Annotated in this window: 50 protein-coding genes, 1 pseudogene and 1 riboswitch (1 of these 52 running past the window's edge); of the genes and pseudogenes, 27 read left to right on the top strand and 24 right to left on the bottom strand. The window is 71.8% G+C overall.

Annotated elements, in window-relative coordinates; translation table 11 throughout:
* Positions 1-503: the end of a precorrin-6y C5,15-methyltransferase (decarboxylating) subunit CbiE gene (cbiE, locus tag ACHBTE_RS28600; RefSeq protein ID WP_394727219.1), read on the top strand. The gene continues 787 nt to the left of window position 1, outside the view; 503 of the gene's 1290 nt are visible here — the last part of the coding sequence; its start codon lies off the left edge, out of view; the stop codon is at positions 501-503.
* Positions 500-1249 carry a precorrin-4 C(11)-methyltransferase gene (gene cobM / locus ACHBTE_RS28595; protein WP_394727217.1) on the top strand — a complete coding sequence of 250 codons (750 nt, stop codon included), beginning with the start codon at positions 500-502 and terminating at the stop codon, positions 1247-1249. Before cbiE ends, cobM begins: the two co-directional genes overlap by 4 nt.
* 433 nt (positions 1250-1682) lie before the next feature.
* Here cobM and ACHBTE_RS28590 read toward each other — a convergent pair whose 3' ends face one another.
* The gene (locus ACHBTE_RS28590) at positions 1683-2801 is read right to left on the bottom strand and encodes a cobalt-precorrin-5B (C(1))-methyltransferase (protein WP_394727215.1); all 1119 of its coding nucleotides are present in this window, start codon (positions 2799-2801) and stop codon (positions 1683-1685) included.
* A 30-nt stretch (positions 2802-2831) separates the two neighbouring features.
* Between ACHBTE_RS28590 and ACHBTE_RS28585 the strand changes: the two genes are divergently transcribed.
* A complete protein-coding gene (locus ACHBTE_RS28585) occupies positions 2832-3599 on the top strand; it encodes a cobalt-precorrin-6A reductase (RefSeq protein ID WP_394727213.1) in 768 nt (255 codons plus the stop codon).
* A gap of 29 nt (positions 3600-3628) precedes the next feature.
* Here the strand turns inward: ACHBTE_RS28585 and ACHBTE_RS28580 are convergent, their stop codons facing one another.
* From ACHBTE_RS28580 to cobG, 4 genes are read right to left on the bottom strand one after another with little or no spacing between them, the layout of a single operon-like run.
* Positions 3629-4168 (bottom strand): GNAT family N-acetyltransferase, encoded by a 540-nt coding sequence (locus tag ACHBTE_RS28580; RefSeq protein WP_394727211.1) that lies wholly within the window; start codon positions 4166-4168, stop codon positions 3629-3631.
* Positions 4169-4184: 16 nt separating this feature from the next.
* Positions 4185-5672: a precorrin-2 C(20)-methyltransferase gene (locus ACHBTE_RS28575; RefSeq protein ID WP_394727209.1), complete on the bottom strand. Its 1488-nt coding sequence runs from the start codon at positions 5670-5672 to the stop codon at positions 4185-4187.
* A complete protein-coding gene (locus tag ACHBTE_RS28570) occupies positions 5669-6340 on the bottom strand; it encodes a precorrin-8X methylmutase (RefSeq protein ID WP_394727207.1) in 672 nt (223 codons plus the stop codon). Before ACHBTE_RS28570 ends, ACHBTE_RS28575 begins: the two co-directional genes overlap by 4 nt.
* Entirely contained in the window at positions 6337-7635 is a 1299-nt protein-coding gene (cobG, locus tag ACHBTE_RS28565) for a precorrin-3B synthase (RefSeq protein WP_394727205.1), read from the bottom strand. The genes ACHBTE_RS28570 and cobG overlap by 4 nt, the downstream gene beginning before the upstream one ends.
* 101 nt (positions 7636-7736) lie before the next feature.
* Positions 7737-7811: riboswitch (cobalamin riboswitch) on the top strand.
* Between the two features lie 127 nt (positions 7812-7938).
* On the opposite strand from cobG, the gene cobN reads away from it, so the two are divergent.
* From cobN to ACHBTE_RS28540, 5 genes are all read left to right on the top strand, one after another.
* Complete coding sequence (gene cobN / locus ACHBTE_RS28560; RefSeq protein WP_394727202.1) at positions 7939-11565, top strand: cobaltochelatase subunit CobN; 3627 nt, start codon at positions 7939-7941, stop codon at positions 11563-11565.
* Positions 11566-11715: 150 nt separating this feature from the next.
* The gene (locus ACHBTE_RS28555; protein ID WP_394727200.1) at positions 11716-12357 is read left to right on the top strand and encodes a superoxide dismutase; all 642 of its coding nucleotides are present in this window, start codon (positions 11716-11718) and stop codon (positions 12355-12357) included.
* Positions 12358-12622: 265 nt separating this feature from the next.
* A complete protein-coding gene (locus ACHBTE_RS28550; protein WP_394727295.1) occupies positions 12623-13453 on the top strand; it encodes an ABC transporter ATP-binding protein in 831 nt (276 codons plus the stop codon).
* Entirely contained in the window at positions 13450-14442 is a 993-nt protein-coding gene (locus ACHBTE_RS28545; protein ID WP_394727198.1) for an iron-siderophore ABC transporter substrate-binding protein, read from the top strand. Before ACHBTE_RS28550 ends, ACHBTE_RS28545 begins: the two co-directional genes overlap by 4 nt.
* Before the next feature lie 4 nt (positions 14443-14446).
* Complete coding sequence (locus ACHBTE_RS28540; protein ID WP_394727196.1) at positions 14447-16513, top strand: iron ABC transporter permease; 2067 nt, start codon at positions 14447-14449, stop codon at positions 16511-16513.
* A gap of 104 nt (positions 16514-16617) precedes the next feature.
* Here the strand turns inward: ACHBTE_RS28540 and ACHBTE_RS28535 are convergent, their stop codons facing one another.
* Both ACHBTE_RS28535 and ACHBTE_RS28530 read right to left on the bottom strand, forming a co-directional pair.
* Positions 16618-16860 (bottom strand): hypothetical protein, encoded by a 243-nt coding sequence (locus tag ACHBTE_RS28535; RefSeq protein ID WP_394727194.1) that lies wholly within the window; start codon positions 16858-16860, stop codon positions 16618-16620.
* Positions 16861-16943: 83 nt separating this feature from the next.
* Entirely contained in the window at positions 16944-18332 is a 1389-nt protein-coding gene (locus ACHBTE_RS28530; protein WP_394727192.1) for a hypothetical protein, read from the bottom strand.
* A gap of 113 nt (positions 18333-18445) precedes the next feature.
* Here ACHBTE_RS28530 and ACHBTE_RS28525 point away from each other — a divergent pair, with 113 nt between their 5' ends.
* Complete coding sequence (locus ACHBTE_RS28525; protein ID WP_394727190.1) at positions 18446-19696, top strand: molybdopterin-dependent oxidoreductase; 1251 nt, start codon at positions 18446-18448, stop codon at positions 19694-19696.
* A gap of 316 nt (positions 19697-20012) precedes the next feature.
* On the opposite strand, the gene ACHBTE_RS28520 is transcribed toward ACHBTE_RS28525, so the two are convergent.
* Genes ACHBTE_RS28520 through ACHBTE_RS28510 form a run of 3 tightly spaced genes read right to left on the bottom strand, consistent with a single transcriptional unit; the run spans position 20013 to position 22116 of the window.
* Positions 20013-20780 carry a class I SAM-dependent methyltransferase gene (locus ACHBTE_RS28520; protein ID WP_394727188.1) on the bottom strand — a complete coding sequence of 256 codons (768 nt, stop codon included), beginning with the start codon at positions 20778-20780 and terminating at the stop codon, positions 20013-20015.
* Positions 20777-21430 (bottom strand): DUF2064 domain-containing protein, encoded by a 654-nt coding sequence (locus tag ACHBTE_RS28515; RefSeq protein ID WP_394727186.1) that lies wholly within the window; start codon positions 21428-21430, stop codon positions 20777-20779. The genes ACHBTE_RS28520 and ACHBTE_RS28515 overlap by 4 nt, the downstream gene beginning before the upstream one ends.
* On the bottom strand, positions 21427-22116 hold the full coding sequence (locus ACHBTE_RS28510; protein ID WP_394727184.1) for a glycosyltransferase family 2 protein: 690 nt from the start codon (positions 22114-22116) through the stop codon (positions 21427-21429). Before ACHBTE_RS28510 ends, ACHBTE_RS28515 begins: the two co-directional genes overlap by 4 nt.
* Before the next feature lie 114 nt (positions 22117-22230).
* Here ACHBTE_RS28510 and ACHBTE_RS28505 point away from each other — a divergent pair, with 114 nt between their 5' ends.
* Together ACHBTE_RS28505 and ACHBTE_RS28500 are read left to right on the top strand one after the other, a co-directional pair.
* A complete protein-coding gene (locus ACHBTE_RS28505) occupies positions 22231-22983 on the top strand; it encodes a response regulator transcription factor (protein WP_394727182.1) in 753 nt (250 codons plus the stop codon).
* A complete protein-coding gene (locus tag ACHBTE_RS28500; protein ID WP_394727180.1) occupies positions 22976-24088 on the top strand; it encodes a sensor histidine kinase in 1113 nt (370 codons plus the stop codon). Before ACHBTE_RS28505 ends, ACHBTE_RS28500 begins: the two co-directional genes overlap by 8 nt.
* Positions 24089-24122: 34 nt before the next feature.
* Here the strand turns inward: ACHBTE_RS28500 and ACHBTE_RS28495 are convergent, their stop codons facing one another.
* Positions 24123-25124: an NAD-dependent epimerase/dehydratase family protein gene (locus ACHBTE_RS28495; RefSeq protein ID WP_394727178.1), complete on the bottom strand. Its 1002-nt coding sequence runs from the start codon at positions 25122-25124 to the stop codon at positions 24123-24125.
* A 123-nt stretch (positions 25125-25247) separates the two neighbouring features.
* Here ACHBTE_RS28495 and ACHBTE_RS28490 point away from each other — a divergent pair, with 123 nt between their 5' ends.
* Positions 25248-25979, top strand: a complete 732-nt coding sequence (locus ACHBTE_RS28490; protein ID WP_394727176.1) for a flavodoxin family protein — start codon at positions 25248-25250, stop codon at positions 25977-25979.
* 105 nt (positions 25980-26084) lie between these two features.
* Positions 26085-26639, top strand: coding sequence for a DM13 domain-containing protein (locus ACHBTE_RS28485; RefSeq protein ID WP_394727174.1), 555 nt, complete (start codon positions 26085-26087; stop codon positions 26637-26639).
* On the opposite strand, the pseudogene ACHBTE_RS28480 reads toward ACHBTE_RS28485, so the two are convergent.
* A pseudogene (locus ACHBTE_RS28480) lies at positions 26578-26970 on the bottom strand (hypothetical protein); the annotation flags it as partial. The gene ACHBTE_RS28485 and the pseudogene ACHBTE_RS28480 sit on opposite strands and share 62 nt — an antisense overlap.
* A 200-nt stretch (positions 26971-27170) precedes the next feature.
* Between ACHBTE_RS28480 and ACHBTE_RS28475 the strand changes: the two are divergent.
* On the top strand, positions 27171-28319 hold the full coding sequence (locus ACHBTE_RS28475) for a winged helix DNA-binding domain-containing protein (RefSeq protein WP_394727172.1): 1149 nt from the start codon (positions 27171-27173) through the stop codon (positions 28317-28319).
* A gap of 69 nt (positions 28320-28388) precedes the next feature.
* Here the strand turns inward: ACHBTE_RS28475 and ACHBTE_RS28470 are convergent, their stop codons facing one another.
* The 4 genes from ACHBTE_RS28470 to ACHBTE_RS28455 all read right to left on the bottom strand — a co-directional run bounded on the left by ACHBTE_RS28470 (position 28389) and on the right by ACHBTE_RS28455 (position 34207).
* Entirely contained in the window at positions 28389-29036 is a 648-nt protein-coding gene (locus ACHBTE_RS28470) for a LysE family translocator (RefSeq protein ID WP_394727170.1), read from the bottom strand.
* Positions 29037-29224: 188 nt separating this feature from the next.
* The gene (locus ACHBTE_RS28465) at positions 29225-30013 is read right to left on the bottom strand and encodes a S1 family peptidase (protein ID WP_394727168.1); all 789 of its coding nucleotides are present in this window, start codon (positions 30011-30013) and stop codon (positions 29225-29227) included.
* A 345-nt stretch (positions 30014-30358) separates the two neighbouring features.
* Positions 30359-33178: an ATP-binding protein gene (locus ACHBTE_RS28460; RefSeq protein ID WP_394727165.1), complete on the bottom strand. Its 2820-nt coding sequence runs from the start codon at positions 33176-33178 to the stop codon at positions 30359-30361.
* A 228-nt stretch (positions 33179-33406) separates the two neighbouring features.
* On the bottom strand, positions 33407-34207 hold the full coding sequence (locus ACHBTE_RS28455) for a response regulator transcription factor (protein WP_394727293.1): 801 nt from the start codon (positions 34205-34207) through the stop codon (positions 33407-33409).
* A 154-nt stretch (positions 34208-34361) separates the two neighbouring features.
* Between ACHBTE_RS28455 and ACHBTE_RS28450 the strand changes: the two genes are divergently transcribed.
* Together ACHBTE_RS28450 and ACHBTE_RS28445 are read left to right on the top strand one after the other, a co-directional pair.
* The gene (locus tag ACHBTE_RS28450) at positions 34362-36032 is read left to right on the top strand and encodes an AMP-binding protein (RefSeq protein WP_394727163.1); all 1671 of its coding nucleotides are present in this window, start codon (positions 34362-34364) and stop codon (positions 36030-36032) included.
* Positions 36029-37618: an AMP-binding protein gene (locus ACHBTE_RS28445; RefSeq protein WP_394727161.1), complete on the top strand. Its 1590-nt coding sequence runs from the start codon at positions 36029-36031 to the stop codon at positions 37616-37618. The genes ACHBTE_RS28450 and ACHBTE_RS28445 overlap by 4 nt, the downstream gene beginning before the upstream one ends.
* On the opposite strand, the gene ACHBTE_RS28440 is transcribed toward ACHBTE_RS28445, so the two are convergent.
* Positions 37619-38314 (bottom strand): helix-turn-helix transcriptional regulator, encoded by a 696-nt coding sequence (locus tag ACHBTE_RS28440; RefSeq protein ID WP_394727291.1) that lies wholly within the window; start codon positions 38312-38314, stop codon positions 37619-37621.
* An 82-nt stretch (positions 38315-38396) separates the two neighbouring features.
* Here ACHBTE_RS28440 and ACHBTE_RS28435 point away from each other — a divergent pair, with 82 nt between their 5' ends.
* Positions 38397-38834, top strand: coding sequence for a hypothetical protein (locus tag ACHBTE_RS28435; protein ID WP_394727159.1), 438 nt, complete (start codon positions 38397-38399; stop codon positions 38832-38834).
* Positions 38835-38927: 93 nt separating this feature from the next.
* Here ACHBTE_RS28435 and ACHBTE_RS28430 read toward each other — a convergent pair whose 3' ends face one another.
* A complete protein-coding gene (locus ACHBTE_RS28430) occupies positions 38928-39620 on the bottom strand; it encodes a hypothetical protein (RefSeq protein WP_394727157.1) in 693 nt (230 codons plus the stop codon).
* A gap of 157 nt (positions 39621-39777) precedes the next feature.
* Here ACHBTE_RS28430 and gcl point away from each other — a divergent pair, with 157 nt between their 5' ends.
* Positions 39778-41562, top strand: a complete 1785-nt coding sequence (gcl, locus tag ACHBTE_RS28425) for a glyoxylate carboligase (protein ID WP_394727155.1) — start codon at positions 39778-39780, stop codon at positions 41560-41562.
* A gap of 698 nt (positions 41563-42260) precedes the next feature.
* Here the strand turns inward: gcl and ACHBTE_RS28420 are convergent.
* The 3 genes from ACHBTE_RS28420 to ACHBTE_RS28410 form a co-directional block, all read right to left on the bottom strand.
* On the bottom strand, positions 42261-43718 hold the full coding sequence (locus ACHBTE_RS28420; RefSeq protein ID WP_394727153.1) for a catalase: 1458 nt from the start codon (positions 43716-43718) through the stop codon (positions 42261-42263).
* A gap of 187 nt (positions 43719-43905) precedes the next feature.
* Positions 43906-44811 carry a 2-hydroxy-3-oxopropionate reductase gene (locus tag ACHBTE_RS28415; protein WP_394727151.1) on the bottom strand — a complete coding sequence of 302 codons (906 nt, stop codon included), beginning with the start codon at positions 44809-44811 and terminating at the stop codon, positions 43906-43908.
* A gap of 33 nt (positions 44812-44844) precedes the next feature.
* Positions 44845-45684 (bottom strand): TIM barrel protein, encoded by an 840-nt coding sequence (locus tag ACHBTE_RS28410; RefSeq protein WP_394727149.1) that lies wholly within the window; start codon positions 45682-45684, stop codon positions 44845-44847.
* 137 nt (positions 45685-45821) lie between these two features.
* On the opposite strand from ACHBTE_RS28410, the gene ACHBTE_RS28405 reads away from it, so the two are divergent.
* The 7 genes from ACHBTE_RS28405 to ACHBTE_RS28375 all read left to right on the top strand — a co-directional run bounded on the left by ACHBTE_RS28405 (position 45822) and on the right by ACHBTE_RS28375 (position 51592).
* Positions 45822-46073, top strand: coding sequence for a hypothetical protein (locus ACHBTE_RS28405; RefSeq protein ID WP_394727147.1), 252 nt, complete (start codon positions 45822-45824; stop codon positions 46071-46073).
* Complete coding sequence (locus ACHBTE_RS28400) at positions 46070-46438, top strand: helix-turn-helix domain-containing protein (protein ID WP_394727145.1); 369 nt, start codon at positions 46070-46072, stop codon at positions 46436-46438. The genes ACHBTE_RS28405 and ACHBTE_RS28400 overlap by 4 nt, the downstream gene beginning before the upstream one ends.
* A gap of 123 nt (positions 46439-46561) precedes the next feature.
* Positions 46562-47071 (top strand): 2-oxo-4-hydroxy-4-carboxy-5-ureidoimidazoline decarboxylase, encoded by a 510-nt coding sequence (uraD, locus tag ACHBTE_RS28395; RefSeq protein ID WP_394727143.1) that lies wholly within the window; start codon positions 46562-46564, stop codon positions 47069-47071.
* A gap of 15 nt (positions 47072-47086) precedes the next feature.
* On the top strand, positions 47087-47479 hold the full coding sequence (gene uraH, locus ACHBTE_RS28390; RefSeq protein ID WP_394727141.1) for a hydroxyisourate hydrolase: 393 nt from the start codon (positions 47087-47089) through the stop codon (positions 47477-47479).
* A gap of 4 nt (positions 47480-47483) precedes the next feature.
* Positions 47484-48431, top strand: a complete 948-nt coding sequence (pucL, locus tag ACHBTE_RS28385) for a factor-independent urate hydroxylase (protein ID WP_394727139.1) — start codon at positions 47484-47486, stop codon at positions 48429-48431.
* Positions 48432-48553: 122 nt separating this feature from the next.
* Complete coding sequence (locus ACHBTE_RS28380; protein WP_394727137.1) at positions 48554-49933, top strand: 8-oxoguanine deaminase; 1380 nt, start codon at positions 48554-48556, stop codon at positions 49931-49933.
* Positions 49934-50191: 258 nt separating this feature from the next.
* Positions 50192-51592 (top strand): nucleobase:cation symporter-2 family protein, encoded by a 1401-nt coding sequence (locus ACHBTE_RS28375; RefSeq protein WP_394727135.1) that lies wholly within the window; start codon positions 50192-50194, stop codon positions 51590-51592.
* Between the two features lie 284 nt (positions 51593-51876).
* Here the strand turns inward: ACHBTE_RS28375 and ACHBTE_RS28370 are convergent, their stop codons facing one another.
* Entirely contained in the window at positions 51877-52029 is a 153-nt protein-coding gene (locus ACHBTE_RS28370; protein ID WP_394727133.1) for a hypothetical protein, read from the bottom strand.
* 132 nt (positions 52030-52161) lie between these two features.
* Here ACHBTE_RS28370 and ACHBTE_RS28365 point away from each other — a divergent pair, with 132 nt between their 5' ends.
* Entirely contained in the window at positions 52162-53835 is a 1674-nt protein-coding gene (locus tag ACHBTE_RS28365; protein ID WP_394727131.1) for a serine/threonine-protein kinase, read from the top strand.
* An 80-nt stretch (positions 53836-53915) separates the two neighbouring features.
* Here ACHBTE_RS28365 and ACHBTE_RS28360 read toward each other — a convergent pair whose 3' ends face one another.
* Together ACHBTE_RS28360 and ACHBTE_RS28355 are read right to left on the bottom strand one after the other, a co-directional pair.
* Positions 53916-54365, bottom strand: coding sequence for a spore-associated protein (locus ACHBTE_RS28360; RefSeq protein WP_394727129.1), 450 nt, complete (start codon positions 54363-54365; stop codon positions 53916-53918).
* 73 nt (positions 54366-54438) lie between these two features.
* Positions 54439-55869, bottom strand: a complete 1431-nt coding sequence (locus tag ACHBTE_RS28355) for an MFS transporter (protein ID WP_394727127.1) — start codon at positions 55867-55869, stop codon at positions 54439-54441.
* A gap of 101 nt (positions 55870-55970) precedes the next feature.
* Here ACHBTE_RS28355 and ACHBTE_RS28350 point away from each other — a divergent pair, with 101 nt between their 5' ends.
* On the top strand, positions 55971-56366 hold the full coding sequence (locus tag ACHBTE_RS28350; protein WP_394727125.1) for a winged helix-turn-helix transcriptional regulator: 396 nt from the start codon (positions 55971-55973) through the stop codon (positions 56364-56366).
* Positions 56367-56513 lie beyond the last annotated feature (147 nt).

Below are 56513 nucleotides of genomic sequence, written 5' to 3'. Positions count from 1 at the left end.
TCCTCGCCCCCGCGCCGGGCGAACTCCTGTGGGACATCGGCGGGGGCTCCGGCTCGATCGCCGTCGAGTGGATGCGGACGCACCCCTTCTGCCGGGCCGTCAGCGTGGAACGCGACCCCGTGCGCGCCGAACGGATCGGCCGCAACGCCGAGCGGCTCGGCGTCCCCGGACTGCGCGTGGTCACCGGCGCCGCCCCCGCCGCCCTGGCCGGGCTCCCGGCCCCCGACGCGGTGTTCATCGGCGGCGGACTCACCGCGCCCGGCCTCCTCGACGCCTGCTGGGCGGCGCTGCCCGTCGGCGGACGGCTCGTCGCCAACACCGTGACGCTGGAGTCGGAGGCACTGCTGACCGACGCCCGTCGGCGCCACGGCGGTGAACTGACCAGGCTCGCGGTGGCCCACGCCGTCCCGGTCGGCGGCTTCACCGGCTGGCGGCAGGCCATGCCGGTCACCCAGTGGGCCGTATGGAAAACCCTCGATTCCCCGTCTGGAGCAGACAGATGACCGTGTACTTCATCGGTGCCGGCCCCGGCGCCGCCGACCTGATCACGGTGCGCGGCGCCCGGACGCTCGCCGCCTGCCGGGTCTGCCTGTACGCGGGCAGCCTGGTGCCGCGCGAACTGCTCGCCGAATGCCCGCCGGACGCCCGCCTGGTGGACACCGCCCAGCTGAACCTCGACGAGATCACCGCCGAGCTGGTCCGCGCCCACGAGGAGGGGCACGACGTCGCCCGGCTGCACTCCGGGGACCCCTCGGTGTTCAGCGCGGTCGCCGAGCAGATGCGGCGGCTGGACGCGGCCGGCGTCCCCTACGAAGTGGTGCCGGGCGTGCCCGCCTTCGCCGCCGCGGCGGCTTCTCTGAAGCGGGAGCTGACCGTGCCGACCGTCGGCCAGACCGTCATCCTCACCCGCATCGCCCACCGCGCCACCGCCATGCCCGAGGGCGAGGACCTGGCCACCCTCGGCCGCAGCGGCGCGCTGATCGTGCTGCACCTGGCCGCCAGGTACGTGGACCGGGTGGTCGACGAGCTGCTCCCGCACTACGGCGCCGACTGCCCGGCCGCCGTGGTCGCCTACGCCTCCCGCCCCGACGAGCTGATCATCCGCGGCACGCTGGACGAGATCGCCGGGAAGGTGAAGGAGGCCGGCGTCCTGCGCACAGCCGTGATCATGGTCGGCCGGACGCTCGGGGCCGAGCAGTTCCGCGACAGCCACCTCTACTCCCCGGAGCGGGAACGGCACGTCTGCTGAGCCCGCGCTCGGGGCGAGCGAGCCTTGCCAGGGGACGCCGCCTCACCGCGCTGGTCCAGGCTTCCGGCACTCAGGGGGACAGCCGCGCCACGACCATCACCGGCCACCGCGTCACCGCCGAGTCATCGACCACCACTCGGTCTTCCCCGCCGAAGCTCCGGATGGGCGACTGCTCGGCTTCCCCCGCTCGTGCCGGAACCGCCTGAGCTGGACCCGCCGTTCGCCGCCCACGAGTCCCGGGGCGCAGACCTCGGCCCGCTCCTCGTCGACCGCATGAGCGCGCGGCCGGGCAAGCCGGACCGACCGGGGTGCAGGTGATCGTGTATCCGCCGGCCCGGGCACCGGCGGCGCGGCCGGCGGACGGTCGCCCCGCCCCCGTCCGAGGTCACCAGGGAGCGGCCCGACCTGAGGTTCGGCCTGTCCTGACCGGAGGTCACCGCACCGCGCTGCGCCCCACGACCGTCCCCGCCCGGTCGATGCAGATCACGTCCACCGCGACGGGCGCGCCCCGCAGTACCGACAGCGCCTCGTCGCGGGCGGTGACCGCCACCAGGTCACCCAGCGGGACCCCCGCCGCCGCGCACAACTGGAGGGCGGCCAGACCCGTGTTGGCCTGCGCGACCTCGGCCGCCAGCGCCTCGTCGGCGCCGCCCCGGCGGGCGAGCCCGGCGAGGAAGCCCTTGTCGACCCGGGAACGCGCCGAGTGCAGATCCAGGTGCCCGGCAGCCAGCTTGGAGAGCTTCGCGAAGCCACCGCAGATGGTGAGGCGGTCGACCGGGTGGCGGCGTACGTACTTCAGGACCGCGCCGGCGAAGTCGCCCATGTCGAGCAGGGCGTCCTCGGGCAGCCCGTACATGGCCACCACCGTCTTCTCCGAGGTCGAGCCGGTGCAGCCGGCCACATGCGTCCGCCCGGCGGCCCGCGCCACGTCCACACCGCGCCGGATGGAGTCGATCCACGCCGAGCACGAGTACGGCACCACGATGCCCGTGGTGCCCAGGATGGACAGCCCGCCGAGGATGCCGAGGCGGGGATTCCAGGTGGAGCGGGCGATCTCCTCGCCGTGGTCGACGGAGACGGTGATCTCGACGTCACCGCCGGCGCCGTACCGCTCGGCGACCTGGGCGACATGGTCGCGCATCAGCTGCCGCGGCACCGGGTTCACGGCCGGTTCGCCGACGGGGAGGGGCAGTCCGGGGCGGGTGACCGTGCCCACACCCGGGCCCGCCTTGAAGACCACACCGGCTCCGGCGGGCAGCAGCCGCACGGTGGCCCGGATCAGCGCCCCGTGGGTGACGTCCGGATCGTCGCCGGCGTCCTTCACCACCCCGGCCATCGCCGACCCGCCCGCCAGTTCCTCCGCGGCGAGCGCGAAGGACGGCGTCTGCCCCTTGGGCAGCGTGATCGTCACCGGATCGGGAAACTCCCCGGTCAGCAGCGCGGTGTACGCGGCCGTCGTCGCCGCGGTCGCGCAGGCACCCGTGGTCCAGCCGTGCCGCAGGCCGGTGTGCTTCAGTTGGGCGCTGCGACCGCCCTTGGCCTCGCTGCTCATGCCTCGCTCTTCGGAAGGAAACCGGACGTCGTGCACGTACTGATCCTGGGCGGTACCACCGAGGCCCGTCGCCTCGCCGAGCTCCTGGCGGCCGACGCCCGGCCCGGACTGCGTGTGACGAACTCCCTCGCCGGACGAGTCACCGCACCGCGGCTGCCGCCCGGCGAGGTACGCGTGGGCGGCTTCGGCGGAGCCGAGGGGCTGGCAGCGTGGCTGCGCGAGCATGAGGTGGACGCGCTCATCGACGCCACGCACCCTTTCGCTCGGACGATCAGTTTCAACGCGGCGCGGGCCGCCGCCACCGCCCATGTTCCCCTGCTCGCCCTGCGCCGTCCCGGCTGGGTCCCGGTGGCGGGCGACGACTGGCACGAGGCCGACTCCCTGGACGCGGCGGCGCGGCTGCTGCCCGCCCTCGGCCGACGCGTGTTCCTGACGACGGGGCGCATGGGCCTGGCCGCCTTTGCGGGCCTGTCCGAGCTGTGGTTCCTCGTACGGTCCGTCGACCCGCCCGAGCCGCCGCACCCGCCCCGCATGGAGGTGCTGCTCGACCGGGGCCCCTTCACCCTCGACGCGGAACGCGAACTGCTGCGCCGTCACCGCATCGACGTCCTGGTGACCAAGGACAGCGGAGGAGCGGCCACCGCGCCCAAGCTGACCGCGGCCCGCGAGGCCGGGCTGCCCGTGCTCGTGGTGCGCAGGCCCCCCGCGCCGGAGGGCGTGCCGGTGGTGGCCGGCCCGGAACAGGCGGCCGAGTGGCTCGCCGGACGCGGCCCCCACGCTTTCCCCGACGCCGGCTGAGACCCGGCCGCCCGGCCTGGGCGGTTCGGTCATCTGGGCCGGGGGTCCGTTGCGAGGCGGGCGTGGAGTTCGACGTCGTAGCGGGTGCCGGCGTAGGCGAGTTTCTGGCGTTGCAGCCCCTCCGGCGCGAAGCCCGCTGCCCGTGCCACCCGGCACGAGGCGGGGTTGTCGGTACGGTGGCCCAGCTCCAGCCGGAACAGGCCCAGCTCGGCGAAACACCAGTCGGCCAGGCCCCGGCAGGCGTGGCTCGCCGTGCCCCGGCCTCGGGCGGCGGTGGTGGTCCAGTAGGAGACCCAGCCGGTGCCGTGCCGCGGATCGAGGTTGCCGACCGCGACACCGCCGAGCGGCACGTCGTCCCCGCCGGTGACGGCGAAGGCGTACCCGGTCTCCTGCCGCCACTGCCGCTGCCGCCGCAGGATCCACTCCTCGGCCTCCGCGGCCGTGGTGACGGGGGCGTCCGCCTGCCGTTCCATCAGCGGCTCGGCGAACGCCGCCAGTACGGCGGGCGCGTCGGAGCGTGCCCACGGGCGCAGGAACAGTCCCGTGGGCAGCGCCGTCCGCTCACGCATCCGCTGCGCCGTCCCCTCAGGCTTCCGGATAGCGGCGGGGCGTCCAGGCGATCTCCTCGCCGTCCCCGCGCCGCACGACCTGCGTCTGGGAGGACCCGACCAGCAGGATCGTGCGCATGTCGACCTCGGCCGGGTCGAGGTCCGCCAGCCGTACGATCCGGACCCGCTCGCCGCAGCCGCCGACGTCCCGTGCGACCACGACCGGGGTGTCCGGCGCCCGGTGCTCCAGGAGCAGATCGCGGGCCTTGCCCACCTGCCAGGTGCGGCTGCGGGAGCCCGGGTTGTACAGGGCCAGCACCAGATCCGCCGAGGCCGCCGCGCGCAGGCGTTCGGCGATGACCTCCCAGGGCTTGAGCCGGTCGGAGAGGGACAGGGTGGCGTAGTCGTGCCCGAGCGGGGCGCCGGCGCGGGCCGCCGCCGCGTTGGCCGCGGTCACCCCGGGCAGCACCCGCACCCGTACGTCCGTGTACTCCTCGCGCGAGGCGGCCTCCAGCACGGCCGTGGCCATCGCGAAGATCCCCGGATCGCCACCGGAGACCACGGCCACCCGCCGCCCCCGCTGGGCCAGTTGGAGTGCGAACTCGGCGCGCTCGGCCTCCACCCGGTTGTCGGAACCGTGCCGGCGCTGGCCGGGACGCACCGGCACCCGGTCCAGGTAGGTGGTGTAGCCGACGAGGTCGTCAGCGGCGGCGAGCGCACCCCGCGTCTCGGGCGTCAGCCACAGTGGCCCGGCCGGCCCGGTCCCGACCACCACGACCTCCCCCCGCTCCCGCAGTGCGGGTTCGGCGTCGACCTGGCTGGGCAGCACGGCCACCGAGAAGTACGGCACCGACTCCGGCTCCACGTCGGCCAGTTCGGCGAGCCGCTCCCCGGCCATGGTGGCGCGCTCGACGTACCGCGCCTCGGCCAGCCGGCCCGAACCCTGAAGCGCGCTGCGCACCTTGGTGAAGGTCCGGCCCAGCTTCATCACCACGGCCGCGTCCGTGGCGGCGAGCCGTGCGGTCAGCTCCTCCTCGGGCAGGGTGCCCGGCAGGATCGTGAGCACCTCCTCGCCCTCGGCGAGCGGGGTGCCCAGCCGGGCCGCCGCGGCGGACACGGAGGTGACACCGGGGATCACCTCGGTGTCGTAGCGGTCGGCGAGCCGCTTGTGCATGTGCATGTAGGAGCCGTAGAAGAGCGGGTCGCCCTCCGCGAGGACGGCGACCGTCCGGCCGGCGTCGAGGTGGGCGGCCAGCCGCGCCGCCGCCTCGGTGTAGAACTCCTCCATGGCGCCCTTGTAGCCGCCCGGATGGTCGGTGGTCTCCGTGGTGACCGGGTAGACCAGCCGCTCCTCGATGTGATCGGCACGGATGTGCTTCGCCGCGATCGAGCGGGCGATGGACCGGCCGTGCCGGGCGCTGTGGTAGGCGACCACATCGGCCTCGGCGATGACCTCGACGGCCCGCACGGTCATCAGGGACGGATCGCCCGGGCCCAGCCCGACGCCGTACAGCTTCCCGCTCACTCTTCCTCACTAGCGATCGCGTTGAGCGCGGCGGCGGCCATGGCGCTGCCCCCACGACGGCCCCGGACGACCAGGTGCTCCAAGCCCGAGGGGTGCTCGGCCAAGGCGTCCTTGGACTCGGCGGCCCCGATGAAACCGACCGGCACACCTATGACCGCGGCCGGGCGCGGCGCGCCCTCCTCGATCATCTCCAGCAGCCGGAACAGCGCGGTGGGCGCGTTGCCGACGGCCACGACCGAGCCCTCCAGACGCTCCCGCCACAGCTCGAGCGCCGCCGCGCTGCGGGTGGTGCCCATTTTCGCCGCCAGTTCGGGGACGGCGGGGTCGGAGAGGGTGCACAGCACGTCGTTGCCGGCGGGCAGCCGCTTGCGGGTGACTCCGCTGGCCACCATCTGCACATCGGTGAAGATGGGCGCGCCGGCACGCAGGGCCTCCCGGGCGCGGGCCACGACCGCGGGGGTGTAGGACAGATCCCGTACGAGGTCGACCATTCCGCAGGCGTGGATCATCCGGACCGCGACCTGGCTGACGTCGGCGGGCAGGTCCGCGAGGTCCGCCTCCGCGCGGATCGTGGCGAAGGACTGGCGGTAGATGGCCGCGCCGTCCTTCTCGTAGTCGTACGTGGTCACGGTGTTCTTCTCGCTGCTCTCGGTCGTGATACGGCTCATGAAGTGATCGCCGCCAGGGCGGTGGCGAGGTCGCTGGGGTCCTCCGCTAAGGCCACGCGCGGCCGTCGGCCGTCCGTGACAGCGCAGAGCTCGTAGCCGCCGCCGGGGGCGGCCACCACGTCGATCCGGTCGCCCCGGGGATGTCCGCAGCGCCGTTCGCACCCGGACCAATACAGGGGGAGACGCGCACCGCCCGCCGCGGCCAGGTTCCGCTCCGCGTCCGCTCGTACGTCGGCGTGGGACTTGGCGCAGCCGGGCCGGCCGATACAGGCTCCGACCCGCAGCCAGGGCGAGGCGGGGTCCGTGACGAGGCCGGTCGCCCCGAGCCGGGCGAGCGTGTCGACGGCGGCCTCCGGGTCGCCGCCCGGGACGGGTACGACGACGCCGCGCCAGGGCGTCAGCCGCAGCTCCTCAGCTGCGGCGTGGCGCAACTCCTGCCATTGGAGGGGCGTGAGGCGGCCGAGCGGAACGTGTACGCACAGGGCGCCGGCGGCGATCCCCGGGGGCGGGCCCGGCTCACCGGCGGTGCCGTCCGGGGTCCGCGGCGCGGCGGCGATGCCTACGGCGTTCAGCGAGCGCCGGACCGTTTCGGTCAACTCCTGGTACGGGACGGGGAGTTCACTGACCCGCCAGACCTTCGCCCCGCGCTCCCGGGCGACCGTGAGGAACGTCTCCGCCGCCAGCAGCGCGGCCCGCGGCGCTTCGTCCGCGGACACGTGCAGGCCCGCGTCCGCCGCGCCCAGGACGAGCAGTGCGCCGTGGTCGGCGACGGCACGCACGGTCACATCGGCGCCGAGCTCGGCCATGTCCCCGCGCCCGTCGTCCAGCGCGAACAGGAACCGCCCCGACAGCTCCCGCGCCGGCTCGCTCGCGCACAGCGCCGCGTCGAGCTCCGACAGCCAGCCGCGCACATCCCGCAGCCCGCGCCCGTCCAGCCCGGACAACGGCGAGGCGACGATGTTGCGCACCCGTTCGTGCCCGTGCGAGGGCAGCAGACCGGCCGCGTCCAGCATCTCGGCCAGCTCCGCGCCGCACTGCTCCCGCAGCCCGCGCAGCTGCACATTGCCCCGCGAGGTGAGATGAAGATCACCGTCGCCCAGTCTCCTGGCCGCGTCCGCGAGCGCCTCGGCCTGCCGGACGGTCAGCACACCCCCGGGAACCCGGACCCGGGCCAGCGCGCCATCGTCCGCCATGTGCAGCCGCAGCGTCCCCGGGCAGGCGTCACCGCGGCCCCGTGAGACCGCTGTGGCCTGGGGCGATGAGTGGACGGAGGGCGTGGGCATGGCGGCGAGCATACCGACCGTCGTACGAGCTGCACCCTCCGCCCTTTTCAGGGGACCCTTACTATGCTGCTCGGCGGATCATCCGGTCCGCCATCGCCACGACGGCGACAGGGGAGGAAGCCCGGTGCGACTCCGGCGCGGTCCCGCCACTGTGAGCCCATCCCGCGGGATGGGTGAGCCAGGAACTCCCTTCCCCGAGCTCTCGGTTCCTTCCCCAAGTTCTCGCCTTCGCGCGGGCTCGGGACCCCGTGAGCAGGGGAGACCCCTACCCGACACCGCCCGGGGCGCGGACACCCCGAGGAAGGCCGACGCCGCATGCTGCACTCTTCCGGGGGTCGCTCCCCGCACCCCCGCATCCTGCTCCTGTCGACGTCCGACACCGACCTGCTCAGCGCCCGCGCTGCCAACGGCCCCGTCGCCTACCGCTTCGCCAACCCGGCCCGCCTCCCGCTCGACGACCTGCCCGCCCTCCTCGACGGCGTCGCCCTCGTCGTCGTACGCCTCCTCGGCGGCATCCGCGCCTGGCAGGACGGCCTCGACCTGCTGCTCGCCGACGGCCGCCCGGTCGTCGTGCTCACCGGGGAACAGGCCCCGGACGCCCAGCTGATGGCCGCCTCCACGGTCCCGGTCGGCATCGCCGCCGAGGCCCACGCCTACCTCGCCCACGGCGGCCCCGCCAACCTGGAGCAGCTCGCCCGCTTCCTGTCCGACACGGTCCTGCTGACCGGGCACGGCTTCGAGGCGCCGGCCGCCGCGCCGAGCTGGGGCCCGCTGGAGCGCGAGGCCCGGGAGACGGACGGCCCGACGGTCGCCGTGCTCTACTACCGCGCCCACCACATGAGCGGTAACACCGCCTTCGTGGGCGCGCTGTGCGACGCCATCGAGGACGCGGGCGGTCGTGCCCTCCCGCTGTACGTGGCCTCCTTGCGGGCCCCCGAGCCCGAACTCGTCGAGGAACTGCGCGCCGCCGACGCCATCGTCACCACCGTCCTCGCCGCCGGCGGCACCAAGCCCGCCCAGGCGTCCGCGGGCGGCGACGACGAGTCCTGGGACGCGGGCGCGCTCACCACCCTGGACGTGCCGATCCTCCAGGCCCTGTGCCTGACCGGCTCGCGCGCCGACTGGGCGGAGAGCGACGAGGGCGTCTCCCCGCTCGACGCGGCCAGCCAGATCGCGGTCCCCGAGTTCGACGGCCGCCTCATCACCGTCCCGTTCTCCTTCAAGGAGATCGACGCCGACGGCCTGCCCGCGTACGTCGCCGACCCCGAGCGCGCGGCCCGCGTCGCCGGCATCGCCGTACGCCACGCCCGTCTGAAGCACATCCCGGCCGCCGACAAGCGCCTCGCGCTGGTCCTGTCCGCCTACCCGACCAAGCACTCCCGCATCGGCAACGCGGTGGGCCTCGACACCCCCGCCAGCGCGGTCGCGCTGCTCAGGCGGCTGAAGGCGGAGGGCTACGACTTCGGCTCCGACGCCGAGATCCCCGGCCTCGTCTCCGGCGACGGCGACGAGCTGATCCGCGCGCTGATCGAGGCGGGCGGCCACGACCAGGACTGGCTCACCGAGGAGCAGCTCGCCGCCAACCCGGTCCGGATCCCGGCGGCCGACTACCGCCGCTGGTTCGCCACGCTCCCCGAGGAGCTGCGCTCGGCCGTCGAGGAGCACTGGGGCCCCGCGCCCGGCGAGATGTTCGTCGACCGCAGCCGCAACAAGGAGGGCGACATCGTCCTCGCCGCCCTGCGCTTCGGCAATCTGCTGATCCTCATCCAGCCCCCGCGCGGCTTCGGTGAGAACCCGATCGCGATCTACCACGACCCGGACCTGCCGCCCTCCCACCACTATCTGGCCGCCTACCGCTGGATCGCGGCCCGCGCCCAGGACGGCGGGTTCGGGGCGGACGCGATGATCCACCTCGGCAAGCACGGCAACCTGGAGTGGCTGCCCGGTAAGAACGCCGGCCTGTCCGCCGCCTGCGGCCCCGACGCCGCCCTCGGTGACCTGCCCCTGATCTACCCGTTCCTCGTCAACGACCCCGGCGAGGGCACCCAGGCCAAGCGCCGGGTCCACGCCACCCTCGTGGACCACCTCGTCCCGCCCATGGCCCGCGCCGACTCCTACGGCGACATCGCGCGCCTGGAGCAGCTCCTCGACGAGTACGCCCAGATCTCCTCCATGGACCCGGCGAAGCTCCCGGCGATCCGCGCCCAGATCTGGACCCTCATCCAGGCCGCCAAGCTCGACCACGACCTCGGCATGGCGGACCGTCCGGACGACGACGGCTTCGACGACTTCCTCCTCCACGTCGACGGCTGGCTCTGCGAGGTCAAGGACGCCCAGATCCGCGACGGTCTGCACGTCCTCGGCAACCCGCCCGCCGGCGCCGATCGCGTCAACCTCGTCCTCGCCATCCTGCGCGCCCGTCAGATCTGGGGCGGCACGACGGCCCTGCCCGGCCTGCGCGAGGCGCTCGGTCTGGACGAGTCCGCGGCGACCCGAACGACGGCCGACGCGGCGGAGGACAAGGCCCGCGCGCTGGTGCAGGCCATGGAGGACGCCGGCTGGGACCCGGCCGCGGTCCCCACCGAGCACGGCGAACAGGTCGCGGCCATCCTGGAGTTCGCGGCCCGCGAGGTCGTCCCGCGGCTGTCGGCGACCACGGCCGAACTCGACCACGCGGTGCACGCCCTGGCGGGCGGCTTCGTCCCGGCGGGCCCGTCCGGTTCCCCGCTGCGCGGTCTGGTCAACGTCCTGCCGACCGGCCGCAACTTCTACTCCGTCGACCCCAAGGCCGTGCCCTCCCGGCTGGCCTGGGAGACCGGCCAGGCGCTCGCGGACTCCCTGCTGGAGCGCTACCGCACGGACAACGGCGAGTGGCCCACCTCCGTCGGCCTGTCCCTGTGGGGCACGAGCGCGATGCGCACGGCCGGTGACGACGTGGCGGAAGCCCTCGCGCTGCTCGGCATCCGCCCGGTCTGGGACGAAGCCTCGCGCCGTGTCACCGGCCTGGAGCCCATCCCGTACGAGGAACTGGGCCGTCCCCGTATCGACGTGACCCTGCGCATCTCGGGCTTCTTCCGCGACGCCTTCCCGCACACGATCGGCCTGCTGGACGACGCCGTACGCCTGGCGGCCTCGCTGGACGAACCGGCCGAGGTCAACCACGTGCGCGCCCACGTGCAGGCCGATGTCGCGGCCCACGGTGACGAACGCCGCGCCACCACCCGTATCTTCGGCTCCCGCCCCGGCACCTACGGCGCCGGTCTGCTCCAGCTCATCGACTCCCGCGACTGGCGCACCGACGCCGACCTGGCCGAGGTCTACACGGTCTGGGGCGGCTACGCCTACGGCCGTGAGCTCGACGGCTGCCCGGCGCGCGACGAGATGGAGACGGCGTACAAGAGGATCGCGGTCGCGGCGAAGAACACGGACACCCGCGAGCACGACATCGCCGACTCCGACGACTACTTCCAGTACCACGGCGGCATGGTGGCGACGGTCCGCGCCCTGCGCGGCACGGCTCCCGAGGCGTACATCGGCGACTCCACCCGCCCCGAGACGGTGCGCACCCGCACCCTCGTCGAGGAGACCTCCCGGGTCTTCCGCGCCCGGGTCGTCAACCCCAAGTGGATCGAGGCGATGCGCCGCCACGGCTACAAGGGCGCCTTCGAACTCGCCGCCACGGTCGACTATCTCTTCGGCTACGACGCCACGACCGGCGTGATCGCCGACTGGATGTACGACAAGCTCACCGAGACCTACGTCCTGGACCCGGCCAACCGGGAGTTCCTCCAGGAGGCCAACCCCTGGGCGCTGCACGGCATCGCCGAGCGGCTGCTGGAGGCCGAGTCGCGCGGGATGTGGGAGAAGCCGGACCCGGCGGTGCTGGAGGCCCTGCGCCAGGTGTACCTGGAGACGGAGGGCAACCTCGAGGGCGAGGACTGACGGCCCTTCCGCCGGCGAACAGGGAACGAACAGGCCAGGACCTCTGCGACACGGCAGAGGTCCTAGGTCTATTTCCTGATCGAAAGCCGCCGCTCCTGCTGTTAGCGTGCAGCTGCACACTATTCGCAATAACGTCGGAGGACGTTGGACATGGCGGTTTACACGCTCCCGGAGCTTCCGTACGACTACGCGGAGCTCGCTCCCGTGATCAGCCCCGAGATCATCGAGCTGCACCACGACAAGCACCACGCCGCGTACGTCAAGGGCGCCAACGACACGCTGGAGCAGCTTGCCGAGGCGCGGGACAAGGAGTCGTGGGGTTCGATCAACGGCTTGGAGAAGAACCTGGCCTTCCATCTCTCCGGGCACATCCTGCACTCGATCTACTGGCACAACATGACCGGTGAAGGCGGTGGCGAGCCGCTGGACAAGGACGGTGTGGGCGAGCTCGCGGACGCGATCGCCGAGTCCTTCGGCTCCTTCGCCAACTTCAAGGCGCAGCTGTCCAAGGCGTCGGCCACGACCCAGGGTTCGGGCTGGGGCGTGCTGGCCTACGAGCCGCTCAGCGGCCGGCTGATCGTCGAGCAGGTCTACGACCACCAGGGCAACGTCGGCCAGGGCTCGACCCCGATCCTGGTCTTCGATGCCTGGGAGCACGCCTTCTACCTTCAGTACAAGAACCAGAAGGTCGACTTCATCGAGGCCATGTGGAAGGTCGTCAACTGGCAGGACGTGGCCCGGCGTTACGCCGCCGCCAAGGAGCGCGGCGACAGCCTGCTGCTCGCCCCGTGACGTTCTGACCGCTTCCGCACGGACGTCCTGCTCGTGATCGTCTTCTCATCTTTCACGTGCGGGCCGAACACCGAAGGGCTCCCGCGAGGACATCGCTCGCGGGAGCCCTTCGGTCGTCCGGGGCTCCTGTGGGGGCCGACCACCCGGGATCTGCGGGTCACTTGGCTGATTTCCTCCTTGCGTAATCTTCAGGGGGCCACTTCCCAATCAGGTAAGGTTAGGCTAACCTCGCCGAGTGCAAGCAGCTGAAGAGAGCGCCGTGGCCATGCGTACCCACGGTCATGAACTGGTGGCCACGGGCGTCACCGTGGCCTACGACGGCGTCGATGTCGTACACGACGCCTCGTTGACGCTGCGACCCGGCGCCGTCACGGTTCTCGTGGGACCGAACGGCAGCGGCAAGTCGACCCTGCTGCGCACCCTCGCGCGGCTCCAGCGGCCCAGGACCGCCACCCTCACCATCGACGGCGACACCGACGGCCTCGCGATGACCCCTCGTGAGTTCTCACGCCGGGTGGCCCTGTTGACCCAAGGACGCCCCACACCCAGCGGGCTGACCGTACGGGACGTCGTCGAATTCGGCCGCTACCCCTACCGGGGCCGCTGGGGCAGGGCCGACCCGGGCGGCCGGGCGGCGGTCGACCGCGCGCTCGCCCTCACCGGCGTCGCGGAATTCGCCGAACGCGGTGCCGAGCACCTCTCCGGCGGACAGCTCCAGCGCGTCTGGCTCGCCGGCTGCCTCGCCCAGGAGACCGGCGCCCTCCTGCTCGACGAGCCCACCACCTACCTCGACCTGCGCTACCAGGTCGAACTCCTCGACCTCATGCGCGACCTGGCGGACGAGCACGGCATCGCCGTGGGCGCCGTCCTGCACGACCTCGACCAGGCCGCCGCCGTGGCCGACCGGATCGTCCTGCTCCACCAGGGGCGGGTCGTCGCCGACGGCGACCCCGCGGACGTACTCACGCCCCAGCGGCTGACCGACGTCTACGGCATCCGCATCGAGGTCGACACCGACCCCCTCACCGGCCGGCCGCGCACCCGCGCCCTGGGCCGGCACCACTCGCGAACCGAAAGGCTCAGCACCTCCTCATGAGACGCCTCCTGATCACCGCGGCGGCCACCACCGCCGCGGCCCTCACCCTGGCCGCCTGCGGGACCACCGAGCCCGCCACCGACGACGCCGCCGCGAAGAAGAGCAGCGAGCGCATCACCCTCACCGACGCATCCGGCACGAAGGTCGAACTCGACGGCCCGGCCAAGAAGGTCGTCGGAACCGAGTGGCACGAGGTCGAGCTCCTGATATCGCTGGGCGTCGACCCGGTCGGCGTCGCGGACGTCAAGGGCTACAAGACCTGGGACAGCGCGGTTCCGCTGAAGAACGACCCCAAGGACATCGGCACGCGCGGCGAGCCCAGCATGGACACCCTGGCCTCCCTCAAGCCGGACCTCATCGTCGCCAGCACCGATCTGCCGCCGGCCGCCGTCAAGCAGATGCGCAAGGTCGCCCCGGTCCTGGAGGTGCGCTCCGCCAACGCCGCCGACCCCATCGGCCAGATGAAGAAGAACGTCGACCTCATCGCCGAGGCCACCGGCACCACCGAGCAGGCCGGCAAGCTCAAGGACGCGTTCGACGCGAAGGTCGCCGAGGGCAAGAAGGCGCTCGCCGACGCCGGTCTCGACGGCGCCGAGTACGCCTTCGCCGACGGCTACGTCATCTCCAACCAGGTCTCCATCAGGCCCTTCACCAGCGGCTCGCTCATCGGCGCGGTGAGCGCCGAACTCGGTCTGAAGAACGCCTGGACGGTCAAGGGCGACAAGGACTACGGGCTCGGCACCACCGATGTCGAGGGCCTCACCAAGCTCGGCGACGACGTGCAGTTCGCCTACATCGCCAACGACGGCGACAAGAGCAGCACCCCGTTCACCGAGAAGGGCGCCCTGGCCAAGGACAAGGTGTGGACCTCGCTGCCGTTCGTGAAGAAGGGCGACGTCCACCGGCTGCCCGACGGCATCTGGATGTTCGGCGGCCCCGAGTCGATGACCCAGTACATCGACGCGCTCGTCGCCGCGCTCACGAAGTAACGCCATGGCCGTCACCGCAACACCCCCCGCCACCCGTCCGTCGGCGGCCACGTCCCGGACCGGTGCGGTCGCGGTGACGGCCGCCCTGGTGCTTCTCGTCACGGTTCTCGCCGTCGTCGACCTCACCCAGGGCACCGCCGCTGTCGGCGCCGCCGAGGTGGTCAAGGCGCTCACCGGCCGGGCCGACCCGGCCGACGCGTCCGTCGTCGTCGCCTCCCGGCTGCCCCGGATGACCGCCGGGCTCCTCGTCGGTGCCGTCCTCGGCATGGCCGGAGCGGCCCTCCAGGCCGTCAGCCGCAACGTCCTCGCCTCGCCCGACACCCTTGCCGTCAACGCCGGTTCGTACCTCGCCCTGGGCCTGGTCGCCGCCACCGGTGTCTCCCTGCCGCTGCTCGCCTCCTCCGGGATCGCCTTCGCCGGCGGCCTCGCGGCGGCGGCCGTGGTCCTCGGCCTGTCCGGCCTGGGCGCCGGCACCGTACGGCTCGTCCTCGCGGGCAGCGCCCTCACCCTCGGCCTCACCGCCGTCACCGAGGGCCTGCTCCTGCTGTTCCCCCAGCAGACCGAGGGCCTCTACCAGTGGAACCAGGGCAGCATCGCCCAGAACGGCTTCGGCGGAGTGCTCCAGATGGCCCCCGTCGCCGCCGTCGGACTGCTCGGACTGCTGCTCCTCGCCCGCCGCGTCGACGCCCTCGCCCTCGGCGACGACGCCGCCCGCGGTGTCGGCGTGCCCGTGCGGTCCACCCGTGTCACCACCGTCGTGCTCGCCGCGCTGCTCTCCACGGCCGCCGTCACCCTCGCCGGGCCCATCGGCTTCGTCGGACTGTGCGCCCCGGCCCTGGTCCGCCCGCTCGCCCGCAGGTTCCGCGCGTTCACCCGGACCCGCTCCACCCTGCCGGTGGTGGCCCTCACCGGAGCGGCCCTGGTGCTCGGCTCCGACGTGCTGCTGCGCGCCGTCGTACCGGCGGACACCGCCGTCGCCGTGCCCACCGGAGTCGTCACCAGCGTCGTGGGCGCCGTCTTCCTGATCGTCATGGCCACGAAGGTCCGTGACACGTCCTCGGCCACCGCACCCGACCACCTGCGCATCAGGAGCCGGACCGTCTTCCTCGTCACCACGGCCGTGCTGGTGGCCGTGCTCGCCGGCGTGACCATCGCCGCCGTACTGCTCGGCGACAGCAAGCTCCTGCTGGGCGACGTGCTGAACTGGGCGCAGGGACGGGCCGGCCGGGCCATCACCTTCGTCCTGGACACCCGGGTGCCCCGGGTGCTGGCCGCGCTGCTCGCGGGCGGGGCACTCGCCCTCGCCGGCACACTCGTCCAGGCCGTCACCCGCAACCCGCTCGCCGAGCCCGGCGTCCTGGGTGTGTCCGGCGGTGCGGCACTCGGTGCGGTGCTCCTCGTGACGACCGTGCCGTCCGTCGGCTCATGGAGCGTGGCCGCAGCGGCGTTCGCGGGTGCCGCGCTCGCCTCGCTGCTCGTCTTCGGACTGGCCGCGCGGGGCGGCTTCCAGCAGAACCGGCTGGTGCTCGTCGGGTTCGGCGTCGCCACCGGCACGGCCGCGCTGATCAGCCTTCTCATCATCCTCACCGACCCGTTCAACGCCACCAAGGCGCTTACCTGGCTGTCGGGTTCGACCTACGGGCGGACGCTGCCCGACGTGGCCCCGCTCGCCGCCGTCCTGGCCGTCGGGCTGGTGATCGCCGTGCTGCGGCGGACGGAACTCGACCTCGTCTCGCTCGACGAGGACACCCCGAAGCTCCTCGGTCTCGACCTGGGGCGCGCGCGCCTCGGCCTGCTCTGCGTCGCCGTCCTGCTCAGCGGCACCGCCGTCGCCGCCGCCGGCACGATCGGCTTCGTCGGCCTGGTGGCGCCCCACGCCGCCCGGGCCCTCGTGGGCCGTCAGCACGTACGGGTGGTGCCGGTCGCGGTGCTGCTCGGCGCCGTCCTCGTGTGCACCGCCGACCTGGTGGGCCGCACCGTCATCGCACCGGCCCAACTCGGCGCCGGCCTCATGACGGCGGTCATCGGCACGCCGTACTTCCTCCATCTGCTCGTACAAAGCCGCCGCTAGGGCCTGGCCTTCGGAGCATCGTTCGGATCATCCCGGCGTCGCGGGGGACTGGAAAGCACCCCCACCCCACAGCCGGGCTGATCCGAACGACAGGGCTCCGGCCCCTACTTGCCGGGTGGTGTCACCAGATGGTCCACCAGCCGTGCCAGAGCCGACTGGGGGACGGTGTCGGTCTCCGTGCTGCCGCTCTGCCTCCAGGCCGGGTTCGAGTCCGATGAATGTGATCCAGAGCTGTCGTTGACACCCTGGAGAATGCCGAAGTCGAGGGGGCCGTCGTCGGCCGAGGCGGGAACGGCGGCCAGGAGCAGGGCCGCACCGGCGAGCGCGGCGGAAGCGATCATCTTCATGCCGGGCTCAACGAGCAGGCCGTCGGTGAGATGTCCTGTTACGCACCTTTGGTGGAGTGTGCGGCAGGCGGGGGATCACCGGATCACCACCCGGTGAGCAGCAGATGGTTGACGAGCAGCGCCGTCAGCACCTGGGCCGTGAGCCAGCCACGAGGGCGTGGGAGGAACGCGCACGCCGGGAGCAGCCACAGCGCGAAGGGGAGCCAGATGCGTTCCGTCTCCGCCTTGCTCATCCCCGACAGGTCGGCGACCAGCAGGGCGAGAAGGGCGGCGGCGACGAGGAACGCCAGCCGGACGTCGGCACGCGACCCGGCGCCCCGCCCGACCGCCCCGGCGCCCCGCCCGACCAGCACGGCGCCCGTCCGCCGCAGCCCCGCCACCGTCGCCACGCCGGTCATGAGCACGGCGCAGGCCAGGTTGGCCCACACCCAGTAGCCGTAGGGACGGATGCCGCCCACGCCTTGGTGGTAGCGCGTGACCAGCAGCTGGTACGCCTCCCACCAGTTGAACCCGGCGAACGTGAACGCCGCCGGGACCACGGCCAGTCCGGCCGACAGCGTCACCAGGAGGGCGGGACGCCCGCGGATCGCGTGCCTGCCGAGGACCAGGACCGCCGCTCCGAGCAGAGCGAACAGCGTGAGGCCGTACGACAGATAGCAGAGCAGGCCGAACGACAGCCCGGACGCGCCCGCCCACCACAAGGACCGCCCCGTGACCGCCAGAGCCAGGAACGCCACCGCCCACGCCGCCACCGCCGCGAAGTACGCGTCGGCCGAGGTGCCCATCCACACGGCGGCCGGGGCCAGTACGAGGAAAGGGGCCGCCCGGCGGGCGAGTGCCTCGTCGGCCAGGGCGCGGACCGCGACCAGTACCGCCGCGCAGGCCGTCGCCCCGACGACGATGCACCACGCCCCGGCCCAGCCTCCGCCCCGCAGCCCGATCCGGTCGAGCAGCACGAAGGTGAGGGGGGCGGCCGGCGGATGCCCGGCCACATGCGCGGGCCAGTGGTCGGGGGAGCCGAGCAGGATGTGCCCGGTGAAGTCCCGCAGGGCCGCAGGAATGTCGTGGAACCGGTCGATGACCTGGAGGTACTCGTGCCTCTGGGTGAGTCTGCTCGCGATGCCCCGGTGCCAGCCGTCGGCCAGGGCCAGGGAGAAGATCCACGCCGTCGCCGCTCCCCACGACAGCGGCAGCAGGGCCCGCCAGGGAAGACGGGCCGCGAGGGAGGGGCCGTACGCCACCGTCGCGATCGCCACCAGGACGGCCGCCGGAGTGCCGGGTCCCAGGTGGGGGTCCCAGGACGCCAGCACCGGGGGCCAGTCGACGAACAGCGTGTCGCTGGTGTCCTGGATGCGGCGGCCGACCAGCGCGGAAGCCGTCACCAGCAGCACGGCGGCCCCGGCGGCGTACAGATCACGGCGCGGGCCGCGCGGCTCGCGGGTCGGGGCCGGGGAAGGCTGGATGTCGATCACACCCGCACGCTAGGCCGTGCGGCCGGTCGCGGGCCGCCGTCCGGGCTCGATGTCAGCGTTTCGTCATGGGTCTCGCACCCTTTCGCGGGGTGGTCGCGGCCTACCGTCGGTTCATGCGAGACGATCCACACCGGCCACGCGTACCGCGGCTCCCCACGTCCCCCGGCTTCTGGCGCAGCCCGCTGCGCGGCCCCTGGTTCACCTCGGTGCTGGGCCTGGTCCTGCTCATCGGCATCACCGTGCTGTTCGTGACGGGACTCGTCTCGTACGCCGCCTACAACCCGGACCTTTCGCCGGTGAACGACAAGACCCCGGACAAGGGGATCCTCGGCTTCTACCTCTTCGCCTGGCCGACGAACCCGCACTGGCTGTACCGCCTGAACCAGGGCGTCCATGTCACCCTCGGCGTCACCCTGATCCCCGTACTGCTCGCCAAGCTGTGGTCCGTCGTGCCGAGGCTGTTCGCCCTGCCGCCGGCCCGCTCGCTCGCCCACGCCCTGGAACGGATCTCGCTGCTGCTCCTGGTCGGCGGCGGGCTCTTCGAGTTCGTGACCGGCGTGCTCAACGTCCAGCTCGACTACGTCTTCCCGGGCTCCTTCTACACCCTGCACTTCTACGGCGCCTGGGTGTTCCTCGCGGCCTTCGCGGCCCATGTGGTGCTGAAGCTGCCCACGGCGCTGCGCAATCTGCGGCAGCTGCGGGAGGAGAAGAACGACCTGGTCTCCCCCCGGCCCGCCGACCCGACGGTCTCCCGGCGCGGCGCACTGTGGTTCGTCGGGGGCGGTTCGCTGCTGCTGTTCGCGACGACGGCGGGGCAGAACTTCGACGGTCCGCTGCGGCGCACCGCCCTGCTCGCCCCGCACGGCGGCGCGGAACCCGGCAGCGGCCCGAACGGCTTCCAGATCAACAAGACCGCCCAGTACGCCGGGATCGACCCGGCGGAGACCGGCGAGGCGGCCTGGCAACTCGTCGTGACGGGACGCACCGGCACCGTCCGCCTCAGCCGTGCCGAGCTCGCCGGACTACCCCTGCACAGCTCGGCGTTGCCCATCGCCTGCGTGGAGGGCTGGTCCACGTCGGACCAGTGGTGGCGGGGGGTCCGGCTGCGCGACCTCGCGGCCCTCGTCGGCTATGAGGACGACCCGCCGGACGTGTTCGTCGAGTCCCTCCAGCGGCGCGGCGCGTTCCGCAAGGCCGCCCTGCGCGCCAACCAGGTCGCCGACCCGCGCTCCCTGCTCGCCCTCTACGTCAACGGCGAGGACCTGTCCCCCGACCACGGCCACCCGGCCCGGATCATCGTGCCCGCGGCGCCCGGTGTGCTGAACACCAAGTGGGTGGCCCGGATGACGTTCGGAGACCTGTGATGCGCCCACCGAGGCTCCCCGTCGGAAGCCCCTTCCAGCTGCTTCTGCTCGCCTGCTCGTTCGCCCTGGCCGCCTACGCGGGGGTGCGGCTGCTCGAGGACGACTGGCTGGGCGTGACACTGTGGTTGGTGGGCGCGGCACTGCTGCACGACCTCGTGCTGCTGCCCCTGTACGCGGCCCTGGACAGGGCGATGGTCCAGGGACTCGGCGCGGTGCGGCGCCCGGAGTGGGTGATGTACGTGCGCGTACCGGCGGCCCTCTCCGGGCTGCTCCTGCTCGTATGGTTCCCGCTGATCAGCGGCATGGTCGAGCAACGCTACCGGTCCGGAACCGGCCTGCCGCCCGAGGTGTTCCTCCCCCGCTGGCTGCTGATCACCGCCATTCTCTTCGGCGGCTCGGCGCTGCTGCTGACGCTGCGGCGGCTGCGGTCGGCGCGGTTGCGCAGGGCGGCGAAGCCCCGTCCGCCCGCCGTCCACTGACCCGCCCGCTCCCAGCCCCGGGCGTGCCTCAGCAGCGCGCGCGTGCCGAGCCGCGCCCAGGGGAAGGGATCGCCGATGGCGGCCCGGGCATCGGTGATGCGCACGCGCACACGCTCGTCGACGTCCACCGGGGCGGTCTCGGCGATCAGCAGACCGCCGGGGCGCAGCAGCCCGGCCACCCGGTCCAGCAGGGCACGGGGGTCGCCGCCGATACCGACGTTGCCGTCCATCAGCAGCACGGTGTCCCAACGGGCCTCGCCGGGCAGCGGTTCGAAGACCGACCGCCGCAGGGCTTGCCCGCCGAGTCGCAGGGTGTGCGCGACGGCCGCCTCGCTGACGTCGATCCCGAGGGCGGCCCGCCCCTGTGCGGCGAGCTCCGCCACCAGCCGCCCCGGCCCGCACCCCACGTCGAGCACGGCCCCCTCGCACCGGTCCAGGACCTCCCGGTCGACCGAGTCGGCCCGCGCGCACCAGCGTTCCACGTCCAGCGGCAGCAGCCAGCCGTCGGCGCGGCGCAGGAACAGCGGACCGTGCCCGGCGCGCAGGGCGGCGTCGTAGGGGTCGGCGGTGGCCCAGGCCACGTCGGTGGCGGGTGGCGCGCTCATCGCGGACCGGCGGGGCGGGAGGCCGGCCGGGCGGTGTGCCGCGTGACCGCCGTGCACCGGGCGAGCCGCGCCGCGAAGGAACCGTGCGGAGCCAGCGCGGCGACCGCGTGGGCGTCGGCGGCCGTGTCGACGTCGCGCAGGCACGGCAGATCGCGCACGCGCAGGCCCGCGGCGATCAGCCGCTCCCGCTGCACCGCTCCCGTCGCCGGCGTCGACATGGGCACGCCCCGCACCAGTTCGGGGTCGGGACGGGCCAGGCCGAGCGCCCAGAAGCCACCGTCCGCCGCCGGACCGAACCAGGCGTCGCAATCGGCGAAGTCCACCGTGAGCAGCTCCGGCGTCACCTGCGGGGTGTCCATGCCGATGAGCAGGGCGGGACCGGCACAGTGCGCGAAGGCGTCCGCCAGCCGCGCGTCCAGCCCGCCCGCACACTGGCGTACGACGTCGAAGCCGGGCGGCAGCCAGGGGCCGGGGGTGCCGTCGAGCACCAGCACACGGCGGTCCGCGGGCGTGGACGCCACGGTGCGCAGGGTGTCCACCAGGGCCGCCTCGGCCAGCTCCGCCGCCTGTCCGGGCGTGAACGGCGGTGTGAGCCGGGTCTTGACCCGGCCCGGCCGCGGCTCCTTGGCGATGACGAGGAGCGTGGTCACCGGGTGGCCCTCCCGTCGGCCAGTACGCGGCTCATGTCGTGTACCGCCTGCCAGGTACCGCGCCAGGTGCCCGTCACCTTCGACGCCCCGGCACGGGGCAGATAGGGCACGTCGTGCTCGGTGATCCGCCAGCCGGCGTCGGCCGCGCGGACGACCATCTGGAGCGGATAGCCGCTGCGCCGGTCGGTGAGGCCGAGGGCGAGCAGCGGTTCGCGGCGGGCGGCACGCAGAGGGCCGAGATCGTGCAGGCGCAGCCCGGTACGGCGGCGCAGCATCCGGGCGAGGGCGAGGTTGCCGGCCCTGGCGTGCGCCGGCCACGCCCGCCGGGTCTGCGGACGCCGCCGCCCCAGCACCAGGTCGGCGCCGCCGTCGCGGACCTCACGTACGAAGGGCACGAGGAGCGAGGGGTCGAGGGAGGCGTCGCAGTCGCAGAAGCACACCACGTCGGCGGTGGCTGCGGTCAGCCCGGCATGGCAGGCGGCGCCGAAGCCGCGCCGTGGCTCGTGCACCACGGTCGCGCCCCATGCGCTCGCGACCTGGGCCGAGCCGTCCGTGGAACCGTTGTCGACGACGAGTGCGCGCCAGCCCGGCGGAATCCGTTCGAGCACCCAGGGCAGGGCCTCGGCCTCGTTCAGGCAGGGCAGCACCACGTCGACGTCGGAAGGTGTCGTCGTCACGGCATTCACCCTACGAAGGAGAATCGGGCAAAACGGGCCACCGCTCCTTACGAAACACGGACGTCGGAGGCCAGGGCGGTACTCGGCCACCCACGGCCGGCGCCGCGGTGCCAGGCTGGGGGTATGCAGCAACAGCCGTACGAGCCCCTGCGGGCACAAGCCACCGGCGGACCGCCGCGGATCCTGGTCGTCGACGACGACCCGACCGTCGCCGAGGTCGTCGCCGGATACCTGGACCGCGCCGGCTACGCCGTCGATCGTGCCGCCGACGGTCCGGCGGCCCTGAGCCGCGCCGCCGCCCACTGGCCGGACCTGGTCGTGCTCGACCTGATGCTGCCCGGCATGGACGGTCTGGAGGTGTGCCGCCGGATGCGTGGCCACGGCCCGGTTCCGGTGATCATGCTCACCGCGCGCGGCGACGAGGACGACCGCATCCTGGGGCTGGAGGTCGGCGCCGACGACTACGTCACCAAGCCCTTCAGCCCCCGCGAACTCGTGCTGCGCGTGGAGTCCGTACTGCGCCGCAGCGGGCCCGTCACCGGACAGCCGCGACTGGGGGCGGCCGGCCTGACCGTCGACCCGGCGGCCCGCCGAGCCACCAAGAACGGCGCCGAACTCTCCCTCACCCTCCGGGAGTTCGACCTGCTGTCCTTCTTTCTGCGCCACCCCGGCCAGGCGTTCAGCCGTGAGGATCTGATGCGTGAGGTGTGGGGGTGGGACTTCGGTGACCTGTCGACCGTCACCGTCCACGTCCGCCGGCTGCGCGGCAAGGTCGAGGACGACCCGGCCCGGCCCCACCTGATCCAGACCGTATGGGGCGTGGGCTACCGTTTCGATCCCGGTGCGGCCGGGGGCGAGGAGGACCGGCATGCGTGACACCCTCCTGATCGCCCTGTACGCCTTCGCCGGCGCCGCCGTCACCGGGCTGGCCGGAGCGGGCGTACTGCGCCTGATCCGGCGCCGTTCGCTCACGGCCTCCCTGGGCGTGGTCGCGGCGGTCGGGGTCGTCGCGATGCTCGCGGGCACGCTCGCCGTCGCCTGGGCGATGTTCCTGTCGCCGCACGACCTGAGCGTCGTCACGACCGTCGTCGCCATGGCGGCCGTCGTCTCTCTCGCCACCGCGCTGGTCCTGGGCCGCTGGGTCGTCGCCCGCAGCCGTGAACTGGCCGTGGCCGCCCGCTCCTTCGGCGACGGCGGCAGCTTCTCGGCACCCGACGGCCCGGCGACCGCGGAACTGGAGTATCTGAGCCGCGAGTTGGCCGCCACCAGCGCCAGGCTCGCCGAATCCCGGGAGCGTGAACGCGCGCTGGAGACCTCCCGCCGCGAGCTCGTGGCCTGGATCTCGCACGACCTGCGCACCCCACTGGCCGGCCTGCGCGCCATGTCCGAGGCGCTGGAGGACGGTGTCGCCGCCGACCCCGACCGCTATCTGAAACAGATCCGCACCGAGGTCGAACGCCTCGACGGCATGGTCGGCGACCTCTTCGAACTCTCCCGCATCCACGCCGGCACGCTCCCCCTCACGCCCACCCGGATCTCCCTGTACGACCTGGTCGGCGACGCGCTCGCGGGAGCGGACCCGCTCGCCCGGGAACACGGGGTGCGGCTGGTGGGCGGCCTCGTCGAGCCGGTGCCCGTGCGGGTGGACGGCAAGGAGATGAGCCGGGTGCTGGGCAACCTCCTGGTCAACGCCATCCGCCGGACCCCGGCCGACGGCACGGTCGCCGTGGCCGCGGAGCGCTCCCCCGAGGGCGTCGTGCTGTCCGTGACGGACGCCTGCGGCGGCATCCCCGAAGAGGACCTGCCGCGCGTCTTCGACACCGGCTGGCGCGGCACGCACGCGCGTACGCCCCCGGCCGGCGCGGGCCTCGGCCTCGCCATCGTCCAGGGCATCGTGGAGGCGCACCAGGGCCGGGCCACCGTACGCAACATCCCCGGCGGCTGCCGTTTCGAGGTGGTGCTGCCCGCCGCGGCTTCCTGAACGCGGGCAGCACCACCGGTCCCGGGATGCGCGGCTATGCCCCGCGCATCCCGGCCCGCGCGAACTCCTCCATGCCCTCCGCGAACCCGACCTGAGGCTTCCACCCCAGCTCCTCCCGCAGCCGCGAGGAGTCCGCGGTGATGTGCCGTACGTCCCCGAGCCGGTACTCGCCGGTGACGACCGGCTCCGGCCCGCCGTACGCCGCGGCCAGCGCCCGCGCCATCCCGCCGACGGTGTGCGGGACCCCGCTGCCGGTGTTGTACGCCGTGAGCGCGCCCGGGGCGGGCTCCGCCTCCAGCGCCACCGCGTTGGCCGCCGCCACGTCACGGACGTGCACGAAGTCCCTGCGCTGCCGTCCGTCCTCGAACACGCGCGGTGCCTCGCCGCGGGCGAGCGCCGAGCGGAAGAACGAGGCGACACCGGCGTACGGGGTGTCGCGGGGCATCCCCGGCCCGTACACGTTGTGGTAGCGCAGCGACACCGCGGACCCGCCGGTGCAACGGGCCCAGGCCGCGGCCAGATGCTCCTGCGCCAGCTTGGTCGTCGCGTACACGTTCCGGGGGTCGACCGTGGCGTCCTCGCCGACCAGACCGGGGAACAGGGTGTCCCCACAGGCCGGGCAGACGGGCTCGAAGCGACCCGCGTCGAGGTCGCCGACCGCTCGCGGACCGGGCCGTACGACCCCATGCCGCGGACATACGTACCGGCCCTCCCCGTAGACGACCATCGACCCGGCGAGTACGAGCCGGCGTACGCCGGCCCGCGCCATCTCGGCCAGCAGCACGGCCGTGCCCAGGTCGTTGTGCGAGACGTAGTCGGCCGCGTCGGCGACCCCGTTGCCGAGGCCGACCATCGCCGCCTGGTGGCACACGGCGTCCACGCCGGACAGGGCGCGGGCCACGGCTGCCGGGTCCCGCACGTCGGCGAGGGGATCGCGCCGCATGTCGAACACGATCGCCTCGTGCCCCCGCTCCCGCAGGGCGGTGACCACATGGAACCCGATGAACCCGGCACCGCCGGTGACCAGTACGCGCATACGGGAACGCTAGGCCCGCAACGGCGTGGCACCACGGGACCGCGCCCGCACGTCATGACTCCGTAAGGCGTAAGGCCGGCCCCGAACAGGGACAAACCAGACCCGGCGCGGGACGCTGCCTCCATGACGACCTCTCCCGGCACCGACACGCCGTACCGCTTCGAGGATCTGACCGCCCTCTACATCAACTGCACTCTCAAGCCGTCCCCGCAGCTCAGCCACACCGAGGGTCTGATCGGCAAGAGCCGGTCGATCATGGACTCCGCGGGCGTGACCACCGAACTGATCCGTGCCGTCGACCACGACATCGCGCCCGGCGTACACCCCGACATGACCGAGCACGGCTTCGTCACGGACGCCTGGCCGGCGCTGTACGAGAAGGTGATGGCCGCCGACATCCTGGTCCTGGCGGGCCCGATCTGGCTGGGCGACAACAGCTCGGTCACCAAGAAGGTCATCGAGCGCCTCTACGCCTGCTCGTCGCTGCTCAACCCCCAGGGCCAGTACGCCTACTACGGCCGCGTCGGCGGCTGCCTCATCACCGGCAACGAGGACGGCGTCAAGCACTGTGCGATGAACGTCCTCTACAGCCTCCAGCACCTCGGCTACACGATCCCCCCGCAGGCGGACGCCGGCTGGATCGGCGCGGCCGGCCCCGGACCGTCGTACCTGGACCCGGACTCGGGCGGTCCGGAGAACGACTTCACCAACCGCAACACCAGCTTCATGGCCTGGAACCTCATGCACCTCGCGGCCCTGCTCAAGAGGAGCGGAGGGGTGCCCGCGCACGGCAACCAGCGCTCCCAGTGGGACGCGGGCTGCCGCCCGGGCGCGGACAACCCCGAGCACCGCTGACAAGTCCCCGGACACGTAATGGTTTCGTCATCCGCCGGATCGGCCCGGACGGCCGCTTCGTCAGTTCAATGGACGGAAACGAAACATTCCCAGGAGGTGGGCGCAATGGGGCGGGTGCGGAGCGCGCTGGTCAGGCCGTGGGCGATGGGCGTGCTGATACTGGCGGTCGCCGGGGCCGGCTTCGGCCTCTACTGGTTCCAGCCGTGGAAGCTGTGGCAGGACGTGACCGTGCGGGAGGCGTCGCCCGTCACCGCGAACCAGCCGAGGCCGTCGGCCGACGCTTCCCCCGCGCCCGCCCCGGCCGGACCGCGCACCCTGGCGAGCGGCGAGCTGATCAGCCACGAGCACGCCACATCGGGGACGGTGAAGCTGCTGCGCCTGTCCGACGGCAGCCATGTCGTGCGCCTGGAGGACCTCGACACCAGCAATGGCCCCGACCTGCGGGTGTGGCTGACCGACGCCCCGGTGAAACAGGGCACCGCCGGCTGGCGCGTGTTCGACGACGGGAAACACATCAGCCTCGGCAAACTCAAGGGCAACAAGGGCAGCCAGAACTACGCCGTACCCGAGGACGCCGAGCTGACCCGCTACAGCAGCCTCACCATCTGGTGCGACCGCTTCGACGTATCCTTCGGCGCCGCGGAGCTGACTCGTACCTGATGGTGCCTTCAGCTCCACCTTCGCCCTCGGGTGCTCCTTCGCGAACGGCTCGCCCAGCGTCTCGGGTGAAGGGCACCTGGGTGAAGCGGACGCCTGTCGCGTCCCGCAGGGCGTTGGCGGAGGCGGGGGCGACCGGGTTGAACGGGCTCACGCTCGTCGACTTGGCGCCGAGCGGGCCGATCGCGTCGGCGGTCTCCATGAAGTGGACCTCGGTGCGCGGGACGTCGGCGTACTGGGGGAGCCGGTAGCGGCGGAAGGCGGCCGTCTCGACCTCGCCGCGCTGGTCGACGCGGACGTGCTCGAAGAGGGTGGCGCCCAGTGCCTGGGCGACGCACATCGAGCACTTCACAGGCCGCGACCTGTCCCGCCTCGCCGACCGCCTCGACCTGTGGGCGGCACTGCTGTGCCGGTCGTGACAGCGGCGGGGACGAGGGGACGCGGGGCGAATGGCGTGAGCGGGAGCGGAGCCGATCCGAAGGCTGTCACCCTTGCGGACCGTATGTGTCCGCAAGCCTGGCTAGCGTGAGGGGTATGACGAAGCGGAGCTCGACCAACCGGACCACGACGCGGCGCGGCGACAGGGCGACGGCAGCGACCGGCCCCGTCCTCGGCGCTCGCGCCCTCAACCGCGCCACCCTCGAACGGCAGCTGCTGCTGCGCCGCTCGCCGCTGTCCGCTCTTGAGGCCGTGGAGCATCTGGTCGGCCTCCAGGCCCAGGAGGTCAAGCCGCCCTACTACGCGCTCGCCGCCCGCCTCGACGGCTTCACGACCGAGGAGCTGTCCGGGCTGCTCGCCGACCGCGCGGTCGTCCGCCTCGTCACCATGCGCTCGACGATCCATATGCACACCGCCGACGACAGCCTGACTCTGCGTCCGCTGGTCCAGCCCGCCCGGGACCGTGAGATCAACTACTTCCGCAGGGGCCTCGTCGGCGTCGACCTGGACCGCCTCGCCGTCCTCTCCCGTGAACTCGTCGAGGCCGAGCCCCGCACCATGAAGCAGTTGCGCGAGGCCCTCGGCGCCGAATGGCCCGACGCCGACCCGCAGTCCCTGGCCATCGCCGCCCGCTGCAGCCTTCCGCTCGTCCAGGTCACCCCGCGCGGAATGTGGGGCCGCAGCGCCCAGGTCACCCTCACCACCGCCGAGCACTGGCTGGGCCGCCCCGCCGAACCGGCCGCCGACACCGACGCCACCGTCCTGCGGTACCTGGCCGCCTTCGGGCCGGCCTCCGTGAAGGACATGCAGACCTGGTCCGGGCTGACCCGGATGCGCGCGGCCTTCGAACGCCTCCGCCCCCAACTCCTCACCTTCCGCGACGAGAACGGCGTCGAACTCTTCGACCTCCCCGACGCCCCGCGCCCCGACCCGGACACGCCGGCGCCGCCCCGCTTCCTCCCCGAGTTCGACAACGTCCTCCTCTCCCACGCCGACCGCACCCGGGTGATCCCGCCCGCGAACCGGGGCCGCACCTGGCAGGCGAACACCTTCTACTGCCCGCTCCTCGTCGACGGCTTCCTCTCGGGTGTCTGGCGCATCCTCGGCGACGCCCTGGTCATCGAGCCGTTCATCGAACTCACCAAGGCCCAGCGGACCGAGGTGACTGAGGAGGCGGAGCGGATGCTGAGCGTGGTGCATCCGCAGACGCCGTACGACATCCGCTTCGGGACCGTCATCGCGTAGGCGGGACCGGCATCGCCCAGCCGCGGTCTTCGGGCCGCAGGCCCGGCAGTCGGACCGCTGGGCCCGGTGTCAGTCGGCCCGCCCCGTCACCGCGACCGTCACCCCGAGCCCGATCATCGTGCATCCGCCGGCTCCGCCTATCAGCGACAGCCGGCGGTCGGAGCGGGCGAACCAGGAGCGGGCCGTGGACGCGGTCAGACCCCACAGGGTGTCCGTGACGAGGCCGATGGTGATCGGGACCAGGCCCAACAGCAGCATCTGAAGAGGCACACTGCCCGCCGAGTGGTCCACGAACTGGGGGAGCACGGCAGCGAAGAACACCACGCCCTTCGGGTTGGTGACACCGACCAGTGCGCCGTCGAGGACCGTACGCAGATCACCGCGCGACCGTCCCGCGGACTGCGCCCGGATCGCCGACGCCTTCAGCTCCTTGCGATGCCGGAACGCCTGTATGCCGAGGTGGACGAGATAGGCGGCGCCGGCCAGCTTCACCGTCAGATAGACGGCGACGGAACGCTCCACCAGTGAGCCGACCCCCACCGCGACCGCGACCACCAGCAGATACGAGCCGACCACATTGCCGAGCGCGGTCGCCACCGCCGTGCGGCGGCCGTGGGCCAGGGCACGGCCGATGACGAACAGGACGCTCGGGCCCGGAATCACGATCACCAGCACCGACATCGCCGCGAAGGCCAGCAGACGGTCCCCGGTCACCATGCCCCTCACCCCCGGCCGTTGCTCACCACATCCGGACACCCATTGAAACAGCCCCCACTGACAAGGGGAGGGCCCGGGGAAGGCCGGGACATGGATAGGGGGCGTTGCGGGCCGCTCGTGGAGGCCCGCAACGCCCCCCGGTCTTTCACCCGAGATGTGCTCGGGAGACCTGTGGGTGCCGCTCCCGGTTACGACTCGACCTGTGCGGTCACCTCGTCCGAGAAGGTGGTCAGCCGGGTGTAGACACCCGGGTAACCGGCCTGGGCGCAGCCTTCGCCCCAGGACGTTATTCCTGCCAGGACGCCCCCGATGAGCAGGGGACCGCCGCTGTCGCCCTGGCAGGTGTCGACGCCACCGGACGTGCGTCCGGCGCAGACCATGTCGGACTTGACGAAGTCCGAGCCGTAGGAGCTCGCACAACTGGAGTCGGCGACCACCGGCACGGTCGCCGTGCGCAGCCGGTTGGAGGAGCTGCCGCCGGAGGAGGTCGTGCCCCAGCCGATGATGCGGGCGGTGGCACCGGTCGCGTACACACCGGTGTCCGAGGGGTCGACGTACGAGGCCGGCTTGTACGGCATCGAGGTCGACAGGGTCAGCACGGCGACGTCGTCGCCCTCGGTGGCGGTCGTGTAGTCCGGGTGGACCCAGATGTCGCTGACCCGGCTGACCGTGCCGTTCGTCCCGTTGCGGTAGGTGCGTCCGCCGACGACCCGGACGCTGCTCGTGGTCTCGCCGACCATGCAGTGGGCGGCGGTGACGACCTTGTTCGCGGAGACTAGGGTTCCGCCGCAGAACTGGCTCTGCGAGGCGTCCGTGATCTGCATCATGAACGGGTACGCGGTGGTCGTGGTCGTCGTGCCGCCCACGATGCGCGTGGAGGACGCCTCAGCGGTGGGGGCGCTGAGCAGCGCCGCCGCGGCGGCAGCAGCGGTCGCCGCGACGGCAGCGGCCTGTCTGGCACGGGTGAGCCCGAACATGAGACTCCTCATTGGGGATTGCCGGTGGGGGTCGCGCGGGTGTGGGGGGTTGTGCACGGGGGCGCGGGACCGGCCTCCGTGTGCCCGGCGAGCGGCACGTCCCCCAAGTTAGGTCGCGCAACTTGGCCTTCCCAATGAGGGAACCCCCTAAGGGAGTTGGGCAGGGAAAACCCTCGGTCGTGTCAGGTCAAACCTCCACCGACCGACCAGGACGGGTGAACTCGCGCCGCCGGCCGACGACCTGGCCACCGCCCGACACCCCTCGGGTCAGCCCTCGCGGCACGGGAACAGCCCCCCCGCCGCACCGCGAACAGCCCCCGACCGCGCCGCGAAGAGCCCCCCGCATCACGGCGTACGGCGCGCCGCCGCCAGTCTGACGATGTCGACCCTCGACCGGATCCCGAGTTTGCGGTAGACGCGAGTGAGCGTCGCCTCGACCGTCTTGACGCTGATGAACAGCCGGGTGGCGATCTCCCGGTTGGTCGCGCCCTCCATGACGAGCGCGGCCACCTGACGCTCCATCGAGGCGAGCCCGTCCAGCCCGTCGAGGCCGTCCGGCGCGGAGGCGGGGGTGGGGACCGCCCGCGCGCGGCGCGTCTGCGCGGCCGACTCGACCTGCCGCAGCCACGGCAGCGCCCGGCACCGGCGGAACAGCCGGGCCGCCTCGTCGTGCGCCGCCTGCCCCGCGGCACCCGTACGCAACTGGGCCAGCGCGAACGCGGCCCGGGCCTCCTCCAGGCCGTAGCCCAGGGCGGCGAGCCGGTCCTGTGCCGACGTCACCTGGGCGAGGGCGGCGTCCTGTTCACCCCGTGCCGCGCGGACCAGCGCCTCGGCCCGGTCCAGGACCGCGAGCACGCACTCCCGGTCCAGCCGCAGCGCCTGCTCGCGGGTGACGGCGATGACGTCCTGCGCCTCCGCGAGCTCACCGCTGCGCACCAGGGCCTCGGCGAGGTCGCCGTGCCAACGGCCGCGGGCCGGGTCGGTGATGCCGAGGCTCTGCTCGATCTCCCGTACCCGGCGCAGCGAACGGACCGCCGCCGCCGCGTCCCCGGCCACCAGCTGGGCATGGCCGAGCGCGGCCAGGGCCCGCGAGGTGTACATCTGGTCGCCGTCCCGCTCGGCGTGCTCCACCGCTTCCCGGGCCAGGGCCAGCGCCCGGTCCAGCTCGCCGCCCGCGGCCTCCGCGAGCGAGGTGAGCACGGCGGAGGCCACCTCGCCGATCCCGGTGTCACGGGCCAGCCGCAGGCTTTCGCGGGCCAGGTCGAGGGCGCGTCCACAGTGCCCGGAGTGCAGTTCGGTCTCGGCGACCCCGCGCAGGAAGTGGACCTCGCTCTCCACCCACCCGTGCCGGCGCACCTCACGCAGCAGCGCGGTCACCGCGGCGCGGGCCTCGGGCAGCTGGTCGCTCATGATCAGCCAGCGGAAACGGGAGTAGCCGGCGCCGTTGTGATGGCAGGCCACCCTCGCGTCCTGGGGTTCCTCGAGCGCCCGCCGGATGGTCGCCGGGGCGTCCGGGTGGCCCATGAGGGTCTCGATCTGCGCCTGGAAGGCCAGCGCCATGAGCTCGGTGTACCGGTCGTCGGCGCGCGCGGCCAGCGCCGCGGCGTACGCGGCCTCCTCCCGCGCCTCGTCGAAGTCGCCCTTCACGAGCACGGCCCGCCAGGTCAGTTGGTAGTGGACCAGGGCGAGCAGCCTCGGATCGTCGCCCGCGTCGGCGAGGGCCTGCGGGAAGATCGCGTCGACCTCCGTCATGGCGTGGCCCGCCGTGTCGATCACGATGATCCAGGCCCGCACCCGGTCCGCGGGCACCGTCGCCCGGTTGAGCACCTCACGCGCGATGTCCCGGGCGAGGTCCAGCTCCCCGGCGGTGATCGCGTCCTCGGCGGCGTCCAGCCGCAGCACCTCCGGGCTCGGCCTGCCGTCCGGCGGGGTGTGCCGGGCGGCGAGCAGGGACAGCTGGGCGGCCACCGAGGGTGCCCCGCGGTCCCGGGCCAGGGCGGCGGCCTCGGCCAGCCGCGCCGCGACCTCGGGGTCGGTGCCGGAGGTCGCGAGCGCCAGATGCCGCGCCCGCTCGATCGGGTCGGAGGCCGCCGTGGACAGCGCGGCGTGCGCGGCCCGGCGCTCCTGCGCGGGCGCCTCCGCGTAGAGCGCGGCGGAGACCATCGGGTGCGCGAACCGTACGGCGGGTTCCTCGGGCTCGGTCGCCAGCAGCCCGAGTTCGGCGGCCTGGGCGGTCTCGGCCTCGGCGTCGGCACGGCCGGCGGCGTGCAGCAGGGCCAGTGTGGGGCGGGCGCCGGCGCTGGCGACCAGCAGGGTGCGGCGGGCCTCCTCGGAGAGCATCTCCAGGCGGTTGAGCACCAGGGCCCGCAGCGAGGTGGGCACCGGCAGGGGTTCGCCGGCCCGGGGCGGGGTGGGGTTCTCGGCGAGGGCACGGCTCAGTTCGAGGGCGAACAGGGCGTTGCCGCCGCTGGTGCGGTGGATGTCCCGGACCGTGGAGCGGGGCAGGCCCGTGAAACCGCGGTTGTCGAGCAGGGCGGACATCTGGGCGCGGGTCAGGGGGCCCAGCCGTACGGCGAGGGTGTCCGGCGGTGCCGCGCGCAGATGACGGTCGTACTCCTGGTCCTCGGTCCGCACCGCGCACAGCATCCGCACGGGGGTGTCGCCCAGGCGGCGGGCGGCGAAGCCGAGGAGTTCGGCGCTGGCGGGATCGAGCCACTGGAGGTCGTCGGCGACGATGAGGACGGGCCCGGTCTCGGCGAGGGCGCGCAGGGCCGACAGCACGGCCAGGCGCAGCGCCAGGCCGTCGCGTTGCAGGGTGGATTCGCCGCGGCCGGTGAGTGCCGCCTCCAGGGCGGTGCGCTGGGCGGCGGGGAGCCGGTCGGACACCTCGTCCAGGACCAGGCCGAGGAGGTCGGCCAGGGCGAGGAAGGGGAGGTGGGATTCGGACTCCGTGGGGGAGCAGCGCAACACGGTGCGGGCCGCCCGGCCGTATTCGGTGGCCAATGCTCGCAGAACCGTCGACTTCCCAATTCCGGCAGGTCCGTGAAGCAGCACGCTGCCGCCCCGCCCGAGCTGCTCTCGCGCCGCGCTGAACAGCTCCTCCCTGCCGATGACCTGGTCGGGGCGGCATCTGGCAGGCTCCTTGAAGTCCCGTCGCACGGTCACCGCTCCCCTCCGTGTGTCGTGTTCGGGCCAATATTAGGCAACAGATCTTTGAAATTCGGACCGACGACGTGGTGAGGCAAATAACAGCCGCGGAGCATGGATGAATTCAGAGTCCGGGTGAATGCATGGATGGTCGTCCAGGTGGGCTGGACCACCGGCCGCCGGCCCGCCCGCCGCGGCCCCGGAGTCCGGCCCTCCCATCCGGCCCCAGGGGGTGTCGGACACCCCCTAGGGCAGCAGTCCGGCCCGGCGCGCCGCCACCACCGCCTCCCCGCGGGTGTGCGTGCCCAGCTTGCGCATCGCCGACCGCAGATAGCCCTTGACCGTCTCGGCCCGCAGCCCCAACCGCTCCGCCGCGGCGGCGTTCGTCGAACCGGCGGCCACGCAGGCGAGGACGTCCAGCTCGCGCGGGGCCAGTGTCACCGCGGCCCCGGGGTGTTCCGACGTCAGCAGGGCGCAGGCCGCTAGGAGCTCCGAGCGCAGCGCGGTGTCGGCGATGCGAGGAGCCAGCGCCCGCAGGGCGGCATGCGCCTCGCGGACCTGTTCCCGGCCGGCGCCCTGCGCGACCGGCGCCGGCTCCGGCAGCGCCGCGTCCAGCAGCCCCCGCACCTCGTCCCGCACCACCAGCGCCTGCTCCACGTCCCGCGCCGCCGCCACGGCCGCCGTCAGCGTGCGGTCGCCCAGCGGCTGGGCCGTGCGCAGGGCGCCGTACAGGACGCCGCGCACCCGGCGCCGTACGACGACCGGGACCGCGAGCACCGAGCACAGCCCCTCGGCGGCGACCGCGGCGTCGTACTCATGGGTGATCTGCCGTGAGCTGGAGTAGTCCGTGACCGCGCACGGACGGGCGAGGGCGACCGCCTTGCCGCCCAGGCCGTTGCCGGTGGTCACCGCGAGGGTGCGCAGGGACTCGGTCGCCGTGCCGTGCAGTTCGCTGATGCGCAGCTGTCTGCGCCCGGGCTCCACCAGGCCGCCGAAGGCGACCGGGAGGCCCGTGGTGCGGCGCAGGCGCACCAGCGCGCGCCTCATGTCCACCGATACGGCCGCGTCCACTGCCACCTGCCCGCCCTTTCACTGCGGCTTCCCGGGAGCACACACCCCCGTTCGGGGGTAGTGAGACCCACGTCACGGATTAGACGATGACACAGAGCCGCCCGGCAAGGTCCGGTCACCAGGAGGACAGATGAAGACGGGGACGGAGCTGTTCCGCAGCGCGCGGGACTTCCTGCTCGAACACCGTGAGGACTACGCCGCCGCCTACGAGGGTTTCGTCTGGCCCCGGCCCGAGCGGTTCAACTGGGCACTCGATTGGTTCGACGTCATCGCCGACAAGAACGACCGCCCCGCGCTGCACATCGTCGAGGAGGACGGCAGCGAGGTCCGGCTGTCCTTCGCCGAGATGGCCGAGCGCTCCGCCCGCGTCGCCAACTGGCTGCGCGAGCGCGGCGTGCGGGCCGAGGACCGCGTGCTCGTCATGCTCGGCAACCAGGCCGAACTGTGGGAGACCGCGCTCGCCGCGATGAAGCTGCGCGCCGTCGTCATCCCCGCGACGCCGCTGCTGGGCCCGGCCGACCTGCGCGACCGGGTGGAGCGCGGACGTGTCCGGCATGTGCTGGTGCGCTCCGAGGACACCGGAAAGTTCGACGAGGTCCCCGGCGACTACACACGGATCGTCGTCGGCGGGGCGAGGGAAGGGTGGCGGACTTACGAGGAGGCGTACGGCGCCTCGGCCGAGTTCGCCCCGGACGGGCCGACCGGGGCCGACGACCCGCTGATGCTCTACTTCACCTCCGGCACCACCGCCCGCCCCAAACTCGTCGAGCACACCCACACCTCGTACCCGATCGGGCATCTGGCCACGATGTACTGGATCGGACTGAAGCCCGGCGACGTGCACCTGAACATCTCCTCGCCCGGCTGGGCCAAGCACGCCTGGTCCAACCTCTTCGCGCCGTGGAACGCCGAGGCGACCGTCTTCATCCACAACTACACACGCTTCGACGCGGCCCGGCTGATGGCCGAGATGGACCGCGCCGGTGTCACCACCTTCTGTGCCCCGCCGACCGTGTGGCGCATGCTCATCCAGGCCGACCTGGGCGCCCTGCGCACCCGCCCCCGCGAGGTCGTGGCGGCGGGCGAGCCCCTGAACCCCGAGGTCATCGAGCAGGTCCGGCGGGCCTGGGGCGTGACCATCCGGGACGGCTTCGGGCAGACCGAGACGGCCGTGCAGGTCTCCAACAGCCCCGGCCAGCCCCTGAAGACCGGCTCCATGGGCCGCCCCAGCCCCGGCTTCCGCGTAGAACTCCTCGACCCGGTCTCCGGCGCACCCGGGGCCGACGAGGGCGAGATCGCCCTCGACCTGTCCGAACGGCCCGTCGGCGTGATGACCGGCTATCACGGCGACCCCGACCGTACGGCGGAGGCGATGGCCGGCGGCTACTACCGCACCGGCGACATCGGCTCCCGGGACGCCGACGGCTACATCACCTACGTGGGCCGAGCGGACGACGTCTTCAAGGCTTCCGACTACAAGATCTCCCCCTTCGAGCTGGAGAGTGCCCTGCTGGAGCACGAGGCGGTGGCCGAGGCGGCCGTCGTGCCCGCGCCGGACGAGCTGCGGCTCGCGGTGCCCAAAGCGTATGTCGTGCTCGCGGAGGGCTGGGAGCCCGGTCCCGACACGGCCAAGGTGCTCTTCGAGCACTCCCGCGAGGTCCTCGCGCCGTACAAGCGCATCCGCAGGCTGGAGTTCGCGCCGCTGCCCAAGACCGTCTCCGGCAAGATCCGCCGCATCGAGCTGCGTGAGGCCACGGCCGCCGGGTCGGACGCCGAGTACCGCGAGGAGGACTTCCGGTGACCGCTGAACCGTCGTACACGCACGGGACGAGCGAGACGGTCCTGCTGGGGGACACGATCGGGACCAACCTGGACCGGGCGGTCGCGGCGTGGCCGGACCGGGAGGCACTGGTCGACGTGCCCTCCGGCAGGCGCTGGACCTACGCCCGGTTCGCCGCCGACGTCGACGAGCTGGCGTACGCGCTGCTCGCGAGCGGTGTGGCCAAGGGCGACCGAGTGGGCATCTGGGCGGTCAACTGCCCCGAGTGGGTGCTGGTCCAGTACGCCACCGCCCGCATCGGCGCGATCATGGTGAACATCAACCCGGCCTACCGCACCCACGAGGTGGAGTACGTCCTGAAGCAGGCCGGCGTCTCGCTGCTGTTCGCCTCCCTCAGCCACAGGACGAGCGACTACCGGGCGATGGTCGAGCAGGTGCGCGGCAGGTGCCCGCGGCTGCGGGAGACGGTGTACATCGGCGACCCGAGCTGGGAGGCGTTGATCGCCCGTGGGACGCCCGTCGCGTTCCCGGAGCTGTCCTGCGACGACCCCATCAACATCCAGTACACCTCGGGCACGACCGGCTTCCCGAAGGGAGCCACCCTCTCCCACCACAACATCCTCAACAACGGCTACTTCGTGGGGGAGTTGATCGCCTACGACGAGCAGGACCGGGTCTGCGTCCCGGTCCCGTTCTATCACTGCTTCGGCATGGTCATGGGAAACCTGGCCGCCACCTCCCACGGTGCCTGCATCGTCGTCCCCGCCCCGTCCTTCGACCCCAAGGCCACACTGGCGGCCGTCCAGCAGGAGCGGTGCACCTCGCTCTACGGTGTGCCGACCATGTTCATCGCGGAGCTGAACCTCCCCGACTTCGCGGCCTACGAACTCTCCTCGCTGCGCACCGGCATCATGGCGGGCTCGCCCTGCCCGGTCGAGGTGATGAAGCGGGTCGTCGCGGAGATGCACATGGCGGAGGTCTCCATCTGCTACGGCATGACCGAGACCTCGCCCGTCTCGCTCCAGACCAGGAGGGACGACGACCTGGAGCACCGCACCGGCACCGTAGGCCGGGTGCTGCCGCACATCGAGGTGAAGATCGTCGACCCGGCGACCGGGGTGACCCGGCCGCGCGGCACGGCGGGCGAGCTGTGCACCCGCGGCTACAGCGTGATGCTCGGCTACTGGAACGAGCCTGAGAAGACCGCCGAGGCCATCGACGCCGGCCGCTGGATGCACACCGGCGACCTCGCGACGATGCGAGAGGACGGCTACGTCGAGATCGTCGGCCGCATCAAGGACATGATCATCCGGGGTGGCGAGAACATCTACCCGCGCGAGATCGAGGAGTTCCTGTACGCCCATCCCAAGATCGCGGACGTCCAGGTCGTCGGGGTGCCCCACGAGCGGTACGGCGAGGAGGTGCTGGCGTGCGTCATCCCGCGCGATCCGGGTGACCCGCTGACGCTGGAGGAACTGCAGGGCTTCTGCGACGGGCAGTTGGCGCACTACAAGATCCCGAGCCGGTTGCAGGTCCTCGACGCCTTCCCGATGACGGTGTCCGGGAAGGTACGGAAGGTGGAGCTGCGGGAGAAGTACTCCCGGTAGTCAGCCGGTCGGCCGCAGCAGGACGCAGCACCGCCCGTCCTGAGGGGCGAGGCAGGCTTCGAAGCCGGCCTCGCCCAGCCCGTGCAGCACGCCGCGCAGCAGATGGAGGTTCATCCCGCACACCGTCTGGGTGTGCTCACGGGCCAGCACGTGGAAGGGACAGTTGGCCAGGACGATCACGCCGTCCTCGCGCCGCGGTTCGAACCCGTGGTGTTCCAGCAGGTCGATGAGAGCCGCGTCGCCCGTCCCGCCCAGCTGTGAGCCGAGCTCCTCGGCCTTGCGGTGCAGCACCTCCCGCACCGGCTCACCCGTCGCGTCGGACTCCTCCACCGCCTGGGCGAGGAGCCGTCCGGCGAGTTCGTAACGCCGGTCCGGCAGGCTCACGGCGACCTGTCGCGTGGAGCGGCGATAGAGCTTGGCCGGCCTGCCCGCGCCCGGTCCGGTACGTCCGCTGCGCCGCTCGTAGACCACGTCGAGCAGGGACTCCGCGGCGAGCCGGTCCAGGTGGAACGCCGCGGTCTGCCGCGCCAGCCCGAGCGCCTCGGCCGCCTCGTCCCGGCTGACCGGGCCCGGCCGGCGCACCACGTGCTCGTACAGCCTCCTGCGCGTCGGCTCGTCGAGCGCGGCGACGGCCGAGACGTCGGCGGCGTGAGCATCTGAGGCGTCGTGTACGTCTTTCGCGGCATCCACGAACACCAGTGTAAAACCCACAGCCATTGACTAAAGAGAAGGTGCGCGCTTCTATAGCTAATGAGAGTCATCTATAGAAGGAGTAGTCATGACCTCCGCAATCACCGGCGCCACGTCCGCCGAGCCTCGGCGTGCCGCGCTCGCCGACCCCGGCTACCAGGCCTTCCTGGTCCTGCGCATCGGCTTCACGGTGGCGCCGATCCTGTTCGGCCTGGACAAGTTCGCCAACCTGCTCGTGGACTGGCCCGGCTACCTCGCGCCCTGGATCGACGACATCGCTCCGGGCAGCGCCCAGGCGGCCATGTACGCGGTGGGAGTGATCGAGATCCTGGCCGGTGTCGTCGTTGCCCTCGCGCCGCGCTTCGGAGGGTGGCTGGTGGCCGGCTGGCTGGCGGGCATCATCGTCAACCTGCTGACCATCCCGGACTACTACGACATCGTGCTGCGGGACTTCGGGCTGCTCCTGGGCGCGGTGGCGCTCGCGCGGCTCGCGGCGCGGTACCGCGGTGAGCGGGTCAGGGGGTGATTCTGGGCCACCGGTCGAGGCCGAGTACCGCCTCATGGGTAGGGGACGGCAGCCCCTGGGATGGGACGGGTAGGGGCGGCGGGGCGAGAAACCTCACCGCGCGCCCGTCGCATCCAACTCGTCGGCGAGCCCGTTCACCGGCTGCGGCGTACCCGTCAGGTCGAGAACGAACAAGGGGACGCCCAGCGTGTCCGCACGGGCACGGGCGTCGGGTGCGTAACCGGAGAGGGAGAAGTAGACACAGTCCGCCGACTCCGTCATGGCCGTCAGCCACAGACATTCCACGTCCCGCAGCGAGGCCGGCCTGACCGTCGGGTCGACGTGGGCGAGCAGTCCATGGGCGGCGATACCGACGCCGGACGTGGGGCGCTGATCGGCACGGCGGATGTCCCGGTAGCCGAGCCAGCGCAGATAGACCGCGGCCGCTGTGACCGCGTCACGCGCGGTACGGATCGTGATCGGCTGGAAGGCGCGGCGTGCCGCGGGCGCCTTGCGCGGTGCCGCCCCGCCCGCGGCCGTCTGCGCCAACGGCACGCGCAGGACCGCCCCGCAGGCACAGCCCAACTCCGGGCGGGGCCACTCGCCCTCACGGTCGCACGCGGTGCAGCGCACGCCGATCCACTCGTCGTCCCAGGCGCGATGGGTGACGGCCGTCGGAGTCCCGTTCGGATCGAGTGACGGCGCGACGGGCGCCCCGCACGCGCAGGGATAGGCGGGGGCCGTATAGATGTGCTCGCGTCGGCAGGCCGGGCAGCGCACGGACACGCTCTCGGGCATGGCCCTCATCGTCCTCCAAGAGGCCCTGGCTTGTCCCTCTCTTGACGGCATTCGCGCACCCTCCTACATTACTTCCAGATAGCAGAAGTAATTTTCCGCAATACGGAAGAAGCTCACCGCGGGGCGCGACGGGAGTGCGAATCCGACAGCCGAAGCAGGAGTACTAATGGCTCGTATGACCGCTGCCCGAGCGGCAGTCGAGATCCTCAAGCGCGAGGGCGTCAGCAACGCGTTCGGCGTGCCGGGCGCGGCGATCAACCCCTTCTACGCGGCGCTCAAGGCCTCCGGCGGCATCAACCACACCCTCGCCCGCCATGTGGAGGGCGCCTCGCACATGGCGGAGGGCTACACCCGCACGCACCCCGGCAACATCGGCGTCTGCATCGGCACCTCCGGCCCCGCCGGCACCGACATGATCACCGGCCTGTACTCCGCGATCGGTGACTCGATCCCGATCCTGTGCATCACCGGCCAGGCGCCGACCGCCGTGATCCACAAAGAGGACTTCCAGGCCGTCGACATCGCCTCGATCGCCAAGCCGGTCACGAAGATGGCGGTGACCGTCCTGGAGGCCGCACAGGTCCCCGGGGTCTTCCAGCAGGCGTTCCACCTGATGCGCTCCGGCCGCCCCGGTCCGGTCCTCATCGACCTGCCGATCGACGTGCAGATGACGGAGATCGAGTTCGACCCGGAGACCTACGAGCCGCTCCCGGTCTACAAGCCCGCCGCGACCCGCGCCCAGATCGAGAAGGCGATCGGGATGCTGAACGCGTCCGAGCGCCCCCTGATCGTCGCGGGTGGCGGTGTCATCAACGCCGACGCCGCCGAACTCCTCGTCGAGTTCGCGGAGTTGACCGGCACGCCGGTCGTCCCGACCTTGATGGGCTGGGGCCTGCTCCCCGACGACCACGAGCTGAACGCCGGCATGGTGGGCCTGCAGACCTCGCACCGCTACGGCAACGCGACCTTCCTGGAGTCCGACTTCGTCCTCGGCATCGGCAACCGCTGGGCCAACCGCCACACCGGCAAGCTCGACGTCTACACGGCCGGGCGCAAGTTCGTCCACGTCGACGTCGAACCCACCCAGATCGGCAAGATCTTCGCCCCGGACTACGGCATCGCCTCGGACGCGAAGGCCGCGCTGGAGCTGTTCGTCGAGGTGGCCAAGGAGCTGAAGGCCGCCGGCAAGCTGCCGGACCGCTCCGACTGGGCCGCGTCCGCGCAGGAGAAGAAGGCGAGCCTCCAGCGCCGTACGCACTTCGACGACATCCCGATCAAGCCGCAGCGCGTCTACGAGGAGATGAACAAGGCCTTCGGCCCGGAGACCCGGTACGTCTCCACCATCGGCCTCTCGCAGATCGCGGGCGCCCAGATGCTGCACGTCTTCAAGCCGCGGCACTGGATCAACTGCGGTCAGGCGGGCCCGCTGGGCTGGACGATCCCGGCCGCACTGGGTGTCGCCAAGGCGGACCCGGAGGCTCAGGTCGTCGCCCTGTCCGGCGACTACGACTTCCAGTTCATGATCGAGGAGCTGGCGGTCGGGGCGCAGCACAAGATCCCGTACGTCCATGTCCTGGTCAACAACTCCTACCTGGGCCTGATCCGCCAGGCGCAGCGGGCGTTCGACATCGACTTCCAGGTGAAGCTGGAGTTCGAGAACATCAACTCGCCCGAGCTGGGCGTCTACGGCGTCGACCACGTCAAGGTCGCCGAGGGCCTCGGCTGCAAGGCGATCCGGGTGACCGACCCCAGCGAGCTGGGCGCGGCCCTGGAGCAGGCCAAGAAGCTCGCCGCGGAGCACCAGGTCCCGGTCGTCGTCGAGGCGATCCTGGAGCGCGTCACCAACATCTCCATGTCCACCACGAACGACATCAGCAACGTCGTGGAGTTCGAGGAGATCGCGACGGAGCCGGGTCACGCGCCGACGTCGATCAGGACGCTGAAGGTCTGACGCGTCCCGTACGCCGAGGGGCGGTCCAGCCGAAAGGTTGGACTGCCCCTCTTTCGTGTTCCCCCGTGAGACCCCGCGTTCCCCGTGATGTCTCCCCGCGGTGTGCTCCCCCGTGGCGGGGCCCGCCGCCCCCGTGCCGGCGGGCCCCGTGTGAGGAGAATGTGCCCGCGGCGGGGGGCGGTTGAAGCCTCACCGCGCCGGTTCAGAGGTTGATCTGAGGGTTGCGTAGCCCATGTACGCCCTACGGCGTAGGCGGGCGTCGACTGCTCGTGGTGCTCCACGTGCCCCACTGCTCCACGTGACCCACGTCCTCCATGGCGGGAACGCCGAAGAGCGCCGGGTACGGGACCGTCCGTACCCGGCGCTCTTCAGCCGGTGAGGTATTCGGTTGTGGCCGTCCGACGGTGCGAGGCTGGGCGCGACAGGACGTTCGCGCCGCCGGACGGGGTCTGGGTGGCATCCGACGATGCCCAGTAGCTCGGGACCGCGGCGGATGCGACGGAACCGGGTCTTCTTCCCTCAGGTCGAAGAAGAAGGCCGGACCTTCACCACCGCACTGGCTCGCACACCGCCGCGGTCCTCACGTTGCCCGCGCCCGTGCCGGGCGACCACCCCTCATCCGGGTCGGCCCGGCGAAGGGCGCGGGCGATGCGTCCGGCTCATGACCTCCCGTCAGGAGACGGACGCAGCCTCGGGGTTCAGTCCTCGCGCAGGGCGCGGACCGCCTCCTCCACGCGCTTGCCGTACTCCGGGTCGGCGGCGTGGAAGTGGGCCAGGTTCTTCTCGATCACGTCGTCGCGGGAGACCTGGGACAGGCCCCCGGCGATGTTCGCGACCAGTCGGGACTTCTCCTCGGCAGACATCAGCCGGTACAGCTCACCGGCCTGGAAGAAGTCGTCGTCCTTGGTGTGCAGCGGGGCCACGTGGGTGCCCGTGTGGCCGTTCACCGCCAGCGGTGCCGACAGGGGGCGGCCGGTCTCGGCCGGGCCGTCGTAGGAGTTCGGCTCGTAGTTCTTCGCCCCGCGGCCCTGGGAGTTGGTGGCCATCAGGCCGTCCCGGCCGTAGTTCTGCGCGGTGGTCGCCCTCGGGGCGTTGACCGCGAGCTGGGTGTGGTTGACGCCCAGACGGTAGCGGTGGGCGTCCGCGTAAGCGAAGAGGCGGCCCTGGAGCATCTTGTCGGGGGAGGGGCCGATGCCCGGCACGAAGTTGTTCGGGGAGAACGCGGCCTGCTCGACCTCGGCGAAGACGTTGTCCGGGTTGCGGTCCAGGACCAGCCGGCCCACACGCTGCAGCGGGTAGTCCTTGTGCGGCCAGACCTTGGTGAGGTCGAACGGGTTGAAGCGGTAGTCGGCCGCCTCGGCCGCCGGCATCAGCTGGACGTACAGCGTCCAGGACGGGTGCACGCCCCGCTCGATGGCCTGGAGCAGGTCCGTCTGGTGGGAGTTGGCGTCCTTGCCCGCGAGCTCGGCGCCCTGCTCGCTGCTCAGGCAGCGGATGCCCTGGTTGGTCTTGAAGTGGTACTTGACGAAGAAGGCCTCGCCGTCGGCGTTCGTCCACTGGTAGGTGTGCGAGCCGTAGCCGTTCATGTGGCGGTACGACGCCGGGATGCCCCGGTCGCCCATCAGCCAGGTCACCTGGTGCGTGGCCTCGGGGGCGTGCGCCCAGAAGTCCCAGACGTTGTCCGGCTCCTGGCGGCCGGTGAACGGGTCGCGCTTCTGCGAGTGGATGAAGTCGGGGAACTTGATGGGGTCCTTGATGAAGAACACCGGGGTGTTGTTCCCGACCAGGTCGTAATTGCCCTCGGCCGTATAGAACTTGACGGCGAAACCGCGCGGGTCGCGCACCGCGTCCGCCCCGCCGAGGCTGTCGGCCACGGTCGAGAAGCGCAGGAACACCTCGGTCCGCTTGCCGATCTCGCTCAGGAAGTCGGCGTGCGTGAAGCCGGTGACGTCGTCGGTCACCTCGAAGTGGCCGTACGCGCCGGAGCCCCGGGCGTGTACCACGCGCTCCGGGATGCGCTCACGGTTGAAGCGGGCCAGCTTCTCCAGGAGGTGCTGGTCCTGGAGCAGGAGCGGGCCGCCGACGCCGGCGGAGGCGGAGTTCTGGTTGTCGGCGACCGGGGCGCCGGCCTCGGTCGTGAGCACACGCTTCGACATCGTGGACCTTCCGTGCGGTAGCACTTCCGTGCGGGTGGCAGCGGAAAATACTTTCCGCTTGATGGAGCCTAGAAGTGCGAGAATCTGAGCGTCAACAGTTTGTTGAAGTCGATTCCGGGCGGCGCCCCCGCCTGGGCGCGACAGGACAGGTGTCAGCGAGGGCGCCGCCCGGAAGTCTCGGGGTGGGTCAGACCTGGGCGCCCGAGAGGCGCTCCACGGCCCGCAGCAGGGCCGAGTGGTCCAGGCCGCCGTCGCCCTGCGCACGCAGGGAGGCGACCAGCTGGGCGACCACGGCGCCGACCGGCAGGGCGGCGCCGACGTTGCGGGCGGCGTCGGTGACGATGCCCATGTCCTTGTGGTGCAGGTCGATCCGGAAGCCGGGCTTGAAGTCCCGGTTCAGGAAGTTGTCCTTCTTCCGCGCGAGCACGGTGGAGCCCGCCAGGCCGCCGCCCAGGACGTCCAGCGCGGCCGTCAGGTCCACGCCCGACTTCTCCAGGAAGACCACGGCCTCGGCGCACGCCTGGATGTTCACGGCGACGATCAGCTGGTTGGCCGCCTTCACGGTCTGACCCGAGCCGTGCGGGCCGCACAGCACGATGGTCTTGCCGAGGGCTTCGAGGATGGGCTTCGCGGTGTCGAAGTCGGACTGCTCGCCACCGACCATGATCGACAGTACCGCCTCGATGGCGCCGGCCTCACCACCGGACACCGGGGCGTCCAGCACGCGGATGCCCTTGTCCGCCGCGGCCTTCGCCAGGTCGATGGAGGTCTGCGGGGTGATCGAGGACATGTCGATCAGCAGCGCGCCGGACCTGGCGTTCTCCAGGATGCCGTCGGGGCCGTAGGAGATGGCCTCGACCTGCGGGGAGGCCGGGACCATCGTGATCACGACGTCGGCGTCCTTGACGGCCTCGGCGATCGAAGCGGCGGCCTTGCCGCCGGCGGCGGCCAGCCGGTCCAGCTTGTCCTGCTCCAGGGTGAAGCCGGTGACCTGGTAACCCGCCTTGATCAGGTTCTCGGACATGGGGGAACCCATGATGCCGAGGCCGATCCAGGCGATCGCCGGGCGGGAGGAGTCTGCGAGTGTGCTCATGTTGCGGGTGCCTCTCAAAATGCGGGGGTGTGTTCAGCGGGCGGCGCGCGCTTCGCGGGGCAGCCAGTCGAAGCTCTCGGCGCTGGGCTTGTCGCCCGGCTTGTACTCGAGGCCGACATGGCCGTCGTAGCCCGCCTTGCGGAGCCGGTCGAGGAGGTCCTCCAGGGGGAGGGAGCCCGACCCCGGCGCGCCGCGGCCCGGGTTGTCGGCGATCTGGACGTGGCCGGTCTTCGCCGTGTACCGCTCGATCACGGCCGGCAGGTCCTCGCCGTTCATGGACAGGTGGTACAGGTCCATGAGGAAGCGGGCGTTGTCCAGCCCCGTCGCCTCGTTGACCTTGTCGACGACGCCCACGGCGGCCGGTGCCGACACCAGCGGGTACAGCGGTGACTCCGGCTGGTTGAGGGCCTCGATCAGCAGGATCGCGCCGATCCGGTCGGCCGCCCGCGCGGCGAGGACCAGGTTCTCCAGCGCGAGCGCGTCCTGCTCGGCCGGGTCCACGCCCTCGACGCGGTTGCCGTACAGCGCGTTGAGCGCCTTGCAGCCCAGGCCGGCCGCGAAGTCCGCCGCCACGTCGATGTTGGCGCGGAACCGCTCCGACTCCTCACCCGGCACCGACAGGGCGCCGCGGTCCGGACCCGGGAGCTGTCCGGCGTAGAAGTTCAGCCCGGTGAGCTGGACGCCCGCGTCCTCGATCGCCTTCTTCAGGGCGTCGAGCTCGGACTGCTCGGGGGTGGGGGAGTCGATCCAGGGCCACCACAGCTCGACCGCGGTGAAGCCGGCCGCGGCGGCTGCCGCCGGGCGCTCCAGGAGCGGGAGTTCCGTGAAGAGGATCGACAGGTTGACGTTGAAGCGCTGCTCTGCGAATCCCATGGGGGTCGGCGCTCCCTTCCGTTGTCGAGATTCCGTATGACGGAAGTTAGTTTCTGCGTACTGGAAGATTGCCGTCGTGTGTCCGAGCTTGTCAAGAGGGCTCGGCGGATGGCCGCGGTGCGCGTTAGGTTGAGCGCGTGCGATTGAGAGTGGAGTTCACGACCGAGCCCTTCGACCTCGACGAGGCACCCGCGCACGCGCTGGTGGCCCGCGAGGTGGTCGAGGTGGCCGAGCTCGACGCGGTGGACGTCGGCCCCTTCGGCAACACGGCGGAGGGTGGCGCCGACGCCGTGCTCACCGCCGTGGACGCCCTGCTGCGCCGGACCCTGGAGGCCGGTGCCACCCGGATCTCGCTCCAGCTCAGCGTGGTCGGGGAGGGCGACGAGTGACCGGCACCGGGGACGAGCCCTTCATCGCGGCCGTGAAGCCGCTGGTCGACGCCATGGGTGGCGAGATCCTCCCGCCCGACGAGGCCGGTCCCGAGGATGTGGTGCTCTCCTGGGAGGGCGCCGACGTCGTCGCCGTACGACTGCCCCAGCTGGCCGACTCCCTCGATCACATCCTGGCCGCGATGGAACGCCGCAAGGGCAAGCCGCTCGCCGATCTGGACCGCAAGGCCAAACAGGAGGTCGTACGGATACTCGAGGCGCGCGGCGCCTTTTCCGTACGGCACGGAGTGGAGACTGTGGCGAGCGCGCTCGGGGTGAGCCGCTTCACGGTCTACAACTACCTCAACCGGGACAAGAACCCCTGAGTGGGGCTCCCCGGGTTTCGTCACCGCGAATTTTCAACAAAGTGTTGACGTGTCGTTTCGCAGGGCGTTAGCTATCGGCACGCCCGTTCAGCACGAAGGCCCTTCGCGGCCACGGAGGCTCCCGTGACGTCGAAATCCACGCCCCCGGGCCTGGCCCGGTTCAACGCCCTGGAGGAGCACGCGGCGGCTGCCGCTCTCCACGAGGCGTGCGCCTCCACGGCATGGGTGAAGCGGCTGCTCGCCGCCCGCCCCTACGCCACGGCAGACGAGGTGTACGCCGCAAGCGACGCCGCCATGGCCGAGCTGACCGCCCCGGACCTCGCGGAGGCGATGGCCGGGCACCCGCCGATCGGCCGCCCCAAGCCGGGCGACCCGACCTCGGCCCGGGAACAGCGCGGCATGGCCGGCGCCTCCGAGGAACTCAAGACGGAGATGCTCGAACTCAACCTGGCCTACCAGGACAAGTTCGGCCATGTCTTCCTGATCTGCGCAACCGGCCGGACCGGCGAGCAGATGCGCGACGCGGTCAAGGAACGGATCGGCAACTCGCCGGAGCAGGAGCGGGAGATCGTCCGCACCGAGCTGGGCAAGATCAACCGTATCCGGCTCGCCCGCCTCGTCGAAGAAGACTGAAGAGGACGCCTGACCATGAGCACCAGCACCACCGCCTCCGTGTCCACGCACATCCTGGACACCAGCATCGGCCGCCCCGCCGAGGCCGTCGCCGTCCATCTCTCGGCCCGCTCGGGGCGGGCGGCGGACTGGCAGGCCCTCGGCGGCTCCGCGACCGACGCGGACGGGCGGTGCAAGGACCTCCCGGCGCTGCCGGAGGGGACCACCCATGTACGGCTCGACTTCGCGGTCGAGGCGTACTTCGAGAAGAAGCAAGCCGATGCGCAGCAGGACGCCCCCGCGAATCGGGACAGCGGTGCCGTGTTCTTCCCCGAGGTGGCGATCACCTTCGCCGTACAGCCCGGGGAGCACTACCACGTGCCGCTGCTGCTCAACCCGTTCGGCTACTCCGTATACCGAGGGAGCTAGCTAAATGACACTCAATTCCCGCCCTGCCCGCCCTGTCATCCTGGGACAGAACCAGTACGGCAAGGCCGAGAACCGAGTCGTAAAGATCACGCGGGACGGCGCCACCCATCACATCAAGGACCTGAACGTATCCGTGGCGCTCTCCGGCGACATGGAGGAGGTCCACTACTCCGGCTCGAACGCCAACGTCCTGCCGACCGACACCACCAAGAACACGGTGTACGCGTTCGCCAAGGAGTACGGCATCGAGTCCGCCGAGCAGTTCGGCATCCACCTCGCCCGTCACTTCGTCACCTCGCAGGAGCCGATCCACCGCGCCCGGATCCGTATCGAGGAGTACGCCTGGGAGCGGATCGACGCCTCCGACGCCAACTCGCAGTTCATCGGCGCGGACGAGGTCAAGCACTCCTTCGTCCGCCAGGGCCAGGAGACACGGCTCACGCAGATCACCTACGACGGTGAGAAGTGGGAGGTCGTCTCGGGTCTGAAGGACCTCGTGGTGATGAACTCGACCAACTCCGAATTCTGGGGCTACGTCAAGGACAAGTACACGACGCTCCAGGAGGCGTACGACCGCATCCTGGCCACCCAGGTCTCCGGCCGCTGGCGGTTCAACTGGACCGACGACGAGCAGCGGATGCCCAACTGGGAGAAGTCCTACGAGCAGACCAAGAAGCACATGCTCCAGGCCTTCGCCGAGACGTACTCGCTCTCGCTCCAGCAGACCCTGTACCAGATGGGTTCGCGGATCATCAACAACCGCAGCGAGATCGACGAGGTCCGCTTCTCCCTCCCGAACAAGCACCACTTCCTCGTGGACCTGGAGCCGTTCGGGCTGAAGAACGACAACGAGGTGTACTTCGCCGCCGACCGGCCCTACGGCCTGATCGAGGCCACCATCCTGCGGGACGGCTGCGAGGCGAAGATCCCCACCGACCTCACCAACCTCTGATCCACCTCCCCTTGCGGCACCCGTGACCGGGGAACCCGCCTCCCCGGTCACGGCACTCAAAACTCCCAGGGTCCTGCCGTGCCCTCCCACCAGCACAACACCAGCGAAAAAAGGGGCGAATCATGGCAGCAGCCCAGCGCATCGTCATCGAGAACTGTTCGATCGCGACCGTCGACGCACACGACACCGAGTACGCGACCGGACACGTCGTCATCGCCGGCAACCGCATCGAGTCGCTCGGCGCGGGCAAGGCCCCGGACGGCCTGGAGAACGTCGTACGCCGTGTCGACGCCACCGGGCATCTCGTGACCCCCGGACTGATCAACACGCACCACCACTTCTACCAGTGGATCACCCGGGGCCTGGCCACGGACCACAACCTCTTCAACTGGCTCGTCGCCCTCTACCCGACGTGGGCGCGCATCGACGAGCAGATGGTGCGCTCCGCCGCGCAGGGCTCGCTGGCGATGATGGCCCGCGGCGGCGTGACGACCGCCATGGACCACCACTACGTCTACCCGCAGAACTCCGGTGACCTCTCCGGCGCCATCATCGGTGCCGCCCGCGACATGGGCGTCCGCTTCACCCTCGCCCGTGGCTCCATGGACCGCAGCGAGAAGGACGGCGGACTGCCGCCGGACTTCGCCGTCGAGACCCTCGAAGGCGCGCTGGCCGGGACCGAGGCGACCGTCAAGCAGTACCACGACGCCTCCTTCGACGCGATGACCCAGGTCGCCGTCGCCCCCTGCTCGCCCTTCTCCATCTCCACCGAGCTCCTCAAGCAGGGCGCCGAGCTCGCCCGCCGCCTCGGCGTGCGCATGCACACCCACGGCTCGGAGACCGTGGAGGAGGAGAAGTTCTGCCACGAGCTGTTCGGCATGGGCCCGACCGACTACTTCGAGTCCACCGGCTGGCTCGGCGAGGACGTGTGGATGGCGCACTGCGTCCACATGAACGACTCCGACATCGCCGCGTTCGCCCGCACCAAGACCGGCGTCGCGCACTGCCCCTCCTCCAACGCCCGCCTCGCGGCCGGCATCGCCCGCGTCCCCGACATGCTCGCCGCCGGCGTCCCCGTCGGCCTCGGCGTCGACGGCACCGCCTCCAACGAGTCCGGCGAACTGCACACCGAACTGCGCAACGCCCTGCTCATCAACCGTCTCGGCGCCCACCGCGAGGCCGCCCTGAACGCCCGGCAGGCCCTGCGGCTCGGGACGTACGGCGGTGCTCAGGTCCTCGGCCGGGCCGCCGAGATCGGCTCGCTGGAGCCCGGCAAGCTGGCCGACCTCGTGCTGTGGAAGCTGGACACGCTCGCCCACGCCTCCATCGCCGACCCGGTGACCGCCCTGGTCTTCGGTGCGGCGGCCCCCGTCACCGCGTCGTTCGTCAACGGCCGGCAGATCGTCGAGAACGGGCGGCTGCTCACGGCCGACGAGGACGCGATCGCCCGCTCGACGCGGGAAGAGGCCCAGCGCCTGGCGAGGATCGCCGCGCAGGGCTGACCAGTTGAAGATCTCCGGTCAGGAGGGACGGCTCCCGACCGGTGGCCGTGGACCCGAGCGGGGTCCATGGCGGCCGTGTCCGGGGCGCGCGCCCATGCGTGCGCCCCGGAACGGTCACCGTTTCTCCCGGAACGGGCCCGTCCCCGGTCCCTCCCCCACTCTCGGCTCCGCTCGAGCGGGAGGTGCCCCCATGCCCGCGCACCACCTCCCTGAAACCCACGTCAGAGCCGCCGTGTAACCGACCGGAGGAGAGCCGCAGTGTCCGCCCAGTCCGTTCATCCAGTCGACGAGAAACTCCCCGCCCTGAAGATGGCGACCACCGGCCTGCAGCATGTGGCCGCCATGTACGCCGGCGTGGTCGCCCCACCCCTGATCGTCGGCGCGGCCATAGGTCTGACCGCCACCGAGCTGACCTTCCTCACCGGCGCCTGCCTGTTCACCGCGGGCCTCGCCACCTTTCTCCAGACCCTCGGGATATGGAAGATCGGCGCTCGGCTGCCGTTCGTCAACGGCGTCACCTTCGCGGGCGTCGCCCCCATGACCGCGATCGTCGCCTCCACCGAGGACAAGTCCGACGCCCTGCCGATCATCTTCGGCGCGGTGATCGTCGCCGGCCTCCTCGGCTTCCTCGCCGCACCCTTCTTCAGCAAGGCGGTGCGCTTCTTCCCGCCGGTGGTGACGGGTACGGTCATCACCCTGATCGGCATCTCCCTCCTGCCCGTCGCCTTCGGCTGGGCGCAGGGCCCGAACCCGGCCGCGGACGACTACGGTTCGGCGACCAACCTGGGCCTGGCGGGCGGGACCCTGCTGATCGTCCTGCTCCTGCGCCGCTTCACCACCGGCTTCGTCAAGCAGATCGCCGTCCTGCTCGGCCTGGTCGCGGGCACGCTGATCGCGATCCCGTTCGGCGCCACGGACTTCGCTCCCGTCGCGGACGCGGCCGTCATCGGCTTCCCGACCCCGTTCCACTTCGGCGCCCCGCAGTTCCAGCTCGCCGCGATCATCTCGCTGTGCGTGGTGATGGTGGTGTCGATGACCGAATCGACCGCCGACATGCTGGCGCTGGGCGAGATCGTGGACCGTCCGGCCGACGAGAAGACCATCGCCGCGGGCCTGCGCGCCGACACCCTCGGCTCCGCGATCAGCCCGCTCTTCAACGGCTTCATGTGCAGCGCCTTCGCGCAGAACATCGGCCTGGTCGCCATGACGAAGATCCGCAGCCGGTACGTCGTCGCCGTGGGCGGCGGCTTCCTGGTGCTGATGGGCCTGTGCCCGATGGCAGCCTCGCTCATCGCGGTCGTCCCACGCCCTGTCCTCGGCGGCGCGGGCGTCGTCCTCTTCGGCTCGGTCGCCGCGAGCGGCATCCAGACCCTTGTCAGGGCCGGCCTCGACAAGGACAACAACGTCCTGATCGTCGCCGTCTCACTGGCCGTCGGCATCATCCCGATCACGGCGCCGGAGTTCTACCACGCCTTCCCGGAGACCGCGCGGATCGTCCTCGACTCCGGCATCTCCACGGGCTGTGTGGCCGCGGTGCTGCTGAACCTGGTCTTCAACCATCTGGGCAGGGGCGGCCGGGACGCCCATGACGTGACCCACCCGATGGAGGCGGGGGAGGAGCTCACAGGGACGCCGCCCCGGGCCCCCGCCACGCCATGAGGTTGGCGAACAACTCGGCCTGCTCGACGGCGTCGTCCAGCGCAATGGGGGTCCCCCCCGGGCTCGAGCGAAGTCGAGAGCTTGGGGGAGTGTGTGACGGCGCCTCGAGAGCAGGTGGCGGGGCATCGTGCCCTTGGCCACCGCCCGCAACGGCAGCCCGGCCTTGGTCGCGTACAGCGTCTTCATGTCCATACAGTCCGAGTGCCCGAAGGGACTCGCCCCGGTGAAGCGGATCAAGTACCAGTACAGGAACGTCCAGTCGTACGACGCCGGGTAGCCGCACATCACCGGCTGCGCGTCGCCCTGAATCCGCCGGTGTCCTGCACTCCGGCGACGGCGACGCCGAGGCTCAGCATCGAGTACGGACCCGGGATGGGGCCGTCGGCCTCGATGTCGACGGAGATGTAGAGGCTGGGTTTGATGCGTCGTGCGGCCATGGAGTGGGAGCTTCCCTAGAGACCACGGCCTTCCGCATCCGAATTTCCGCTTAGGCTTCTCCCTCGGTCAACTCCTGATTGACCAGGGGTTCAGGGGATGAGGGGTTCAGGGGATGAGGGGGAAGCGGGCAGATGAGCAGCGCGACTGAGGTGTTCCAGCCACTCCAGGCGGACGATCCGCCCGTAGTGGCCGGATACCGTCTGGCCGCCCGGCTCGGCGCCGGTGGCATGGGCCGGGTCTATCTGTCGCACACACAGGGCGGCCGACCGGTGGCGATCAAGGTGGTGCGCCCGGAGCTGGCGGACGACCCGGACTTTCGGCGGCGATTCCGCCGCGAGGTGGAGGCGGCCCGGCGGGTCCGTGGCGCGTACACCGCCGAGCTGATCGACGCCGACGCGGACGGCGTACCGCCCTGGCTGGCCACGCTGTACGTCCCCGGGCCGTCCCTGACGGAGGCCGTCGCCCAAAGTGGCCCGCTGCCGGTGCCCGCGGTGCTGTGGCTGATGGCGGGGGTGGCCGAGGCGCTGCAGGCCATCCATGGTGCGGACATCGTGCACCGGGACCTGAAGCCGTCGAACGTGCTGCTGGCCGCCGACGGCCCCCGGGTGATCGACTTCGGCATCTCGCTGGCCGCCGACCTCAGCTCCCACACGGCCGCGGGCTCCACCGTCGGCACGCCCCACTTCATGGCTCCCGAGCAGGCGTCCGGGGGTGAGGTCACGGCGGCGACGGATGTCTTCGCGCTGGGCCAGACGGCGGCGTTCGCGGCGCTGGGCCGGCCGCTCTACGGGGAGGGCTCGGCGCCCGGCGTGCTGTACCGGATCGTGCACGACGAACCCGACCTGTCCGCGCTGCCCGAGCAACTGCGCCCCCTGTTCGCCCGGTGCCTGGCCGCGGCTCCGGAGGAGCGCGCGACCCCGGCGCAGATCATCGAGTGGTGCCGGCTGCGGCTCGGGGCCGACGCCGACACGGGCGCGGGGCCGGCCGTCTGGCGAGATGTCATGGGGCGGCAGGCGACGGTTCCGTCCCCGGTGCCCGACCCCACCCGGGTGCTGCACACACGGCCGTTGGTCGTCACCCGGCCTCAGCCCTGGCCGGCGCAGCCCGAGGAGCGGCGGGCACGCAGACGGCGTGCCGCGCTGATCACGACCGCGGCGGTGGCGGCCGGGGCTCTGGTGCTGACGGGCTTCGCGTGGTTGGTCGCGGACGCGGGGAACAGGTTTCGCGACTGGGTCGGCGACACACCTTCCGCGTCCGGCACCGAGGACTCCGCACGGTCGTCAGGGTCGAAGCCGAACGGGTCGTCGCCGGAATCCGCGCCGACGTCGGAGGGCGGTGCCGCAACGCCGGGAACCGGCGACCGAAGGCCGGGGGCGTCGAAGGTCGCCCCGACCGCCTCCGTGTCACCGCAGGTCCTCACTCATGCCCCCGCGCTGCTGACCGCCGAGACGTCACTGAGCTTCAAGGAGCCGCTCTGGCGAGAGGACCGCAAGGGCGACATCCGTCTCGACTGCAAGGACGTCGGCTGTGCGATCGAGAGCGACAGCAGCGTGTTCGTCCAGATGTTCGGCAGTACGGGCACGACCCTCGATGAGTGCCGTCTCCTGCTCGGTGGCGCCGATCGCAAGCGCTGGACGCTGGCCTCGGTGGCGGCCGGCAGCGAGATCTGCGTCAAGCACTCATCCGGCGACATCGCGCTGCTCGTGGTCCAGACCAAGTCGACGGCGCTGCCGGAGCTCGCCGCCCTGAGCGTGGACATGACGGTCTGGAAGAAGGCGGCCCAGGGGGATTCCGACAACCCCTGATTCCCGTCCCTCGACATGTGCCCGCCCCGGCAGAACTCCGTGAGCGCTGCCGGAGCGGGCGGTGTCGCCGTGAGGCCGGATCAGCGGGTGAACGTCACCCGGTTCTCCTTCAGGGAACCGCAGTTGGAGCCGGTCACCTGCACGTACACGTTCTTGATGTTGCCGCCCCAATCCACGCAGTGGCCCTTGCCGTAGACGTAGGTCGGTCCGGCGTACGACGTGAACTCCCCGGCGTCCTCGTGGAATTCCTCGGTGTCGGGGACGTAGATCCACGCGGACATGAGCGCCGCGGCGCCCGGGTTGTTGCGGATGGTCGCCACGCAGTTCTCGCCGTTGCGGGCGTTGTACGTCAGATAGACGGTGCCGAGTGAGCCGACGGGCGCCGAGTTCACGGTCTTGTAGGCGCTGCCGCAGACCTTCTGCGGGGTGGTGTTGGGCGCTGCGGAGGCGGGCGCCGCGAGGGCGGCCGTGGTCCCCACCGTCAGCGCCGCCAGCGCGGTGGCGGACAGGATGGAACGCGCGTATCGCATATTTCCCCCTGGTAATCATTGGAGGTGATTGCTCCTGCATGATGTGACCCACGGGGTACCCCGATGGTTGTGCTCAGTTCTGCCGCGTCCGCAGCACGACCGCCGCCAGTGCGAGCGCCCCCGCCGCGATCAACGTCCCTACCTGGAAGGCCAGTTGATAACCCGCCGCCGTGGCCGCCACCAAGTCCGCACCGCGGTCGCGCAGGCCGTCGGTGCGGCTCGCGGCCAGGACCGAGAGCACCGCCAGACCCAGTGAACCGCCCACCACCTGCGTAGTGTTGAAGAGCCCGGACGCCAGTCCCGCGTCCTCCTCGCGGGCACCCGACATCGCGAGCCCGGTCAGCGCGGGCATCGCCGCGGCGAACCCGGTGGCGAGCAGCAGCAGCGGCGGGAGTACGTCCGTGACGTACGAGCCGCCGACCGGGGCGCGGCTCAGCAGGGCCATGCCCGCGACGATGAGGGCCAGCCCTGCCAGCAGGACGCGGTATGCGCCGAACCGTCCGATGGTCCGCGCCGACAGCCCGAGCATCAGTACACCGATGGCGATCGGCGCCGGAAGGAACGCCGTGCCGGTGAGCAACTCGCCGTAGCCCAGCACGCGTTGAATGTAGAGCGCGCCGATGAACTGAAAGCCGTACATCGTCGCGATCATCAGGATCTGCACGGCGTTCGCGCCGCTCAGCAGTCGCGAGCCGAACAGGCGCAGGCGCAGCAGCGGACGTGCCGCCCGCGCCTGACGGAGCGTGAACGCCACGAACAGGGCGAGGGCCAGAGCCGCCGGCAGCAGGGTGGCGGTGAGGTCCCGGTCGCCGGCGCCGACGATGACGTACACCGTGAGCATCAGCGCGCCGGTGACCAGCGCCGCGCCCGGGTAGTCGGCGCCGTCGCCCAGCCCGGCGCCTCGGTCCGGCTCCAGCACGCGCATCGCCGCCAGCCACGCCACCACGCCGATCGGCAGGTTGATCAGGAAGATCCAGTGCCAGTTCAGGGCCTCGGTCAGCGCCCCGCCGAGAAACGTGCCGAGCGCCCCGCCCGCCGCGCCGACCGCGCTGAACACCGCGATGGCCCGGGCCTGTTCCCGCGGCTCGGGGAACAGGGCGACCAGCATGCCGAGCACCACGGCCGAGGTCATCGCCCCGCCCACGCCCTGCAGTGCGCGCGCCGCGATCAGCACGCCCTGCTCGGTCGCCACCCCGCACAGCACGGATGCCGCGGTGAACACGGCGAGCCCGGCCGTGAACATCCGCTTGCGGCCGACCAGATCGCCGAGCCGGCCCACCAGCAACAGCAGCCCGCCGAAGGGGATCAGGTACGCGTTGACGACCCACGCCAGGCCCGGGCCCGAGAAGCCGAGGTCGCTCTGGATGGCCGGCATGGCGACCGTGACGATGTTGCCGTCCAGGATGGTCATCAGGGTTCCCGCGCACAGCACGACGAGGGCCGCCCAGCGGGAGTATGTTCGAGGTGACGTCGTGGGCGTCGATGCGTCCAGCGTGGTCGACATGGCCGTTCGGCCTCCGCATTCTCCGTGGGATCCATAGGTGCACGACTTGTAACGGGGTACATCGTGAGTGACCATGGAGAGCGGCGTAAGGAGGCAGTCCGATGTCCCAGAGGAACACGGGTGTAACCGTCCAGGCAGTGAACGCGCAGGCGTGCCCGGTCCGCGAAGTTCTTGACAGGGTCTCTGGAAAATGGAGCGTGCAGATCCTTGTCGCGGCCGCCCACGGACCCATCCGCTTCACCGAGTTGGAGCGCGGCATCGAGGGCATCAGCCGTCGGATGCTGACCCTGACCCTGCGCAACCTGGAGCGTGACGGCCTCGTCACGCGCACCGTCCATCCGACGGTGCCGCCGAAGGTGGAGTACGAACTGACGCCGGTGGCCCGGGAGTTGCACGAGACCCTGCAGCGCCTGACCGACTGGGCCGAGCGCAACAGGGTCTACATCGCCGAGTCACGCGCGGCCTACGACGAGGAACACGAGCCGGAGCCCGTGTGACCTAGGGCCTGTCGTCAAATTCCCGTCGTCCGCCCGCACGGCAGGCGGGAATTTGACGACAGGGCCTAGATGTATTGATCACGAGCGTTGTTGACACCGGTGGGGCTTGATCATGGCGAAGACCTCCGGTGTGGTGGAGCTGTCTAG

The organism is Streptomyces sp. M41 (genome assembly GCF_043673425.1).
Lineage (GTDB): Bacteria > Actinomycetota > Actinomycetes > Streptomycetales > Streptomycetaceae > Streptomyces.
This window is presented reverse-complemented; position numbering and strand designations above follow the sequence as displayed.

Coding starts and splice junctions, on each gene's coding strand:
- cobM (WP_394727217.1), top strand. CDS start 500: ATGACCGTGTACTTCATCGGTGCCGGCCCCGGCGCCGCCGACCTGATC.
- ACHBTE_RS28590 (WP_394727215.1), bottom strand. CDS start 2,801: ATGAGCAGCGAGGCCAAGGGCGGTCGCAGCGCCCAACTGAAGCACACC.
- ACHBTE_RS28580 (WP_394727211.1), bottom strand. CDS start 4,168: ATGCGTGAGCGGACGGCGCTGCCCACGGGACTGTTCCTGCGCCCGTGG.
- ACHBTE_RS28570 (WP_394727207.1), bottom strand. CDS start 6,340: ATGAGCCGTATCACGACCGAGAGCAGCGAGAAGAACACCGTGACCACG.
- cobG (WP_394727205.1), bottom strand. CDS start 7,635: ATGCTCGCCGCCATGCCCACGCCCTCCGTCCACTCATCGCCCCAGGCC.
- cobN (WP_394727202.1), top strand. CDS start 7,939: ATGCTGCACTCTTCCGGGGGTCGCTCCCCGCACCCCCGCATCCTGCTC.
- ACHBTE_RS28555 (WP_394727200.1), top strand. CDS start 11,716: ATGGCGGTTTACACGCTCCCGGAGCTTCCGTACGACTACGCGGAGCTC.
- ACHBTE_RS28550 (WP_394727295.1), top strand. CDS start 12,623: ATGCGTACCCACGGTCATGAACTGGTGGCCACGGGCGTCACCGTGGCC.
- ACHBTE_RS28545 (WP_394727198.1), top strand. CDS start 13,450: ATGAGACGCCTCCTGATCACCGCGGCGGCCACCACCGCCGCGGCCCTC.
- ACHBTE_RS28540 (WP_394727196.1), top strand. CDS start 14,447: ATGGCCGTCACCGCAACACCCCCCGCCACCCGTCCGTCGGCGGCCACG.
- ACHBTE_RS28535 (WP_394727194.1), bottom strand. CDS start 16,860: ATGAAGATGATCGCTTCCGCCGCGCTCGCCGGTGCGGCCCTGCTCCTG.
- ACHBTE_RS28525 (WP_394727190.1), top strand. CDS start 18,446: ATGCGAGACGATCCACACCGGCCACGCGTACCGCGGCTCCCCACGTCC.
- ACHBTE_RS28520 (WP_394727188.1), bottom strand. CDS start 20,780: ATGAGCGCGCCACCCGCCACCGACGTGGCCTGGGCCACCGCCGACCCC.
- ACHBTE_RS28505 (WP_394727182.1), top strand. CDS start 22,231: ATGCAGCAACAGCCGTACGAGCCCCTGCGGGCACAAGCCACCGGCGGA.
- ACHBTE_RS28500 (WP_394727180.1), top strand. CDS start 22,976: ATGCGTGACACCCTCCTGATCGCCCTGTACGCCTTCGCCGGCGCCGCC.
- ACHBTE_RS28495 (WP_394727178.1), bottom strand. CDS start 25,124: ATGCGCGTACTGGTCACCGGCGGTGCCGGGTTCATCGGGTTCCATGTG.
- ACHBTE_RS28490 (WP_394727176.1), top strand. CDS start 25,248: ATGACGACCTCTCCCGGCACCGACACGCCGTACCGCTTCGAGGATCTG.
- ACHBTE_RS28485 (WP_394727174.1), top strand. CDS start 26,085: ATGGGGCGGGTGCGGAGCGCGCTGGTCAGGCCGTGGGCGATGGGCGTG.
- ACHBTE_RS28475 (WP_394727172.1), top strand. CDS start 27,171: ATGACGAAGCGGAGCTCGACCAACCGGACCACGACGCGGCGCGGCGAC.
- ACHBTE_RS28470 (WP_394727170.1), bottom strand. CDS start 29,036: ATGGTGACCGGGGACCGTCTGCTGGCCTTCGCGGCGATGTCGGTGCTG.
- ACHBTE_RS28465 (WP_394727168.1), bottom strand. CDS start 30,013: ATGTTCGGGCTCACCCGTGCCAGACAGGCCGCTGCCGTCGCGGCGACC.
- ACHBTE_RS28455 (WP_394727293.1), bottom strand. CDS start 34,207: ATGAGGCGCGCGCTGGTGCGCCTGCGCCGCACCACGGGCCTCCCGGTC.
- ACHBTE_RS28450 (WP_394727163.1), top strand. CDS start 34,362: ATGAAGACGGGGACGGAGCTGTTCCGCAGCGCGCGGGACTTCCTGCTC.
- ACHBTE_RS28435 (WP_394727159.1), top strand. CDS start 38,397: ATGACCTCCGCAATCACCGGCGCCACGTCCGCCGAGCCTCGGCGTGCC.
- ACHBTE_RS28430 (WP_394727157.1), bottom strand. CDS start 39,620: ATGAGGGCCATGCCCGAGAGCGTGTCCGTGCGCTGCCCGGCCTGCCGA.
- gcl (WP_394727155.1), top strand. CDS start 39,778: ATGGCTCGTATGACCGCTGCCCGAGCGGCAGTCGAGATCCTCAAGCGC.
- ACHBTE_RS28420 (WP_394727153.1), bottom strand. CDS start 43,718: ATGTCGAAGCGTGTGCTCACGACCGAGGCCGGCGCCCCGGTCGCCGAC.
- ACHBTE_RS28415 (WP_394727151.1), bottom strand. CDS start 44,811: ATGAGCACACTCGCAGACTCCTCCCGCCCGGCGATCGCCTGGATCGGC.
- ACHBTE_RS28410 (WP_394727149.1), bottom strand. CDS start 45,684: ATGGGATTCGCAGAGCAGCGCTTCAACGTCAACCTGTCGATCCTCTTC.
- uraH (WP_394727141.1), top strand. CDS start 47,087: ATGAGCACCAGCACCACCGCCTCCGTGTCCACGCACATCCTGGACACC.
- pucL (WP_394727139.1), top strand. CDS start 47,484: ATGACACTCAATTCCCGCCCTGCCCGCCCTGTCATCCTGGGACAGAAC.
- ACHBTE_RS28380 (WP_394727137.1), top strand. CDS start 48,554: ATGGCAGCAGCCCAGCGCATCGTCATCGAGAACTGTTCGATCGCGACC.
- ACHBTE_RS28370 (WP_394727133.1), bottom strand. CDS start 52,029: ATGGCCGCACGACGCATCAAACCCAGCCTCTACATCTCCGTCGACATC.
- ACHBTE_RS28365 (WP_394727131.1), top strand. CDS start 52,162: ATGAGCAGCGCGACTGAGGTGTTCCAGCCACTCCAGGCGGACGATCCG.
- ACHBTE_RS28360 (WP_394727129.1), bottom strand. CDS start 54,365: ATGCGATACGCGCGTTCCATCCTGTCCGCCACCGCGCTGGCGGCGCTG.
- ACHBTE_RS28355 (WP_394727127.1), bottom strand. CDS start 55,869: ATGTCGACCACGCTGGACGCATCGACGCCCACGACGTCACCTCGAACA.
- ACHBTE_RS28350 (WP_394727125.1), top strand. CDS start 55,971: ATGTCCCAGAGGAACACGGGTGTAACCGTCCAGGCAGTGAACGCGCAG.